Genomic DNA, 57,671 nt, shown 5'->3' with positions numbered 1-57,671 from the left:
CGCTAGCGCCAGCTCGTCTTTTTTGATCCCACAGCCATTGTCACGAATGCGGATAAGCTTGGCTCCGCCGCGCTCGATATCAATATCAATGCGGGTTGCCCCCGCATCGAGACTGTTCTCCACCAGTTCTTTCACTACCGATGCAGGGCGCTCCACCACTTCACCCGCAGCAATCTGGTTGGCAAGCTGTGGTGGTAAAACCTGAATCGGCATGAAAACCCCTTAGTTAACGAGTGTCCTAGTGGATGACGCGGCGCTGGCGGTCTGCGACTGTTCGTCGCGAGGGCCGGATTGTATCGGATGCGCCGTAAAATAGTTACGTAAACCGGTATAAATGGCTTCAGCTATTTTCTGCTGATAGTCGTCGCTGCCGAGCAGTCGTTCTTCACCGCTGTTACTGATAAAACCGGTTTCAACGAGTATGGATGGAATATCCGGCGAGCGCAGCACGCCAAGGCTGGCATGCTCAGGGCGGCGTTTATGCAAATTCCCCACCCGCTGTAGCTGGCCGATAACGCTGGTTGCCACATCATACCCTACACGTTGTGAATGACCGAATTGCAGATCCAGCACCGCCTGGCTCAGATACGGGTCCGCCTGGCTGTTCGCCAGCACATCGCCCGCGCCGCCCAATAGCTCGGATTGTTTTTCGTGCTGCTCCAGCCATCCGGCCATTTCGCTGTTAGCGCGACGGTTAGACAGCACCCACACCGAAGCGCCGGTCGCGTCACGATTTGGCGCAGCATCGGCATGAATCGACACTAAGAAGTGCGCATTTTGCTTACGTGCGACGTCGGAACGCCCCATCACCGAAATAAAGTAGTCGCCGTCGCGGGTCAATACGCCACGGAACATCGGATCGTCATTCAACAGCGCTCTAAGCTTACGCGCAATGGCGATGGTGACATTCTTCTCCCGCGTCCCGCCGGGACCGATAGCGCCTGGGTCCTGGCCGCCGTGCCCCGCATCGATGGCAATGATCACCTTGTCACCCGGAGCACCGCTCACACGAGCCGAAGGACGCGGCGTCGGCGTGACGGTATTGGCTATTGCCGGCTGACGCTCACGACTCACGGTGCTGTTGTTGCTGCTACCGCTAAATGGATTACGTGCTGGCTGAGCAGGTGCCGGTGCAATAACCGGCGTTTCTACGCGCCTCACCACCACCGGTGGCGGCGGAGGCGGTGGCGCATCGGCGTTAATCGTGAATACCACGGTATAGTTCGCACCGTTTTGCTGCTTCACCGCGCGCGTTTTACCGTTTTCGGTCAGATCAACCACCAGCCGTAACGATTGATCGTCCTTAGGGGTTGCCGAACGGATGCCTTTCACCAGATTGTTACCGCTAAATCGCAGCGGCAGTCCTTGTATCACGCCGGTTTGCTTGATATCCAGCACGACGCTGCGTTTATCATCCTGGCTAAAGTTATATTCTGGATCGCCCATAAAGCTAAACGTGATACGCGCCTGCGTTTCACTGTTCGCCACCTGAATATCGGACAAGCTCGCCGCCATTACCGGTGCACACACCAGCATCAGCGCAGCGACCAACCACCCTTTTGCGCGAATAATCATCCTGGGATCCCTAAATTAACCGGCGAACCGCGCCAGCAGAGACTCACCTAATGAGGAGACCGCAGTAATGCGCGCCTCACGCCCTTGTGCCTGGTAATCTAAGTGTATTTCGATATCCGGCTCGGGCAGAACACCAGTGCCCTGTTGCGGCCATTCCACCAGGCAAATGGCATCGTCAGTGAAATAATCGCGGATCCCCATAAATTCGAGCTCCTCGGGATCCGCAAGGCGGTAAAGATCGAAGTGATAGACCATGAGTTTGTCGAGCTGATATGGCTCGACCAAGGTATAGGTGGGGCTTTTGACGTTGCCGTTATGGCCCAGCGCCTGCAGGAATCCACGGCTGAAGGTGGTTTTACCGGCACCTAAATCACCATACAGATAGATGACCGTTGCACCAACACAGGCCTGCGCCACTCGGTTGCCAAGGTCCAGGGTTGCCTGCTCGTCAGATAAAGGAATCACTCGATTAATCATGGTTTACGTCAATCACATCCGGGTTAACAACACGCCGTAGCGTGGAAAAGAGATCGGTCGCCAACATACCGCGGGTGCCATAGCGCGCCGCCAGTTCATCCGCGGCGGCACCGTGGGCGATACACCCTGCGCAGGCTGCATCATACGGTGATAATGCCTGCCCCAGCAATGCGCCAATGATCCCCGATAGCACATCACCCATGCCACCGCTGGCCATGCCGGCATTTCCGGCATCAATAATACTCATCACGCCACTTTCAGCGGCCACAATTGTCCCCGCGCCTTTTAGCACCACGACGCCACCATAACGTTGTACCAGACGTTGTGCAGAAAGTAAGCGATCGTTCTCAATTTCCGCTATCGTGCAATCCAGTAGACGCGCGGCTTCACCGGGATGCGGCGTAATCACGCGATTGTGACGTTTATCCGCATTGATTGCCAGCAGGTTCAGCGCGTCGGCGTCCCACAGCGCAGGTTTACGGAAATTGCTGACATCACGCAGCGCCTGTTGCCCCCAGCCGGTTTGGCCAAGGCCAGGTCCAATCACCACCGCATCAGCCCATTGCAGGCTTTCTGCAAGCGACTGTGGGGTGAGTTCATATGCCATCAGTTCCGGGCGAGCAGTGAGGATCGGCGCGACGTTTTCGACACGCGTCAGAACTTTCACCAACCCCGCTCCGGCACGCAACGCAGCTTCCCCCGCCATGCGAATCGCCCCGGCGGTACCGTGGTCGCCACCGACCACTACCAGTCGACCATGGTCGCCTTTGTGCGATGTTGGGCGACGCGGCGCGAACCACTGCGCCAGTTGGGAAGCATCAAGGCGTTGAATACCGGTTTCGTGCTCTGCAAGCCATCCCTCTAGGCCTAATGCATGGTGGTGCAACTGGCCCACCACGTCACGAGCTTTCCCGGTTAGCAGTCCCGGCTTGAGGGCGATAAAGGTGATGGTATGTGCGGCATGAATAACTAAACCCGGCGTCGTGCCGGTTTGGGCGTTAAGCCCGGAAGGGATATCCAGTGCGATAATCGGTGCTGGGAAGCGATTGGCCCGTTCTATTTGCATCGCCACGCTTTCGCGTGGTGCGCTCTGCAAACCCGTCCCCAGCAGGCCGTCGATGATTAAATCGACATCTTGCGGCCATAAGGTATCTGCCGGATGAATTCCTCCATCGGCGGCAAGCCAAGCATCGCGCGCAGCACTCGCCTCTTCCGGCAGCGCCTTATCGCTGGCCTGCGCCAGCAAGGTCACGCGAAGCCCCGCAGCTTGCGCCAAGTGAGCCACCACGTAACCATCACCGCCGTTATTGCCGTGGCCGCACAAAATGAGCCAATGCCGCGCGTCAGGATAGGTGGCCCGCGCCAGGTCAAACGCCGCCTGCCCTGCGCGCTGCATCAGTTGATAGAGGGAAAGGCCGAGACGCTCTGCCGCCGTTTTTTCAGCGCGTCGCAGTTCGTCCGCAGGCCAAATGGAGTGTGGTATACTTTGGGGGATTCTTGTCAATGTATGGTCCGTCATGTCACAGCCCCTCGATCTCAATCAATTAGCGCAACAAATCAAACAATGGGGCACTGAACTCGGTTTTCAGCAGGTCGGTATTACCGATACCGATCTCAGCGAGGCAGAGCCTAAACTACAGGCATGGCTGGACAAACAATACCACGGCGAGATGGATTGGATGGCACGCCATGGAATGATGCGCGCCCGCCCCCACGAACTGCAGCCCGGAACACTCCGAGTGATTAGCGTTCGCATGAATTATCTTCCCGCCAATGCGGCCTTTGCCCGCACGCTGAAAAACCCCGAGCTGGGTTACGTCAGCCGTTATGCCCTTGGGCGTGATTATCATAAGCTGTTGCGTAACCGGCTTAAAAAGCTCGGTGAAATGATTCAGGAACAGTGTGTCTCGCTGAATTTTAGACCGTTTGTCGACTCTGCGCCTATACTTGAGCGCCCATTAGCGGAAAAAGCCGGAATTGGCTGGACGGGTAAGCACTCACTTATCCTTAATCGTGATGCCGGATCGTTCTTCTTCCTTGGCGAACTGTTGGTGGATATCCCGCTGCCTATCGATAAACCGGTGGCCGAAGAGTGTGGCCGATGTGTCGCATGCATGACCATCTGCCCAACCGCCGCAATCGTTGAGCCCTATACCGTCGATGCGCGTCGCTGTATTTCCTACCTGACCATCGAACTGGAAGGCGCGATCCCGGAAGAATTCCGCCCGCTTATCGGCAACCGGATATACGGCTGTGACGACTGCCAGCTCATCTGTCCTTGGAACCGTTTCTCTCAGCTGACCGACGAAGCCGACTTCAGCCCGCGTAAAGCGCTGCACTCCCCGGAACTCATCGAACTGTTCGCTTGGGATGAAGCGTATTTCCTCAAAATTACCGAAGGCTCGGCCATTCGACGTATCGGGCATTTACGTTGGCTGCGTAATATCGCCGTCGCCCTAGGAAATGCACCGTGGAGCGAGGCCGCTCTGAATGCGCTTGAAAGCCGCCGAGGTGAGCACCCACTACTCGATGAACACATTGAGTGGGCTGTATTGCAGCAAATTGCCCGCCGTAATGAGGGCGTCATTGAGGTGCAGTTACCAAAGAAACAGCGCTTGGTGAGAGTGGTGGAGAAGGGGTTACCGAGGGACGCCTAAGATACTCACAGCCTGTGAGTAAAAATAAAAACACATTGCGTTTCAACACGCCAAATTTCGTCAAGCGATCACGCTAACATTTTGAAATGATATATCTCCATACATTTCAATGAGATAACTAAATCAGTAAAAATCTCAAAAAAATTAGCAAGCGAAGATAACGATACAAGCCTGTGGATAACTCTGTTTACAAGAGTATTTCAGGAACGAAAAAAACAACCTCAACGAATGATTACGCTGTGGAAGTATTTTTGTTTTGGAAGAAAATTTGGAGCGGGAAACGAGACTCGAACTCGCGACCCCGACCTTGGCAAGGTCGTGCTCTACCAACTGAGCTATTCCCGCTTGGGTGTGTCTACTGCTTTCAAATTTTGGAGAGGGAAACGAGACTCGAACTCGCGACCCCGACCTTGGCAAGGTCGTGCTCTACCAACTGAGCTATTCCCGCTTGGGTGTGTCTACTGCTTTCAAATTTTGGAGCGGGAAACGAGACTCGAACTCGCGACCCCGACCTTGGCAAGGTCGTGCTCTACCAACTGAGCTATTCCCGCTTGGGTGTGTCTACTGCTTTCAAATTTTTGGAGCGGGAAACGAGACTCGAACTCGCGACCCCGACCTTGGCAAGGTCGTGCTCTACCAACTGAGCTATTCCCGCAAAATCTGGCAATTTTTGTTGCTTTCGTAATTCGCATTTCTGCTTCGTTACGGGAGGCGCATTATACGAGAATTCTTTCCCCCTGCAACCCCCCTTGAAGCGATTTTTTATTTTTTTCGTTCAACTGCTGGATAAATCGGCAGATTGCCTATTTTAGCGCCAATTCATCCCTTTAGCACGTTAAAGCTGAATAAAATGTTCGCGATAGTAAGCCAGTTCCGCCACTGACTCGCGGATATCATCCATCGCCTGGTGAGTGCCCTGTTTTTTAAAACCAGGCAGGATCTCCGGTTTCCAGCGACGAGCCAATTCTTTTAGCGTACTGACATCTAGATAACGATAGTGGAAGTAAGATTCTAGCTCCGGCATGTATTTAAACAGGAAGCGACGATCCTGGCCGATGCTGTTGCCACAGATTGGCGATTTGCCTTCCGGCACCCACTGCTTGAGAAATTCCAACGTTGCCAGTTCCGCTTCACGATCGCCCAAGGTGCTGGCCTTCACGCGCTCAACCAGCCCGCTTCCGGTATGAGTACGCACGTTCCAATCATCCATCAGCGCCAGTTGCGCATCTGACTGGTGGACGGCGATGGTTGGCCCTTCAGCCAGAATATTCAGCTGTGCATCGGTCACCAGCGTCGCGATTTCAATAATGCGATCGTGCTCGGGATTCAGGCCGGTCATCTCCAGATCGATCCAAATCAGGTTGTTTTCATCTGCACTCATGTTATTTTCCACCCTTCTGTCTTACCGGCCGCGTCAGGACGTGACGGGTTAGCTAGTATTAATAATTCGCGTGTATCATAGAGGTTTTGCCCAACATGGGCGACCAGGAGTCAGCACGATTGAGTAAAAATAAACTCTCCAAGGGTCAGCAGCGCCGAGTATCAGCCAACCACCAGCGCCGTCTTACCACCACTGCGGAGAAGCCAGATTACGACGATAACCTGTTTGGCGAAGCCGCTGAAGGGATCGTCATTAGCCGTTTTGGCATGCATGCCGACGTTGAATCCGCCGATGGAGAAACCCACCGCTGCAACATTCGTCGCACAATCCGCTCGCTGGTCACCGGTGACCGCGTCGTCTGGCGTCCGGGTAAAGCCGCCGCAGAGGGCGTTCGCGTTAAAGGCATCGTGGAGGCCGTGCACGAACGCACCTCCGTACTGACGCGCCCTGATTTCTACGACGGCGTAAAACCCATTGCCGCCAATATCGATCAGATCGTTATTGTATCCGCCATTCTGCCAGAGTTGTCGCTGAACATTATCGACCGCTACCTGGTCGCCTGCGAAACGCTTAACGTTGAGCCGCTGCTGGTATTAAACAAGATAGACCTGCTGGACGAAGAAGGCATGGCGTTCGTCAATGAGCAGATGGATATCTACCGCAACATCGGTTATCGCGTTCTGATGGCATCAAGCCATACTCAAGATGGCCTAAAACCGCTGGAAGAAGCACTCACCAACCGCATCAGCATTTTTGCTGGGCAGTCAGGGGTCGGCAAATCCAGCCTGCTGAATGCGCTGCTAGGACTGAGCGACGACAGCATCCTGACCAACGACGTCTCCAACGTTTCGGGCCTAGGACAGCACACCACCACGGCAGCTCGTCTGTACCACTTCCCGCATGGCGGCGACGTGATTGACTCCCCAGGAGTGCGTGAATTTGGTCTGTGGCATCTCGAGCCGGAACAAGTGACCCATGGATTTGTCGAATTCCATGACTACCTTGGTCGGTGCAAATACCGCGACTGTAAACACGATGCCGATCCTGGCTGCGCTATCCGAGAAGCCGTAGAAAATGGCAAGATTGCCGAAACGCGCTTTGAAAACTATCACCACATTCTGGACAGTATGGCGCAGGTAAAAACGCGTAAAAACTTTTCAGAGACCGATAAATGAGAACTATGATTTTGCCGACTGACATTTACGTTAACAGTCGCTAAAATCGGCCGCTTTTCTCATTAAGATCCGGCGTACATCGTCGGATCAGGAACGACACATATTGGCCTGGAGGCTACCTTGTTAAACTCGTTTAAACTTTCACTGCAATACATTCTGCCTAAACTGTGGCTTACGCGTCTCGCAGGCTGGGGTGCAAGCAAACGAGCGGGATGGCTGACCAAACTGGTTATCGATCTGTTCGTGAAATTCTACAAGGTCGACATGAAAGAGGCGCAGAAGCCGGACACCGCCAGCTACCGCACCTTTAATGATTTCTTCGTTCGTCCGCTGCGTGAAGATGTCCGCGCGGTCAACACCGACCCGCACGTCTTGGTGATGCCTGCCGATGGTGCTATCAGCCAGTTGGGCGCCATTGAAGGCGATAAAATTCTGCAGGCCAAAGGCCACAATTACTCGTTAGAAGCGCTGTTGGCCGGCAACTACATCATGGCCGACCTGTTCCGCAACGGTACCTTTGCGACCACCTATCTCTCCCCACGCGACTACCACCGCGTGCACATGCCGTGCAACGGTATCCTACGTGAGATGATCTACGTACCGGGCGATCTTTTCTCCGTAAACCACCTGACGGCGCAAAACGTTCCAAATCTGTTTGCCCGTAACGAGCGCGTTATCTGCCTGTTCGATACTGAATTCGGCCCAATGGCGCAGATTTTGGTCGGCGCAACCATCGTTGGCAGCATTGAGACCGTCTGGTCGGGAACCGTGACGCCACCACGTGAAGGCGTGATCAAACGCTGGACCTACCCGGCGGGCGACCAAGAAGGCTCTGTGGCGCTGCTGAAAGGCCAGGAGATGGGTCGCTTCAAGCTGGGCTCAACGGTAATTAACCTATTCGCACCGGGTAAAGTGAAGCTGGTAGAGCAGTTGAAAAACCTGTCGGTCACCAGACTGGGTGAACCACTGGCTATCTCAACAGAAGCCGTTGTGGAACCAGAAGCGGTGATTGAACCGGAAGCAGTTGTTGAGCCAGAAATCGTGGTTGAACCGGAAGTCATCGTTAAGTCAGAAGCCGCCGTTGAGCCGGAAATCATCGTTGAACCGGTTGTTGAACAAGACGTTGCGCCAAAAACTGACGAAAAGAAAGAACAAAGCTAATTACTCAATAAGGGTCTGATGTGCGCCTGATTATCACTTTACTGATGGCCTGGTGCCTCAGCCAGGGGGCGTACGCGGCGACGGCCCTTAACGCTCGACAAATCAGCCAAGAGCTAGAACAGGCAAAGGCGGCTAAGCCCGCCCAGCCTGAAACCGTCGAAGCATTACAAAATGCGCTGGCTGCGCTCGAGGAGCAAAAAGGCTCCATTGAGCGCTCGGCGCAATATCAGCAGGTTATCGACAACTTCCCTAAACTCTCTTTGACGCTGCGTAATCAGCTCAACAACCTGCACGACGAGCCACGCCAGGTGCCAGAGGGCATGAGTACCGACGCGCTAAACCAAGAAATTCTCCAAGTCAGCAGCCAACTGCTGGAAAAAAGTCGTTTAGCTCAGCAAGAGCAGGATCGCGCTCGTGATATCGCCGACTCCCTAAACCAGCTACCACAGCAACAGACCGATGCCCGCCGCCAGTTGAACGATATTGAACGTCGACTAGGGGTCACAACCGGCAATACGCCGCTGGCTCAAGCGCAAGCGCTGAGCCTACAGGCCGACTCCGGCAGGCTCAAAGCGCTGGTCGATGAGCTAGAGCTGGCTCAGCTTTCGGCTAATAATCGTCAAGAACTGGCACGTATGCGCTCAGAGCTGGCGAAAAAACAGAGCGAGCAACTCGACACCTACCTGCAAGCGCTGCGTAACCAGCTTAACAGCCAGCGCCAGCGTGAAGCCGAGCGGGCACTAGAAAGCACCGAACTGCTGGCTGAAAACAGTGAAAACTTGCCCGTCGGCATCGTGAATCAATTCAAAATTAACCGCGAACTTTCCCAGGCGTTGAATCAACAGGCTCAGCGTATGGATTTAGTCGCCTCCCAGCAGCGACAGGCCGCGAATCAAACTCTTCAGGTACGTCAGGCGCTCAACACCTTACGCGAGCAGTCGCAGTGGCTTGGCGCCTCTAATTTGCTCGGTGAAGCCCTACGCGCACAGGTAGCAAGACTGCCGGAAATGCCAAAACCGCAGCAGCTTGATACTGAAATGGCTCAGCTTCGCGTACATCGTCTGCGCTACGAGGATTTGCTGAACAAGCAGCCGCAGCTTCGCCAAATTCAACAGGCCGACGGCGAGCCGCTGACCAGCGAACAAAACCGGATTCTGCAAGCCCAGCTCCGCACCCAGCGCGAGCTACTGAACTCCCTGTTACAGGGTGGCGACACGCTGCTGCTCGAACTGACCAAACTGAAAGTGTCCAATAGCCAGTTGGAAGACGCGCTCAAAGAGGTCAACGATGCTACGCACCGCTATCTGTTCTGGACGTCCGACGTCCGCCCTATCGACTTCAGTTGGCCAATTGAAATCGTGCAGGATTTACGCCGTCTAATTTCGTTGGATACGTTCAGTCAGTTAGGCAAAGCCAGCATCATGATGCTCACCAGCCGCCTGACGCTGCTACCGCTGTTTGCCGCACTGTTGCTGGTTGGTTTTAGTATCAGCTCGCGCAAACACTTTACGCGCTTTTTGGAGCGTTCCAGCGCGCGCGTGGGCAAGGTCACCCAAGACCACTTCTGGCTGACGATGCGCACCGTATTCTGGTCAATTCTGGTGGCCTCACCGCTGCCGGTTCTGTGGGCTACGCTGGGCTATGGCCTCCAAGAAGCTTGGCCGTACCCGCTGGCGGTGGCCATCGGCGATGGCGTCACCGCCACAGTGCCGCTACTGTGGGTGGTGATGATCTGCGCCGCCTTCGCCCGCACCAACGGTCTGTTTATCGTCCACTTTGGTTGGCCGCAAAATCGCGTCGCCCGCGCCATGCGCTATTACCTGATGAGCATTGGATTTATCGTGCCGCTTATCATGGCGCTCATCATGTTCGATAACCTCAACGATCGGGAATTCTCCGCATCGCTAGGCAGGCTCTGCTTCATCTTCATTTGCGGGGCACTTGCGGTGGTGACGCTGAGCCTGAAGCGCGCGGGTATTCCGCTGTATCTCGACAAAGAGGGCAATAGCGACAATCGGGTCAACAGCTTGCTGTGGAACCTGATGATCGGCGCACCGCTGGTTGCGATTTTCGCCGCTGCTGTCGGCTATCTCGCCACATCACAGGCATTGCTGGCGCGTTTGGAAACCTCGGTGGCTATCTGGTTCCTGCTGCTGGTGATTTACCATGTTATCCGCCGTTGGATGCTCATTCAGCGCCGCAGGCTGGCGTTCGAACGCGCCAAGCATAAACGTGCCGAAATGCTGGCGCACCGCGCCAGAGGCGAAGAAGAATCCCACGCCACCAGCATTGAAGGGAGCGCGGAGATGGAGGTGAGTGAAGTCGATCTCGACACCATCAGCGAACAGTCTCTGCGCCTCGTGCGTTCTATCCTGATGCTCATTGCGCTGGTATCGGTGATCATCCTGTGGTCGGAAATTCATTCAGCGTTCGGCTTCCTTGAGAACATTTCGCTGTGGGATGTCACCTCCACCGTACAGGGCGTTGAAAGCATAGAACCGATTACCCTCGGTGCCGTGCTGATTGCCATTCTGGTGCTGATTATCACCACCCAGCTCGTGCGCAACCTGCCGGCGTTACTTGAGCTGGCGATTCTTCAACACCTCTCGCTGACGCCTGGCACCGGGTACGCCATTACCACCATCACGAAATATCTGCTGTTGCTGATAGGCGGGCTGGTTGGATTCTCGATGATTGGCATTGAATGGTCGAAGCTGCAATGGCTGGTCGCCGCACTCGGTGTCGGTCTCGGCTTTGGTTTGCAGGAGATTTTCGCCAACTTCATCTCCGGCCTGATTATTCTGTTTGAGAAGCCGATTCGTATCGGCGATACGGTCACCATTCGAGACCTAACCGGCAGCGTGACCAAAATCAACACCCGCGCCACCACCATCAGCGACTGGGACCGCAAAGAGATTATCGTGCCAAACAAGGCGTTTATCACCGAGCAGTTCATCAACTGGTCGCTTTCCGATTCGGTCACCCGCGTGGTGTTAAGCATTCCCGCACCATCGGATGCCAACAGCGAAGAGGTTACGCAGATTCTGTTGACCGCCGCCCACCGCTGCTCGCTGGTGATTGACACACCGGCTCCGGAGGCGTTCTTGGTTGATTTACAGCAGGGGATTCAGATTTTCGAGCTGCGTATCTACGCCGCCGAGATGGGTCACCGTATGCCGCTGCGTCATGAGCTGCACCAGTTGATTCTGGCTGGATTCCGCGAGCACGGTATTGATATGCCGTTCCCACCGTTCCAGATGCGTCTGGAGAGCATGAACGGTAAGAAGTCATCGACTACGCTGACCTCCACAGGCCGCGCCAGTCGCAAGCCGGGCAGCCTTTAAACGAGGGTACGTCTTAAAGCGCAGTTTTGTAGGCCTGATAAGCGTAGCGCCATCAGGCAATCCGATGCTGATTGCCTGATGGCAGCATTGCCTTATCCAGCCTACAACTGCCCAATTTACTCGACCACTAGAACCGGCTGACGGTTCACACGGCGGTGATAATTCTCATAAATCACCATCGCCAGCAGCGAGAAGAAAATCGGCCCGCCAATCATCCACAGCGCACTGCTCCAGTCTCCCGCCTCGATAACCGGTTGAATCACGGTAAAAATGTTGGCAAAAGTCACGATAAGCACCACCACGCTCGTCGCCAGCCACGTTGAAATCTTCGTTTTGAAGAGCACAAACGGACGTTCGAGATCCATTTTGGCTTTAAAGAATGGGAAAGCGATCGCTAGGAACAGGTACGGCAGGGTCATTGAGACATTGGCCATCAGCGTCAGCTTGTTGTAGAACGCCGAAGCCGTATCGCCGCCAAACGATACCAGCAGAATAAACAAACTCACCAGCGCACACTGCATCCACATTGCCGTGGACGGCATACCGTTGTCGTTCAAACGAGTCATTGAGGCGGGCCACAGCGCTTTTGGCGTCCCTTGAATAATCGCCTTAAGTGGCGAGTAGCTTAAGGTGAAGAATGCCCCGGTGTAGGCGAGGAACATCGACAGACCGGTGATACGCGCAAACCACACGCCCATGGTCGTCGCCGCTTCCGGCGACAGGTGCATGGCGTTACCCAGCGTTGAGCCCAGGCTGGTCATCAGCACGTAGGTAATGTTGCCAAGGTTCACCGAACGGTCGCTTAGAATCTGCTGCCAGTTGGTGCTTACACCCCATAGGAAGATCGCCAGCGAATAACCGATAGAAATAACAATCGCCGCAAAAACAATTCCTTTGGCAAAGTTCTTTTCCGGCTTATCGGTTTTATCCACCAAACCGCCAACGGCTTCAATGCCGCCGTAAGCAAAAATGGCAAATACCACAAACGATAATACGGCGAGCCCAGATTGATATCCCGGGTTTGGTGAAGCAGTGAAATTAATAGGTTGTGCAAAGTGGCCGCCATTAAATAACAAAATGGCAATACTCACTAACAATAAAACCAAATTAAGACACATCACGGCAATACCACCGACGGCGGTAATACGGGCAATTTTATTAATTCCTTTCGCCGCCACCGTGGTCACTAATACCATCCACAATACCGCCAATATCCCCACCACCTGTGTAGACGCGAGTCCCGCAAAGCTCCAATGTTGCGTCATGTCGGAGCCAAACAGGAAGGTAGAGAACGGTACCCACACTTTCGCTGACGTGCTCACCATCCAGATAACGTAGGAGGAGAACCACATAAAGGTGCCAATAAAAGCATAGCGAGGGCCAACGCTATTATTCATCCAAGAATAGATTCCCCCTTCTTCCTTGCGGTAGGCCGAGCCCATTTCAGCCATCATTAAGGCAAACGGAATGAAGAATAAAAGTGCAGAAAATATATACCAAATGATGGCGCTATATCCCATCAGGAAAAAAGCTGATGGACTATTAGCAAAACCAAATACGGAAGTAAATATCATGAGGATGAGGCCAATAAGGCTCATCTTTTTTATTGATTGGGTCATATGACCATCCCTTACTCTTAACTATTTTTACACGTCGACAGGCATTCGCATTGTGGACTTGCGCGAGCAAGACAATGAGAGATCGATGCGATAATTTTCTGGCAGGATGATAGCAAATAACCGGAGTAAAATTGTGACGATTAGCGGCAATTACAAAGTATATGACTATAAAATGGCGCACGATGCGCCATTTTATTTTGTTAAATAACGGTTATGCCCGTTCGACGGTAAAGGCTAACACGTCTGCCAAACTTTCAGCCCCCAACGCCAGCATCACCAGACGGTCAACGCCCAACGCTACGCCGGAGCAGTCCGGCAGGCCGGCCGCCAGCGCGTCCAGCAGGTTTTGATCGATAGGCTGCTGCGGCAGACCGCGCGCGGCACGCTTGCGGTTATCCTGCTCGAAACGCTGACGCTGTTCGCGCGCATCGGTCAACTCATGGAAACCATTCGCCAGTTCAATACCTTTGAAGTAAACCTCAAAGCGTTCCGCCACGCGGTGATCTTCCGCGCTAATCTGCGCTAACGAGGCTTGGCTTGCCGGGAAGTGATAAACGAACGTTGGGCGATCTTTACCGATATGCGGTTCAACACCGAAGGTAAAGAGCAGCTGCAACAGCGCATCGCGATCTTCTTCAGTATCCGCAATATTGCTCAGGTCGAGCTTCGCCGCCACTTCACGCAGTTGGATTTTATCTGCCGACAGCGGGTCGATTTCCAGATGACGCTGGAATGCCTGTTGGTAAGAGAGGCTTTCCGCTGGCTGGGTTTCCAGCACCTGTTGCAGCAGATCGTCCACTTCGTTGATCAGTCGATACATGTCAAAGTGCGGTCGGTACCACTCCAGCATGGTGAATTCTGGATTGTGGTGACGCCCCATCTCTTCATTACGGAAGCTTCTGCACAGCTGGAATACCGGGCCACAACCCGCAGCAAGCAGGCGCTTCATGTGGTATTCCGGGCTGGTCATCAGATACAGGTTCATCCCCTCGGAATGCCCTGGGCCAACAAAGCGAGTCTCAAACGGTACCATATGAATGTCGGTCACCGTTGCCTGGCTCATGCATGGCGTTTCCACCTCCAGCACACCGCGATCGGCAAAGAAACGACGAATTTCCGCCATCAACGCCGCGCGTTTTAACAGGTTAGGGATGGATGCGCTCGGCTGCCAGGTTGCCGTCTCGCTCATGTTTTTTTCTCCGATTTCAGACAAGGGCACGAAGTCTACCCGCAAGCGGCACACGACACAAATTTTGCCCAACGATTACTGACCTTCGATAATTCCATCCCGAAATTCATCAGCTACAGTGATAAATAGCGCGCACATAACGTCAAAAAAATCGAACACATCAAATTTCCCTGATGCCCCTACGGGTATACTGCTTTACCCATAAAGGAGCAGTGGAAACGTTTTTGCGACAGGCCACGTGATATCCCCTCGTAGCCGGTTGTGAAATAACAATAATCTGGAGGAATGTCGTGCAAACCTTTCAAGCCGATCTTGCCATTATAGGCGCAGGCGGAGCTGGACTACGTGCTGCTATTGCAGCCGCCCAGGCCAACCCGAAAGCCAAAATCGCGTTGATCTCTAAAGTTTATCCTATGCGCAGCCACACGGTTGCCGCCGAAGGTGGTTCCGCCGCCGTCGCCCAGGACCATGATAGCTTTGAATACCATTTTCACGACACCGTCGCCGGTGGCGACTGGCTGTGCGAACAGGATGTCGTCGATTACTTCGTGCATCATTGCCCAACGGAAATGACCCAGCTTGAGCAGTGGGGCTGCCCGTGGAGCCGTCGTCCGGACGGTAGCGTCAACGTCCGACGCTTCGGTGGCATGAAGATCGAACGCACGTGGTTTGCCGCGGATAAAACCGGCTTCCACATGTTGCATACCCTCTTCCAGACCTCCCTGCAGTTCCCACAAATCCAACGTTTTGATGAGCACTTCGTCCTCGACATTTTGGTCGACGATGGTCAGGCCCGTGGCCTGGTGGCGATGAACATGATGGAAGGCTCACTGGTGCAAATTCGCGCCAACGCAGTGGTCATGGCAACTGGCGGCGCTGGCCGCGTCTATCGCTACAACACCAACGGCGGCATCGTGACCGGCGACGGTATGGGCATGGCGCTGAGCCACGGCGTACCGCTGCGTGATATGGAGTTCGTTCAATATCACCCAACCGGCCTGCCAGGTTCCGGTATCCTAATGACCGAAGGCTGTCGTGGCGAAGGCGGTATTCTGGTGAACAAAAATGGCTACCGCTATCTGCAGGATTACGGCATGGGCCCGGAAACCCCGCTCGGCGAGCCGAAAAACAAATACATGGAGCTGGGTCCGCGCGACAAAGTTTCCCAAGCCTTCTGGCACGAATGGCGCAAAGGCCATACCGTACCAACGCCGCGTGGTGACGTGGTCTACCTCGATCTGCGTCATCTCGGCGAGAAAAAACTGTTGGAACGTCTGCCGTTTATCTGCGAACTGGCAAAAGCCTATGTCGGCGTCGATCCGGTGAAAGAGCCGATTCCGGTCCGTCCAACCGCGCACTACACCATGGGCGGTATCGAAACCGATCAGCAGTGCGAAACCCGCATTAAGGGCCTGTTCGCCGTCGGCGAATGTTCCTCCGTGGGTCTGCACGGTGCAAACCGTCTGGGCTCCAACTCGCTGGCAGAACTGGTGGTCTTTGGCCGCATGGCGGGCGAGCAAGCCATGGTGCGCGCGGCAAGTGTGGGCGAAGCCAACGGCAGCGCGCTGGATGCACAGGTCAACGATATCGAAAACCGTCTGAAAGCGCTGGTAAACCAGGAAGGTAACGAAAACTGGTCGAAAATCCGCGATGAGATGGGCCTGTCGATGGAAGAAGGCTGCGGCATCTACCGTACCCCAGAGCTCATGCAGAAAACCATCGATAAGCTGGCTGAGTTGCAGGAGCGTTTCAAGCGCGTACGCGTGACCGATACCTCCAGCGTCTTCAACACCGACTTGCTCTACACCATTGAGCTAGGCCACGGTCTGAATGTCGCCGAATGTATGGCGCACTCCGCGATGGCGCGTAAAGAGTCCCGTGGTGCGCACCAACGTCTGGACGAAGGCTGCACCGAGCGTGATGACGTCAATTTCCTCAAACATACCCTCGCCTTCCGCGATGCCGACGGCACAACCCGCCTCGACTATAGCGACGTGAAGATCACCACCCTGCCACCGGCTAAACGCGTATACGGCGCGGAAGCAGAAGAGGCCGAGAAGAAGGAGAAGGCGAATGGCTGAGATGCAAAATATCAAAGTTGAGATCGTGCGCTACAACCCGGAAGTCGACAGCGCACCGCACAGTGCTTTCTATGAAGTGCCTTACGACGAGCAAACCTCGTTACTCGACGCGTTGGGCTACATCAAAGATAACCTCGCACCGGATCTCAGCTACCGCTGGTCCTGCCGTATGGCAATCTGCGGCTCCTGCGGCATGATGGTTAACAAAGTGCCGAAACTGGCCTGTAAAACCTTCCTGCGTGAATACACCAAGGGGATCAAGGTTGAAGCGCTGGCTAACTTCCCTATCGAGCGTGATTTAGTGGTCGATATGACCCACTTTATCGAGAGCTTGGAAGCGATTAAGCCGTACATCATCGGCAACCCGCGGACGCCAGATCAAGGGCCAAACACCCAAACCCCGGCGCAGATGGCGAAATACCATCAGTTCTCTGGCTGCATCAACTGCGGTCTGTGCTACGCCGCATGTCCGCAGTTTGGCCTGAACCCTGAGTTCATTGGCCCGGCGGCGATTACGCTGGCGCACCGCTACAACGAAGACAGCCGCGACCACGGTAAGAAGGAACGTATGGCGCAGCTGAACGGCCAGAATGGCGTCTGGACGTGCACCTTTGTCGGCTACTGCTCCGAAGTGTGCCCGAAACACGTCGATCCGGCCGCCGCCATTCAGCAGGGTAAAGTGGAAAGCTCGAAAGACTTTCTTATTGCTACCCTGAAACCACGCTAAGGAGTGCATTATGACGACTAAACGCAAACCCTATGTACGGCCAATGCCGTCTACCTGGTGGAAAAAGCTGCCGTTTTATCGCTTCTACATGCTGCGTGAAGGTACGGCGGTTCCTACCGTGTGGTTCAGCATTGTATTGATTTACGGATTATTTGCCCTGAAACACGGTGCTGAAAGCTGGGCCGGATACGTAGGATTTTTGCAAAACCCGATAGTGGTGGTGCTGAATCTGGTGACCTTGGCCGCCGCGCTGCTGCACACCAAAACCTGGTTTGAGCTGGCGCCTAAAGCCGCCAACATCATCGTAAAAGGTGAAAAAATGGGGCCAGAGCCGATTATCAAAGGGCTTTGGGTGCTGACCATTTTGGTCAGCGTGGTGATTTTGTTTATCGCCCTGTTCTGGTAAGGAGACTGGCATGATTAACCCTAATCCAAAACGTTCCGATGAACCGGTATTCTGGGGACTGTTCGGCGCAGGCGGCATGTGGGGCGCAATTATCGCTCCGGTTATTGTGCTGCTGGTTGGCATTATGCTGCCGCTGGGCCTGGCGCCCGCTGACGCCTTTGGCTACGAACGCGTGTTGGGCTTCGCCCAAAGCTTTATTGGCCGCGCGTTTATCTTCCTGATGATTGTTCTGCCGCTGTGGTGCGGTCTGCACCGTATGCACCATGCGATGCATGACCTGAAGATCCACGTTCCGAACGGGAAATGGGTATTCTACGGCCTGGCAGCCATTCTGACGGTTGTTACGCTGGTTGGCGTGCTGTTTATCTAACTGTGCGATGCCGGATGGCGGCTACGCCTTATCCGGCCTACATGGTATGCATTGATCATCGTAGGCCTGATAAGCGCAGCGCCATCAGGCACTCCAGTGCATATTGCCGGATGGCGGCTGCGCCTTATCCGGCCTACATAGTATGCATTAATCATCGTAGGCCTGATAAGCGCAGCCGCCATCAGGCATGTTAGTGCACATTGCCGGATGGCGGCTGCGCCTTATCCGGCCTACATGACCGCATGTCGATTGTTAATGCGCGCTTATCTTCAGACCAATAATCCCCATCACAATCAGCGCAAGGCTCGCGATACGCATTGGGCTTGCAGACTCACCCAACAGTAAAATACCGGTTATCGCGGCACCCACCGCACCAATCCCCGTCCATACCGCGTAAGCCGTCCCTACCGGCAGGCTTTTCATCGCCCACGACAGCAGCGCCATGCTGACGACCATCGCCGCCACCGTAATGAGGCTTGGCACCAGACGACTAAACCCATGGGTGTATTTCAGGCCAACGGCCCAGACAACTTCGAGCAGACCCGCAACAAACAGAATTAACCAGGACATATTAGGCTCCATGATGATGGGGCCGTCCCCGAGTGCGATACGCTTACAGGTCGTCCCGTAAGGTGTTTTGAAAGGTCTTTGGCAGTATAGGTCACGCAAAACGACGGTACAACAGCGTGTCGTACCGTCAGTGCGTATTTATTGCTGCGCCTTGGTTGCTGCACCAGAAATCGCGCTACCACCGTCAGAAATATCCTGACCAAGACCTCGAGTGGTGTTGCATGCTGTTAAAACCGAGGAGAGTACCAAGACCGTAAAAATCGCCGCAATCGCTTTTTTCACCATAATGTCATCCTTTATGTCAGTTTTAGTTATCGTGCTTCATAAGCATAGACAACTTCATCCAGGATGCTGGTTATCGACGAGTTTTTTCAGAAGAAGACGAAGCGGGAAACAACGAAGGGAAGGAAAGCTGGCGCAGCATAACTGCTGCGCCGACGCTCAGGACATGAATTACTTCACGCGAGAGACGTATTCGCCAGAGCGGGTATCAACTTTGATCACTTCGCCAATCTGGACGAACAGTGGAACTTTAACCACAGCGCCGGTAGACAGCGTTGCTGGTTTACCGCCGGTACCTGCGGTATCGCCTTTCAGACCTGGATCAGTTTCAATGATTTCCAGTTCTACGAAGTTTGGCGGAGTCACGGAGATAGGCTGACCGTTCCACAGGGTCACGATGCATTCAGCCTGATCCAGCAGCCATTTCGCGTTATCGCCAACGGCTTTCTCATCGGCAGCCAGCTGCTCGAAGGTTTCGTTGTTCATGAAATGCCAGAATTCGCCATCGCTGTACAGGAAGGTCAGGTTCATGTCAGCAACGTCTGCGCCTTCAGCGGAGTCGGTAGATTTGAAGGTTTTCTCAACGCGAGTACCGGTCAGCAGGCGGCGCAGCTTAACGCGTGCGAATGCCTGACCTTTACCCGGCTTAACGAATTCACTGGCTTCAACCGCGTACGGTTCGCCGTCCATCATGATTTTAAGACCAGCACGAAAATCGTTGCTATAGTAAGTCGCCATAAGGCCCTCTGAAATTGTTAAATGGTAGCTAAGCCACAAAATGGCGCATATTGTAACCCTAAATACCCCATCCAGAGAAGATTGGTTGATGCAACTTGCCGATGTTCTCACCGATCCGGATGAACTATTACGTCTTCTGAATATAGACGCGGATGAAAACTTACTCGCTGGTCGTGAAGCCAAGCGCCTCTTTGCCCTGCGCGTTCCCCGCGCATTCGTGGCGAGAATGGAAAAGGGTAATCCAAACGATCCTCTTTTACGTCAGGTACTTACTTCGCAAGAAGAGTTTATTGCAGCGCCGGGTTTTTCTACCGATCCGCTGGAAGAACAGCACAGCGTCGTGCCCGGATTACTGCATAAGTACCGCAATCGTGCGTTATTACTGGTTAAGGGCGGCTGCGCGGTAAATTGTCGTTATTGTTTCCGTCGTCACTTCCCGTATGCCGACAATCAGGGTAATAAACGCAATTGGCAGGCTGCTTTGGACTATATCAGCGCGCACCCAGAGCTAGATGAAATCATCTTCTCTGGCGGCGATCCGCTGATGGCAAAAGACAACGAACTAGATTGGCTTCTCACCCAATTGGAATCCATTTCGCACATCAAGCGTCTGCGTATTCATAGCCGCTTGCCTATCGTTATCCCGGCACGTATTACCGAGACGCTGGTCACCCGCTTCGAACGGTCGTCGCTGCAAATTCTGCTGGTAAACCATATCAATCATGCCAATGAGATAGACGCTGAGTTTCGTGCGGCGATGGCAAATCTGCGTCGAGTCGGCGTGACGCTGCTCAATCAAAGCGTATTGTTGCGCGGCGTTAACGATAACGCCCATACGCTTGCCGATCTCAGCAACGCGCTGTTTGACGCGGGCGTCATGCCCTATTATCTACACGTGCTGGATAAAGTGCAGGGGGCGGCCCATTTTCTCGTCAGCGATGAGCAGGCGCGTGAGATTATGCGTGAACTCTTAACGCTAGTATCAGGTTATATGGTGCCAAAATTGGCGCGTGAAATTGGTGGCGAGCCAAGTAAAACGCCGCTCGATCTCAATCTACGCCAGCGCTAACCCCCAACGATATACAGGCTTCGGCCTGTATATTCTCTGGACTTCATAGTGACCTGTGCTATGTTAATCCCCTTGATTATTTTTCTTTAAAAATAAACCATATCAATAAGTTAAAGAATATTATTTAACTCGAAAATGGTTAAGGAGAACCGTTTGGCTATCACCATCATGGGTATTAACGCAGGTGTTATCCGCCAGGATAAAAACTTCCTTGCTCTTGCCTTAAAAATCAAAGCCCCTCGCAGCAAAGAATCGCTCTTTTTCCTTCCCGCGCTCGTACTGAAAGACCTGCTTATCGCGCTGGAATATCGCATTTCGCATGTTGCTAAATTAAGCGCAGACGAACATAGCCGCTATGAAAAGGCGCGCGATAAAGCCATACAGAAAATGCACCAGAATATCCCGGCTATCCAAGTTCAAGAATTAGAGCAAGCGGATGTGAATATGCGCGTGAAGACACTCACGCTGATGCAACACGATGCCGATGCAATGACCTTTTCCCTGAATCTTCAATCGGGTAAGACCGTTGAACTGACGGTCGATGTGCTCCAAATCGAACTGCTGATCACCGTCATGATCCACGCCATCAACAACGCCGATATGCGTGAACTGGTCGTACGCCTATCTTCAATTATTGATTTCTTACCGCTGTACGACGTCGACTATCGCGAGGGTGGCAATCTGGAATATGACTCTTACGATCACCCGGCCTGGAAACGGAACCTGTTTACGCATCATCTGGCGGTGCTTTATCGCTACGCGGATGCCGAAGGAAAAACGCAGTTCAGTGGCACGGTTATTAAGACGCGGAGTAAGCCGGGCACAAAAGAGGTGGAAGGTATTTCTCGTCGCCTGTTGGACGCCAGCCCTCGCTTGAATAAGCTTGCGGGTATACCAAGTCAAGTGCTGGTCAGAACGCTTTCGTCTGATAAAAACAAAACCTTCAGCGCTGACGCCTGTATGCAGGCACTCTATCAGCTACAGCAAAACGCCGAAAAAGCCAAAGCCTGACCCACACTGCGCCCCGGCTTTACGCTGGGGCGCAGTATATAAATCAGTTCGGGCACTTATAAACCTGGCCGTTCATTTCGCTGTCGGTAGGAACGAAGCTAGACAACATGCCTTGCGTCGGGCTGCTTACACCATAAATCACGTTGCCACCCAGCTCTGCCGCATGGTTACGCAGCGCATTTGCCGCACCGCGCATGGAGCCACCTTCAGCGCCCTGCTGGCCAGAAAGCCAGTTGCCTTGCGTCCCGGTCGCCGTGCCCACCAGTTGGCATTCCGCACCCGGCTTATCTTCCACAAAGCGAACATTCTGGCCGCCTGCGGTCAGCTCCGTTGTTGAGCTACAGCCTGCTAACAGCAACGTAGCGCCGACAATCCCTGCTAAAAATTTTACCTGCATGATGTTCCCCATAATCAATGAGCTGGACGCATGTCGTCCGTGTGTAGAACTTATACTAAAAAGATGACCAAAAGAAAAACCCCCGAGCATTTCTGCCCGGGGGTTTCTGATTGCTATGGGGTATAGCGCACGATTACATCATGCCGCCCATACCACCCATGCCGCCCATACCGGCAGCACCTAAGTCAGGTGCGTCGCCTTTAGGCAGGTCGGTCACCATGCATTCGGTGGTGATCATCAGGCCAGCAACAGAAGCGGCGTACTGCAGAGCAGAACGGGTCACTTTAGTTGGGTCCAAGATACCCATGTCGATCATGTTGCCGTATTCTTCGGTCGCTGCGTTGTAACCGTAGTTGCCGTCGCCCGCTTTAACGGTGTTAGCAACAACAGATGGCTCTTCGCCGCAGTTCAGTACGATCTGACGCAGTGGAGCTTCCATCGCGCGCAGCGCAACTTTGATACCCACGTTCTGGTCTTCGTTCTGGCCACGCAGTTCACCCAGTTTGGACGCTACGCGAATCAGCGCAACACCACCACCAGCAACCACGCCTTCTTCTACCGCAGCACGGGTCGCGTGCAGGGCATCGTCAACGCGCGCTTTTTTCTCTTTCATTTCAACTTCAGTTGCTGCGCCAACTTTGATTACCGCAACGCCGCCAGCCAGTTTCGCTACACGTTCCTGCAGTTTTTCACGGTCGTAGTCAGAAGTTGCTTCTTCAATCTGCTTACGGATCTGAGCAACACGGCCCTGGATCGCAGCTTCTTCACCCACGCCATCGATGATGGTGGTGGTGTCTTTGTTGATCACAACGCGTTTGGCCTGGCCCATATCTTCCAGGGTCGCTTTTTCCAGCTCCATACCGATCTCTTCAGAGATAACGGTACCGCCGGTCAGGGTCGCGATGTCCTGCAGCATAGCTTTACGACGATCGCCGAAGCCAGGTGCTTTAACCGCAGCCACTTTCACGATGCCACGCATGGTGTTAACCACCAGAGTTGCCAGCGCTTCGCCTTCAACATCTTCAGCGATGATCAGCAGTGGTTTGCCTGCTTTCGCAACGGCTTCCAGAACTGGCAGCATTTCGCGGATGTTGGAGATTTTTTTGTCAGCCAGCAGGATGAACGGGCTTTCCAGCTCAACAGCACCAGTTTCTGGCTTGTTGATGAAGTATGGGGACAGGTAGCCACGGTCGAACTGCATACCTTCAACCACGTCCAGTTCGTCTTCCAGACCGGTACCGTCTTCAACGGTGATCACGCCTTCTTTACCGACTTTATCCATCGCTTCAGCGATCAGTTTACCTACGGTTTCGTCGGAGTTAGCGGAGATAGTACCAACCTGAGCAATTGCTTTAGAGTCGGAGCAAGGTACGGACAGAGATTTCAGTTCTTCAACGGCGGAAGCGACAGCTTTGTCGATACCACGTTTCAGATCCATCGGGTTCATACCCGCAGCAACGGCTTTCAGACCTTCGGTGATGATAGCCTGAGCCAGTACGGTTGCGGTGGTAGTACCGTCGCCCGCAGCGTCGTTCGCTTTAGAGGCAACTTCTTTAACCATCTGCGCGCCCATGTTTTCGAACTTGTCTTCCAGCTCGATTTCACGTGCTACGGAAACACCATCTTTAGTGATGGCTGGCGCGCCGAAAGATTTGTCCAGAACCACGTTACGGCCTTTAGGACCCAGGGTTACTTTAACTGCATCTGCCAGTACGTTAACGCCGCGCAGCATTTTCACACGAGCGTCGTTACCAAATTTTACGTCTTTAGCTGCCATTTCTTCTATTCCTCAAATTCGTTTGCGCGTTACTTACGCTTCAACAATTGCCAGGATGTCGCTTTCAGACATGATCAACACTTCTTCATTGTCGATCTTCTCAGATTTCACGCCGTAGCCGTCGTTGAAAATCACGATGTCACCAACTTTAACGTCCAGTGGCTGCACGGTTCCGTTTTCCAGGATGCGGCCCTTACCGACAGCGATGATTTCGCCACGAGTTGATTTAGCTGCAGCAGAACCGGTCAGGACGATGCCACCAGCAGATTTGGTTTCAACTTCTTTACGTTTGACGATCACACGATCATGTAGCGGACGAATACTCATTGATAGCTCTCCTTTGAGAAAGTCATTATCAGTTATGGATGACGCCGGGCCGTACACGGTTTTCCGGCTAGTGCCAGAGAGATGGGGGTGTTCTTTTCCCCTTCAAGGGGGAAACCCAAAAAAAATTTTTTCCGGCGCCTGTTCGCGATAAATCACTGAGTTTCCGGCAGACTACAGCACAATGGCGCTGAGTCATCGGCAAGCCTGATGTGGTAAAATCGCGCTCTTTGTCAGGGTGTGGAAGAGGGTAATGTCGGGACTAAAACAGGAGCTAGGCTTAGCTCAGGGAGTGGGATTACTGTCAACGTCGCTACTGGGTACCGGCGTTTTTGCCGTCCCGGCGCTTGGCGCGTTAGTCGCTGGAAATAACAGCCTGTGGGCGTGGCCCGCATTGATTGTGCTGGTGTTTCCAGTAGCGATTGTTTTCGCCCTGCTCGGCCGTCATTTCCCCAGCGCCGGCGGCGTCGCGCACTTCGTCGAGATGGCCTTCGGTCCCCGGCTGGCTCGCGTCACCGGCTGGCTCTTTCTCTCGGTTATCCCCGTCGGCCTGCCCGCTGCGCTGCACATTGCATCCGGCTTCACTCAGGCGCTGTTTGGCTGGCACGGTTGGCAACTGCTGATGGCCGAGATGGCCACGCTGGCGATAGTCTGGTGGCTCGGTTCACGTGGCGCCAGCTCCAGCGCCAACATCCAGACGCTGGTTGCCATTATGATAGTCGCGCTGCTGGCGACCATTTGGATTTACGGCGACATCTCGCTCAAAGCCATCCCCTTCCCTGCGCTCACGGATATTGACCATTCACAGCTATTTGCCGCGCTATCGGTGATGTTCTGGTGCTTTGTCGGCCTAGAAGCATTCGCCCATATGGCCTCCGAGTTTCGCCACCCGGAGCGGGATTTCCCACGCGCGCTGATTATCGGCCTCTTGCTGGCAGGCGTGGTTTACTGGGCCTGTACGGTACTGGTGCTACGTTTTCATGCCTACGGTGCGGCAAATACCGCGGCCGCATCGCTGCCCACCATCGTGGTGCAGCTATTCGGCGTGAAGGCGCTGTGGGTGGCGAGCGTCATTGGCTTCCTCGCCTGCTTCGCCAGCCTGAATATCTACATCCAGAGTTTTGCCCGCCTGGTCTGGTCGCAGGCACAATACAAACCCAGCGGTTATCTGGCACGCCTGTCGCCTAAGCATGTACCGCGCAATGCGTTAAATGTGGTGATTGGCAGCTGTATGGTCAGTACGCTGGCCAGCTACTGGCTCAACATTAATCTCGATGCGCTGATTATCTACGCCAACGGAATTTTTATCATGATTTATCTGCTGTGCATGCTGGCGGGGTGCCGGTTGCTTGTTGGCCGTTTCCGCGTGCTGTCAGTAATTGGCGTAGCGCTGTGTGTACTGCTGCTGGCGATGGTCGGCTGGAAGAGTTTGTACGCGATTATCATGCTGCTGGCACTGTGGTGGCTGCTGCCCAAAAGGGCACAATAACGCCGCTTCGGGAAAAATCGTAGGCCTGATAAGCGCAGCGCCATCAGGCTACCCGGCGCAGATTGCCGGATGGCGGCGTTGCCTTATCCGGCCTACCTATTTGTCGCGCCGGGCGACATGTTTAATATTAAGGGCGCTGATCGTCTTTGTGGTCAATTTGATCCGCACGCTCGTCCTTACGCTGATACTCTCCATCAAAGGTCTGACCGCTCGTGGTGCCACCGGCAAATCCCCCTCCCGGCATCCGATTGAAATGCAGATACGGCATCAGCTTGACCGTCAGGTGTTTTTGCACCGGCGGCAACAACAGTATCAAGCCCAGGAAATCGGTAAAGAAGCCTGGCAACAGCAGCAGCAAACCGGCGAGGATCAGCGAAACGCTTTTGATCATCTCGGCGGCTGGGCTTTCACCCGCCTGCATTTTTTCCTGCATCAGCATCAGATTTTTGAAGCCCTGGTTACGCACCAGCGACATGCCGATTACCGATGTAAAAATAACCAAAACCAACGTCAACAGGACGCCAAAAACATGGGCAACCTGGATAAAAATAGATATCTCAATGTAAACATAGAGAAATATTGCGATTAACGGTATCCAGCGCACTGGCATCTCCTGTGAGGTAAACAACGCGTACAACGCGTTTGCAGTGATTTATGGTTCTCTGCACTACGTATAAATGGTGGTCAATCACCGCATTTCAATCAACCGCGCCTGATATTTTTGTCAACAAAGGTCAAGCGGTGATTCATTTCACAAATCAATAATTCTTTTCAGTCGAGCTTATAATAAGTGATCCAGATTACTGCAATCCGCTATTATCAGCATATGATCATGGACACTGGGGCGATTAAGGAAATAATCTGCGGTAAGAAAAACGCATGACCACGAAAATCCTGCGTATTTGGTGAAATCATTGGCAGCTCGCAAAAAGAAGGTTCACATGCTAAACAACATTCGTATCGAAGAAGATCTGTTGGGTACCAGGGAAGTTCCTGCGGACGCTTACTATGGCGTTCATACTCTGAGAGCGATTGAAAACTTTTACATTAGTAACAGTAAAATCAGCGACATCCCAGAGTTCGTCCGTGGGATGGTGATGGTGAAGAAAGCGGCGGCAATGGCAAACAAAGAGCTGCAAACCATTCCGAAAGGCGTCGCTAACGCCATTATTGCTGCATGTGATGAAGTCCTGAATAACGGCAAGTGCATGGATCAGTTCCCGGTAGATGTTTACCAGGGCGGTGCCGGCACCTCAGTGAACATGAACACCAACGAAGTATTGGCGAATATTGGTCTGGAACTGCTGGGCCACCAGAAAGGTGAATACCAGTTCCTGAACCCGAACGACCACGTCAATAAATGCCAGTCCACCAACGATGCCTACCCAACCGGTTTCCGCATCGCGGTTTACACCTCTATTCTGAAACTGATTGATGCTATTCATCAATTGGGCGAAGGCTTCCAACGTAAAGCGGTCGAATTCCAAGATGTGCTGAAAATGGGCCGTACCCAGCTTCAGGACGCGGTACCGATGACTCTCGGTCAGGAATTCCATGCGTTCAGCGTGCTGCTGAATGAAGAGACCAAAAACCTGCTGCGTACTGCAGAACTGCTGCTGGAAGTGAACCTCGGCGCGACCGCTATCGGTACTCGTCTGAATACCCCAGACGGCTATCAGCAACTGGCGGTGCAGAAACTGGCAGAGGTCAGCAACCTGGCGGTTGTACCAGCGGAAGACCTGATTGAAGCGACTTCCGACTGTGGCGCCTATGTCATGGTGCACAGCTCGCTGAAACGTCTGGCGGTGAAAATGTCGAAGATCTGTAACGACCTTCGTCTCCTGTCCTCCGGCCCACGCGCTGGTCTGAACGAAATCAACCTGCCAGAACTGCAGGCGGGCTCCTCAATCATGCCAGCCAAAGTGAACCCGGTTGTGCCTGAAGTGGTAAACCAAGTGTGCTTCAAGGTTATCGGCAACGATACCACCGTCACCATGGCTTCAGAAGCCGGTCAGCTGCAGCTGAACGTGATGGAGCCGGTTATCGGCCAAGCGCTGTTTGAATCGGTCCACATCCTGACCAACGCCTGCTACAACCTGCTGGAAAAATGCGTCGACGGTATCACCGCAAACAAAGAAGTGTGCGAAAGCTACGTCTACAACTCCATCGGCATCGTCACCTACCTGAACCCATTCATCGGCCACCATAACGGCGATATCGTCGGTAAAATCTGTGCCGAAACCGGGAAGAGCGTCCGTGAAGTGGTGCTGGAACGTGGACTGCTAACGGAAGCGGAGCTGGATGATATCTTCTCCCCGCAAAACCTGATGCACCCGGCCTATAAAGCGAAGCGCTATACCGATGAAAGCGAGCAGTAGTCTTTCCGACTAATACACTGAGGCATGTCATGATGACATGCCTTTTTTGTTTCTATAATTCACGAAAACACAACAATTACATATCAATCTGGTAAACAAGGAAGGCATATATGTTTGGAGCAGAACTGGTCATCGTGCTTCTTGCCATTTATCTGGGGGCAAGGCTCGGAGGGATAGGCATCGGCTTTGCCGGTGGCTTAGGCGTACTGGTGTTAACGCTGATATTTCAGATACAACCCGGTGCGATCCCCTTTGATGTTATCGAAATCATCATGGCTGTTATCGCCGCCATTGCCGCCATGCAGGTGGCGGGCGGTATGGATTATCTGGTCAGCCTCGCGGAGCGTTTGCTACGCCGGCACCCGCGTTATATCACCTTCCTCGCGCCGCTGGTCACTTGGTTTATGACCATCCTAGCAGGGACCGGGCACACGGCATTCTCCACGCTGCCGGTGATTACCGAAGTGGCGAAAGAGCAGGGTATTCGCCCTTCCCGCCCGCTTTCTATCGCTGTCGTCGCCTCGCAGATAGCGATTACCGCTTCGCCAATTTCAGCGGCAGTGGTGTTCTTCGCCGGCATTCTTGAGCCAATGGGCGTCAGCTACCTGACACTGCTGGCCATCTGTATTCCCGTGACGCTGATTGCGGTGATGCTGACCGCCGTGGTGTGTAACTTCCTCGGCTGTGAACTGAAAGACGACCCTGTGTATCAGGAACGTCTGGCGAAAGGTGAAGTCCGCCTGCGTGGTAGCAAAGTCTTTGAGCTGAAGCCGCATGCCAAACGCTCTGTGTTGCTGTTCCTTATCGGTATCGTGGCAGTCATGTTCTACGCTACCGCTATCAGCGACACCGTCGGGCTGATTCAAAACCCGGTGCTGCCGCGTAACGAAGCCATCGTGGTGTTCATGCTGACCATCGCCACGCTGATTTGCATCACCTGTAAAATCGACACCGGCGAAATCCTCAATGCCAGCACCTTTAAATCCGGCATGAGCGCCTGCGTGTGCGTGCTGGGCGTAGCATGGCTGGGCGATACCTTCGTGAAAGCGCATATCGCCGATATCCAGGCGGTTGCGGGCGATCTGCTGCATAACTATCCGTGGCTGCTAGCCGTCGTGCTGTTCTTCGCCGCGACCCTGCTTTATTCCCAGGCCGCGACCACCAAAGCACTGATGCCTGCAGCGCTGATGCTGGGCGTCACGCCGCTGACAGCCATTGCCTCATTTGCGGCGGTTTCTGCCCTGTTCGTCCTGCCAACTTACCCAACGCTGCTGGCAGCGGTGGAGATGGATGACACCGGCTCCACGCGTATCGGCAAATACGTCTTTAACCACGCCTTCCTGATCCCGGGTGTTATCGCCATTACGCTGTGCGTGATCCTCGGGTTTATTTTTGGCGGGCTGATGCTCTAATCCGCTGTAAATATCATAAAAGTCGGGCCGCGTTGCGGCCCGATTCATTCATCCCCGTTACCCACCGTGCTATAGTGCCTCTTTTCATCGATACGAGGTTGACCATGAGCACACCCGACGTTGTTGTGGTTCTCTGTACGGCTCCAGATGAAGCAACCGCTCAGGACCTAGCGGCGAAAGTATTGGCTGAAAAACTCGCCGCCTGCGCCACGCTGCTGCCCGGCGCGACATCGCTCTACTACTGGGAGGGGAAACTCGAACAGGAGTATGAAGTGCAGATGCTGCTGAAAACCGACGTTGCTCACCAGCAGGCCCTGCTGGACTGCCTGAAGGCACATCACCCGTATCAAACACCCGAACTGTTAGTCTTACCCGTTACTCACGCAGATGTTGATTATCTCTCATGGCTCAACGCTTCCTTACGCTGATCCTGCTGCTGTGCAGCACCTCAGCCTTCGCCGGGCTATTTGACGCGCCCGGCCGTTCCAGTTTCGTCCCTGCTGACCAGGCGTTTGCCTTCGATTTCCAGCAGGACCAGCATGATGTGAATCTCACCTGGCAGGTGAAAGACGGCTACTACCTGTACCGCAAACAGGTTACCGTCACGCCAGCGAGCGCCCACATCGCCCCGCTGCAAATGCCTAAAGGCGAGTGGCATAACGACGAGTTTTACGGCAAAAGCGAAATCTACCGCCAGCGCTTAACGGTGCCGGTTGCGCTGACCCAAGCCGACGCGGGTGCCACGCTGACCGTTACCTACCAAGGCTGCGCCGACGCGGGCTTTTGTTACCCGCCAGAAACCAAAACCGTACCCTTGAGTGCGGTCGAAGCCCTTCCCCCTCTCCCCTCCGGGGAGAAGGCCGGGGTGAGCGGCGAAACCCGCGCCGACTTACCCTTCTCCGCGCTCTGGGCGCTTTTAATTGGCATCGGCATCGCCTTCACTCCTTGCGTGCTGCCGATGTATCCGCTGATCTCCGGCATCGTCCTCGGCGGCAAACAGCGTCTATCAACGGCGCGCGCGCTACTGTTGGCCTTCATCTACGTGCAGGGTATGGCGCTCACCTACACTGCGCTCGGCCTCGTCGTGGCCGCTGCCGGAATGCAGTTCCAGGCGGCGCTTCAGCATCCGTATGTGCTCATCGGGCTGTCTGCGGTCTTTATTCTGCTGGCGCTATCGATGTTTGGTGCATTTTCGCTGCAATTGCCCTCTTCGCTACAAACCCGTCTCACCCTGATGAGCAATCGCCAACAGGGTGGTTCCACGGGCGGCGTGTTCGCCATGGGGGCGATTGCCGGACTAATCTGCTCGCCGTGTACTACCGCCCCGCTGAGCGCCATTTTGCTGTATATCGCCCAGAGCGGAAACCTATGGCTCGGCGGCGGTACGCTGTACCTCTACGCGCTGGGCATGGGCCTGCCGCTGATCCTCGTTACCGTATTCGGCAACCGCTTGCTGCCAAAAAGCGGGCCGTGGATGGCGCATGTCAAAACGGCGTTTGGCTTTGTGATCCTCGCCCTGCCGGTATTCCTGCTAGAGCGCATCATCGGTGACGTCTGGGGGCTGCGCCTATGGTCCATGCTCGGCGTGGCCTTCTTCGGCTGGGCATTTATTACCAGCCTTGAACTCAAAAAACCGTGGCAGCGCATCGGGCAAATCATTTTGCTGGCAGCGGCGCTGATTAGCGTGCGTCCGCTTCAGGATTGGGCCTTTGGTCATCCGACAACGCAGACCCAGGCGCACCTCAACTTTACCCGCATCAGCAACGTTGAAACGCTGAACGCGGCGCTGGCCAATGCCCAAGGTAAACCGGTGATGCTCGATTTGTATGCCGACTGGTGCGTCGCCTGCAAAGAGTTTGAGAAGTACACCTTTAGCGACCCGCAGGTACAGCAGGCGCTGCAAAACACCGTGCTGTTGCAGGCTGACGTCACCGCCAACAACGCGCAGGACGTGGCGCTGCTAAAACATTTACAGGTTCTGGGCCTGCCGACCATTCTCTTCTTTGACGAGAACGGCAACGAACAGCCCGCACGACGAGTTACCGGCTTCAAAGATGCCGCCGCTTTCCGCGCCCATTTGCGGGAAAGCCAACCATAGACAACACTTTTAGACGGGAAACTGTCTTAAATAGAGGAGAGTAACGTGCAACGCGAAGACGTATTGGGGGAAGCCCTACAGCTCCTCGAGCAGGAAGGGATTGCGAGCACCACGCTGGAAATGATTGCCGAGCGCATCGACCGCCCGGTGGACGAGCTGCGTCGTTTCTGGCCGGACAGCGAAGCGCTGCTGTATGACGCGCTGCGCTATCTGAGCCAGCAAGTGGAGACTTGGCGTCGCCAACTGATGCTGAACGAGGATCTCACCCCGGAACAAAAACTGCTGGCCCGCTACACCGCGCTGACCGACTGCGTGAGTAAAAACCGCTACCCGGGCTGCCTGTTTATCGCCGCCTGCACCTTCTATCCGGACGCCGAGCACCCGATTCACCAGCTCGCCAACCAGCAGAAGCAGGACGCATTCCAGTTCAGCCACACGCTGCTGACCCAGCTGGAAGTGGACGATCCAGCAATGGTCGCCAAACAGATGGAGCTGGTGCTGGAAGGCTGCTTGAGCCGCATGTTAGTCAATCGCAGCCAGGCCGACGTGGACACCGCGCATCGCCTTGCCGAAGACATTCTGCGCTTTGCCCAGTGTCGTCAAAACGGCGCGCTGACCTAAGTTTGTGTCCCGTGTCGTCAGCTTTGCCGGACAAACGCGCAAATTGCCGCAATAGTAAGCAGTTGAATGGCTTTTCGGTGATTTTGGTTGACGGGAAGGAGCGACTACGGTTTAATGCGCCTCGTTGCCCGGATAGCTCAGTCGGTAGAGCAGGGGATTGAAAATCCCCGTGTCCTTGGTTCGATTCCGAGTCCGGGCACCACTATTTAGAAGAACCCGCCTATGGCGGGTTTTTTGCTTTCTGAGACCGGACTCTTCATCGAACTTCGTTCGATTATTCGCGGTAAACCGCTCACCCCTTCGGGGCCAGCGCGGCAAGCGCGCCGTTCACCCAATCCTCACCCACCGCCACCCTAAAGCCATCATCCCCAGTACAATCGTCACACTCGCTGCCATATGCAGCAGAAAATCCAGCGGATGCACCTCCACCGGGTGGCAAAACGACAGCAGCGCCAGCGCCATACAGGCAATTCCCACCCCAGACGTCGCCAGCGTGCGCAGCGGATACAAAGCTCGGGTGCGGCGAAGGTAGCCAATCATAATGACCATCATCGGCGTACTCACCGCCATCATAAACGCGTAGCAGTTCACCTCATCGGGATGGCTTTCCGGCGCGTGTGTCGTCCCAAGGCTAAAGATCACGCCACCCAGCCAGAGCGCAATCAGCGGCACAAACCAGCGCCAGCCCAGCGTTTTTCGCCCGGCAATGCTCATCAAAAAGGCGTTGCGTATCGCCAGCACGCCCATCACAAAAGCCAAGGTCAACTGAAGCACCGCCAGCAGCGCGCCGGATTGACTCCAGTCCGTCGCCACCCGATGAAACACTAAGCTGCTGAGCCAACCGCACGGTAGCGCCATCAACAGCCAAGCGGCGACCCGCCGGTTGCTCGCCCAGGGGCGACGTATCGGCGCGGCGTCCCGACTAAGCGTCGCAATGAAAAGATCATGATCGGTCATGGTTCGCTCCCATCCGGCGAAGGTTGGTTAATGCTCTGTGTAATAATGATTTCACCGCCGAAACGCTTAAATTATTGCGGACAGCGGCCTCAGCGAGGCTCATCTCCTGCAGGTGGATATGCTCCACAATCTGCCGCTGGCGTGAGGGCAGCTGGTCGAGTATTAGCGCCAGCGTTTCTTCTCGCTCATCCTGTTCCGGGCTGTGTTCAGCGACGAACTCAGCGGCGTGCTCCTCATCGGTCTCACGCTGCCAGTGGCGGCCTCGTTTGCGAAGCGTATCAATGGTACGGGCTTGGGTTATCGCCATAAGCCACGGTAGAAAAGGACAGTCAGGATCGTAGGTGTGGCGCACCCGATGGACAGCCAGCAAAACGTCCTGAATGACATCGTCAACCAGAATGCTGTCAGCTATCTGCTTGCGGACAATCGCCCGAATAACCGGAACGATAGCCCGCAGCAGTTGGGTATAGGCGTCGCGATCGCCGGCCTGTGCACTTGCCATCAGCGCGGGCCATGTTTCACGCGGCGCTAAACCATTATCCATATTCCATCATGCCCGTTACCTTATGCTTTTTTGGCGGATGCTTGATTAAGCGCGTCGATAACAATCGCGGGGGTGAGAACCTGTGGCAGCACTTTCGGCGCGCTGCCGTCCGCAGGGTAGACTACGTAGAGCGGCAAACCGCCCTGCCCGAACGTGCTCATCGCGTCATCAATATCCGCATTAAATTTGGTGGAGTCCGCCACCATATAGACCGTACCGGTGCTCACCAGCGCCTGTTTCACCGCTGCTGTGGAGAGCGACGTCCGCTCGTTCACTTGGCAGGTAATGCACCAGGAAGCGGTGAAATCGACAAAGATAGCTTTGCCGTGCCCACGCATCTCCGCCACCGTCTGCGGTGACCACTTCACCTGGGTGATATTTTCAACACGCTGCAATTCCGGCTGCGACGGCTGAACATGCATCACTCCCGGTAGCGGACTGACCGCGGCGATAAACAGCACCACCGTCACCGCCAGCAGCGCTTTGTAGGAATGGCCGATATAGCGCCTGCGCTGGGCCATGCCGTATAGCCATGCGGCAAAGCTCACCACCACGGCGCTCATCAGTATGGCTAACAGCGCCGTCGTGCCCGCCTGCTGCGTCAGCACCCACACTAGCCAAGCAAATGCGCCGAGCATCGGGAACGCCAAGCCGCGCTTGAGGATATCCATCCATGCGCCCGGCTTTGGTAGACGTTTGGCTATCGCCGGGAACAGCGAAATCAGCGTAAACGGGGCGGCAAACCCGACCGCCAGCGACAGGAAAATCGCCAGTGAGGCCACCGGAGGCTGCACCAGCGCATACCCCACAGCGCCCGCCATAAAGGGTGCCGAGCAAGGGGTTGCCACCACAATCGCCAACGCGCCAGTCAGCGCCGAACGCACAAAGGCCCCGCTTCCTACCGAAATCTCCCCGGCCCGCTGTAGCGATAAGCCCACTTCAAATACGCCGAGCAGGTTTAGCGCTGCGCCCAGAATGATCAACGCCAGCACAGCAATCACCATAGGGGACTGAAGCTGGAATCCCCAGCCGACTGCAGTGCCACCGGCGCGCAGCGCCAGCAGTATGGCGGCCAGTGCCAGCATGGTAAAAACGACACCGAGCAAAAAGCCTAACCCTTCAGTGCGCGCACTTTTGACATCGCCCTCATGGCGCAAAATACCCAGCGCCTTCAGTGAAATGACCGGGAACACGCAGGGCATCAGGTTAAGTATAATGCCGCCCACAAAGGCGGCCAGAATGGCAGTTAACATAGCGAACCCCGGCGACTAAATTACGAGTGCGATTTCGCGTACAGCTTCACCGCATCCATCGCTTTCTGAATGTGTTCATCAGGGTTGCGATCCGTATAGCTCATCAGAATTTTGCCGTCCGGGGCGATAACAAACGAGGTGCGATCCGACAACGTTTTGCCGTTCATCTGCATCAGCGTCTGATACTGCGCCGCCACTTTCGCCCCCGGATCTGCCGCAACGGCAAATTTATCCCGGCACTCCAGTTTCGAGAATTCGTCCACCTGGTCGACGTTCCCGGCAGTGACACCCACCACGGTTGCCCCCAGCTTTTTGAAATCATCGGTGGCTTCTGCAAAGGCGTGCGCCTCTAAGGTGCAGCCTTTGGTAAATGCAGCCGGGAAGAAATAAAGCACCACCGGCCCTTTGTGCAATGCCTGTTGAAGAGAGAAGGTCAGCGGTTTGCCGCCGAGTGCGCCCTGTAGGCTGAAGTCCGGGGCTTTCGCACCTGGCTCAAGGGCAGCGTTCGCATTTACGGCGAAGAGCGAAAGGCTGAGTACGGCGGCGGCTGACAAGGTTTTCAAACGATTCATGGTCGACTCCATCAGGGGGATAAACGTGCTCTGTACATAATAGTTCGCACGCTAAGGCCTGAAGGTTTCGCTCAGCGATAAAAAATTTATCAGGGTCACCTGCTGACTTCAGTTCTGTTACCCTATAGCCGCAGGCATCGCGATAACCGCCTTGCCACGCATCCTCAAGGTTTCTTCATGGCCGCCAAAGAAAAAATCCTCCTCAGCGCCTGCCTCGCCGGACACCACATTCGCTATAACGGCAGCGACAAATCTTGCACTTCAAACCTGTTGCAACAATGGCGTAATGAGGGCCGTCTTATCACTCATTGCCCGGAGCTGGCAGCGGGCCTTGCAACGCCGCGCCTGTCGGCGGAGATGGTCAACGGTCAGGGCATTGATATGTTAAACGGGCGTGCACAGATGATGGAAAGCGACGGACGTGACGTCACTCAGCCCTATGTGCTCGCCGCCTGGCTGGCGCTGCAAACCGCGCAAAATCATGGCTGCCGGTTTGCGATTATGACCGACGGCAGCCCCACCTGCGGTAGCCAGAACGTTTATGACGGGTCGTTTAGCGGTGCAAAAGTACCGGGAGAAGGCGTGGCGGTAGCACTGCTACGTCAGCATGGGATTGAAGTGTTTAGTGAGCATCAGCTCGATGCGCTAAGGCGTCGGCTTGCCGAGGTCGAAGGCCGATAGACCGCACATCACTTAGGTCGGATTAGCGTAAGCGCCATCCGGCAGCATCGGCGCAGCGTGCCGGATGGCGGCTTTGCCTTATCCGGCCTACATGTAACAAGCCATCCCCTTCATGGAAATTTATAACTCAGATCACGGAAATTAATTTCTAAATCATAAAACCTATTTCCGCCATTCCCTTGTTAAGATCCCTTCCGAGAGCCAATGCGGTGCCTGCACCGCAGCGTAAAAGGTGCACTCCATGCGTAAAGATTTAACCAGCAATGAGCTGAGGATTTATAAATTTTGTCAGGAGCATCCTGCCGACGTTTATAAAATGAAAATTCATGAACTGGCGGAGCGCGTATATACCACCGCGCCGTCTATTTCAAAACTGGTCAAAAAATTAGGTTTTAATAATTTCCAAGAGTTTAAGGTCGATGTGCGAGATGTTTTCTCGATGTCGCAAAACTCGCAGCACCATAATGCGTTTGTTAGCGAGTATCTCCAGGAAATGCAGGATGCCTTAACCCGGGTGTCTGAAAGCAAGGTGAAAGCCTTTTGTGATTTTTTATCCGCTTGCAGCACGATTATTACCTGGGGATATGGCACGTCGGATAGCGTGGCAAATTATGTCAGCTACAACCTAATGGTGCTGGGCTTTAACATCCTCAACGAGACCGACTATACCAACTGCAACGTTCGCAGCCGCTTTCTGACCGCTGACGATTGTGTGCTGATTGTCTCCAACAGCGGCGAGTCCGAAATGCTGGAAGAGATCATCAGTAACGCCCGAAAAAATGGTATCAAGGTTGCGGCCATCACCAGTCGGGAAAACTCGACGCTGGCACAAATGGCCGATGCCGCGCTGATCTATAAAAACGCCATTATTAAGAACACCGCATTCGAAAATATTAGTTATCCAATACAAATAGCCATCATCGACATCATGCTTTTCCATTTATCCAATGTCAGAAAAGTATCGCTAAAATTTAATTCGAAGGTAGAAGACTCATGAATAAATTAAAACTCGTTGTCATTGGCGCAGGAAGCAGCTATACCCCTGAACTGATTGAAGGGGTTATTAAAAACCACCATCAACTGCCCATTTCCCATATTGATTTTGTTGACGTGGAGATGGGCAAAGAAAAAATGAATATCATTTTCCAGCTAACCAAACGCATGCTGGAAAAAGCAGGTTTAGACATTGAAGTCAGCCAAACCCTCGATCGTAAAACGGCTTTGCAGGAAACGGACTTTGTGGTCACGCAGCTACGCGTCGGCGGTATTGATGCACGCATCATCGATGAAAAACTGCCGAAGTCCTACGGCTTTATAGGCCAGGAAACTAACGGCGCGGGCGGGATGTTCAAAGCCCTGCGCACCATCCCGGTTATCATTGAAATTGCTAATGAAATGAAAGAAATCTGCCCTAATGCTTGGCTGATAAATTTCACCAACCCGGCATCGATGGTGACAGAGGCAGTGCTCAAATACAGTAACAACAGCCGGGTCATTGGCCTGTGTAACGGCCCTATCAATATGACCCACCAAGTTGCTGGCCTGCTCAACGTCAACGTTGAGGATTTATACGTCGAGTTCAAAGGTTCCAACCATATGAACTTTATCACTAAGATCCTGCATAAAGGCATTGATCGCACCCGCGAAACCATCGACTTAATTAACGCGGCAGATGTCGATAAACTGAGTTTTAAAAACGTCAGCAACGAGCAATTTAATAAAGAGCTGCTGGCAGCCACCAATTTGATCCCCTCTTCGTATTTAAAGTACTACCTCAAGACCACCGAAATGCTGGCCGAACAGGACGCTGCCGAACTGTCACGCGGTGAGGTCGTTAAAAATATCGAAGCAGAGCTGTTTAAAAAATACAGCGACGTCTCACTTCAGGATAAGCCTAAAGAGCTGGAAGCCCGTGGCGGCGCACTCTATTCCACCGCCGCGCTGAACGTTATTCGCGCTATCTACCTCGACGATAAGAGCATTCAAACCGTCAACGTTCGTAACGACGGCGCCATTACCAATTTACCGCAAGACGCGGTGGTGGAAGTGAACTGTGTGCTGACGCGTAATGGACCCATTCCAATTTGTACTGGTGAAATTCCATCACCGGCGAAGGGGATTGTTTCAATGATGAAAGACTACGAAGCGCAAATCGTTAAGGCCGCCGCGACCGGTGATTATCAGGCGCTGATCGCCGGTTTCATCTTCAACCCATTATGTTCAAGCGATAACGCGGGCGTTGAATTAGTCAAAGAGATGCTGCGGGCGAATAAAAAGTATCTGCCTTTGTTCGCCAACACCATTGAGTCACTTTAATTGTGGGAAGACACCAATGAAATCGACAGCTTTTGATACCAACGCCGCGCTGGCTGAGCAGGTGGTCAGCGAACTGGCAGCACTTAAGCCGCATTCCCGGGTGCTTATTCCCTCTGGCAGCACACCGCAATGGATTTACGACGCGCTGGCGGCAACAGATATTGCCGAACGCCTCACCTTCTTTGCGCTGGATGAGTGGGTCAACGTCCCCAGCGATTCAGACGGTAGTTGCCTGAGCATGATTAATCAGGACTTTGTGCACAAATGTGCACATCCGGTGCAGCTCATCCATTTCGATCCTGATGCCTCCACGGAGCAGAACATCGCCCATTACAACACCGCGTTAAACGGTGAAGAGTTCGATTATGTCATTCTCGGCGTCGGGATGAACGGGCATATCGGCTTAAACGAGCCAGGGGTTGCCTTTGATGCGGATTATCTGCAAACCAAACTGGATGACGTCACCATTAAGGTTGCCAGCAATAAATACTTCTCCGGCGATGTCTCGCTCACCGAAGGTATTACCGTGGGGATAAACAAAATCCTGAAAGCAGGAAAAGTGATTGTGGTGATTAATCACGAAGCAAAAAAAGAGATTTATCAGAAGATTGTGCACATTGATGCCCAGCACACGCTGATCCCGGCGATTTATATTAAGCAATTCCCGCAAGTTCATTACTACATTACGAAAAACCTTCAAGGGTAAGCGGAAATGAGCATAACCTCTCTACTCGAACAAAAGATGTTGCCGTTGGCCGAGAAAATCTCGTCAAACATCTACCTGACCGCACTCAAAAATGCCTTTATTGCCCTGATCCCTTTTTTAATCGTTGGTTCCTTTTTCCTATTACTCACCAACTTTCCGATCAGTGGTTACAACGAGTTTATGACCTCGCTGCTCGGAAAAGGCACGCTGGATAAACTCAACTACGGTATTAACGCCAGCTATGGGTTAATGACGCTGTTGGTGATTATCACGTTCTCAAAGGAGTTGGTTGAAAAGCTCCACCTTAGCCAAAGCGCCGCCATTTTACCGGTGGCGATATTCTTCCTGATGCTACCGGGAAGCGTGACAACGGAGTCAGGCGGTATCGTTGCCGGAGCCTATGCGCTGCTCGACTTCAGCTCGGAATCAATGTTTCTGGGCATTATTGTCACCGTCATCACCATCAAGATGATTGAGTTTCTGGAAAACAGAACCTTTACCATCAAGATGCCTGAAAGCGTGCCGACGGAAATTGCCAAGTCGTTTAAGTCGCTGGTGCCTATTTTAGTGGTGCTGCTGTTCTGGATAATCATCAAGGTGATTTTTGAACACACTCACTTCGGTACGCCGGGGAAATTTATCAGCGTCGTGCTGCAACAGCCGCTGCTCTATTTAGGCAATTCCATTTTCTCCCAGCTCATCGCCGAGATGATGATAAGTCTGTTCTGGTTCTTCGGGATTCACGGTGACTCTATCGTGTCATCGGTGATGGGGCCGATTTGGCAAACGCTCAGCGCGCAAAACCTGGCGCAAACGCAAGAAGGCCTAGTAGCAACGAATATCATCACCCAGCAGTTTAGGGATGTGTATTTGATTGCCGGGGGAACAGGCTTTACCGGGGCGCTGTTGATCAGCATTTTTATGGTGGCGAAAAGCACCCGCTTAAAGCAGCTGTCAAAACTGGCGGCGCCTGCGGCAATATTTAACATCAACGAGCCGATTATTTTTGGCCTACCTATCGTGCTCAACCCACTGATGCTTATTCCTTTTCTTATTACACCGATGGTGCTGTGTACCGTCACCTATGGGGTTATCGCGCTCGGCTGGGTGCCACCGACGTCCGGCGTTTCCATTCCGTGGACCACACCGATATTTGTCTCTGGATTCCTGACTACCGGGATTTCCGGCGTGATCTTGCAGGCGGTGAATCTGATTATCGCTACCGCGATTTATACGCCCTTCGTGAAGATTTTAGATAAGCAGTATCTGCATGAAGAGCATCAGCTAGAGAGCGCGGTGGGCGAATTACAAACTCAGAAATAGGAGCCAGAAGTAGGCCGGATAAGCGTAGCGCCATCCGGCAACCTGCGCCGTTACTGCCGGATGGCGGCGTTGCCTTATCCGGCCTACAGGATTACGCCACGCTGCCCCACACTAGCTGGCCTTTATGGAAGGTGGCAGTTCGTGGCGAGATGCGCGCCACGGCTTCCGCCGAACACGACGCGTCCACCAGCACGAAGCTAGCCTCATCCTGCGCCTTCGGCCATACCTGCTCCCCCTTGTCGTTTAGCGGCAGCACGTCGCCGGTGGCGAGGAACAGCGAGCGAGAGAGATTTTGCTCATTCGGGCGAATGTAGAGTTGGGCGTAGAGGTTGGCTTTTTCGAACATGTCGCCGAGGCCATACGGTGACCAGTGGTCGATAACGCTGTCGGTGCCCGTCATCAGGGTCACCCCTTTATCGCGCAACTGTTTAAGCGGCATATGCAGCGTACCGATAGGCACCGTTGAAGCGATAGATATCTGCTGCGCGGCCATTCGCGTGGCAATCTCATCCACCTGCTGCTCATTCATCATCGCCAGCGCAAAGCCGTGGCTGATAGTCAGCTTGCCCTTCAACTGCGGGGTTTTCTCCACGGTTTCCACCATATATTTCACCGCCGCCACGCCCGCCGGGCTGGTTTCATGCAGGTGAATATCCACCCCTTTGTTGTAGTCGATGGCTATCTGGAACATGGTATCGAGGGATTTTTCCATCGCGCCGTCGACGTTGGTTGGGTCAAGCCCGCCGACGTAGTGTGCCCCGGCCTGCATCGCTTCGCGCATCAGCGGTTCAGATTTCGATAACAGCAGCCCATGCTGTGGAAAAGCCACAATCTCACAGTCGAAGCCCGCTTTACGCCGCGCCAGCACAGCCTGCAGATTTTCAAGATTTTTCAGCCCGGAAACCGGCTCAATATTGCAGTGGCTGCGAGCAACGGTGGTGCCTTTGGATTGCAGCAGGTCAATCAGCTTTTCGGCACGCTCTTGGGTGTAGGGCTGGAGTTCGGGCAACAGTTTTTGCTCCAGCTTAATCATATCCTGAATGGTGGTTCCCGCCGGGCGGTTGAGCGATCGCCACGGGCCACCGTAGAAGGTTTTGTCGAGATGGATATGCATATCGTGGGTGATCGGCAGCATCAGCTTGCCGCCAGCGTCATAGCGCGGCAGCGTGGCATCTGGGTGGTTTTTGTTGTCGCGCAAGGCCACGATTTTGCCGTCCTGAATTTCCACGGTCTGTCGCACAGTTCGGGTGTGCACGACGACCGCGCCCTCGAACTCAAAGCCCGTTTCAAGCAGCACGTTATCGAGATAATAATGACGGTCGGTGATGTTCATGGTCCCTCGGTTCTCGCAGGCGGCGCCGGAAGTGGCAGCCAATGCTACCGGTGCGGACGCAGCAAACAGCGCGGCGGCGGTCACCATTTTTCCGCCATTGCTTAAAAACTCACGGCGACTTTTGTTCTCTTTCATCGTCGTTCCTTAGTGTTTATGGATGATATGGGTGCCCGTTTCACCGCGCAGGGCGGCGGGCAGACATTCCGGCGTGGTGATAATCACCCGTTTACCGCCGTGTTGTAAGAATTGCAGGCTAGCGACAATCTTCGGCAACATGCTACCTGCCGGGAAGTGGCCTTCATGCATATAGCGGGTCATGGTGGCGATATCCACCTGCCCCAACGCTTGCTGCTCCGGTTTGCCAAAGTGAATGCACACTTTTTCCACGCCGGTGGTGATCACCAGAATATCGGCGTGGATCTCACGTGCTAGCAAGGCGGTGGAGAGATCTTTGTCGATCACCGCATCAACGCTGTGATAATCCCCCTCTTCACCCAGCACCACCGGAATACCGCCGCCGCCCGCGCCAATCACCAGAAAACCTTTCTGCGCCAGCGCCTGAATAGCTTCAGATTCGACGATGCGTTTCGGCTCCGGCGAGGCAACAACGCGCCGATAACCGCGCCCGGAATCTTCAACGAAGCGCCAGGTCGGGTTGGCTTTTAACAGTTCGTCACGCTGCTCGGCGCTGAAGAACGCGCCGATGGGTTTAGTCGGATTTGAAAAGCCGGGGTCGTTTTTATCGACTTCGACCTGGGTCATCACCGTCACCGCTTTTTGTTCACCGCGTTTGGCCAGTCGGTTGTTCAGTGCCTGTTGGATCAGGTAGCCAATGCCGCCTTGCGTATCTGCCACACAGTTGGCAAGCGGGGTGAGCGGCAATCCTTCACGCTCGTGAGCAATTTCAGCACGACGCAAATCCAGCCCCACCTGCGGGCCGTTGCCGTGCGTCAGCACGATGTTGTAATCCGATGCCAGCATCTCCAGCACCGTGTTCGCCACCGCTTTCACCGCCTCTGCCTGATGTTCAATCGACTGGCTGGCGTTGTCTTTGATAATGCTGTTGCCGCCAATGGCAACGACCACAAGTTCTTTCATGTGCAGGTTTCCAGTGCAGAAGTGATGATTGTTATTGGATTTGCTCCCTCTCCCTTTTAAAGGGAGAGGGTCGGGATGAGGGTTGGTGCGCTGAACGGCAACCTGGGCCTCCTTGCCCGTTGTCCCCTCACCCTAGCCCTCTCCCCGGAGGGGAGAGGGGACAGTCAGGCGCAGTAACGTTCGCACCAGCTCAGAATCGCTTTTTCGAAGCAGGCAAACGGCGGATGCACGATCCCGGCGCCAATCATGCCGATGCCCGCATCTTTATGGGCAATGGCGGTGTTGATCACCGGCAGAATGCCGCTGCTGCCCACGCGGGTGATGTCGATAGCCGTTGGCACGCCCATAAAACCGAGCAGCGGGATGGTGACGTTCGGGTTCTCACCCAGCGTGATTTCGCGCATCTGACGGGAGAAATCGATGGCCTCTTCCACCGTGCCGCCTACCAGCGCCACAATTGCCGGGGCTGTCGCCATCGCAAAGCCGCCGATGCCGTAGGTTTCGGTGATGGCGCTATCGCCAATATCAAGGCCAGAGTCTTCCGGCTTATATCCGGCAAACATCGGGCCAATAACCTGCTGCGCCGGGCCGGTGAACCACTGTCCCGGCAGGCCGCTAACCCGCAGGCCAAACTCAACACCGTTACGCGCCATGGTGGTCACCACGGTGCTGTATTCAATACCGTGCGCCGCATCCATCGCGGCTTTACACATCGCCATCCACGTCGGGCCAGAGAAATAGTCGCTGCTAGCAACAAACTCAAACACTTCGCGCTGCTGCAAAACGGAGAAGCCTGACTGAATGATCCCCGGCGTCAGCGCCTGGATAAGCAGCGTGGTGCCCGCGTTATTGCGGTTGTGGCACTCGTCGCCCATATGCAGCGCCTGTGCCAGCATTAAACGCAGGTCAATTTCGCCGATAATCTTCATCGCCTCGCGCAGCATCGGACCCTGCACGTCACGCATCCAGTTCAGACGGTCGATCACGCTCTGGTCGTTGGCTCCCATGCGCAGGATCTTCGCCATCTGCTCGCTCATGTTGGTATAAGCGATGTTGCCGTAGGTTTTGTTCTCGACAATGTGCATAAACATCGACGCTGAAGTGACACCCGCCATCGATCCCACGCAATCATGCTCGTGGCACGGCGAGAAGGTAATTTCACCGGAAGCCGCGAGCACCGCCGCTTCATCGATATCCTTCGCCAATCCTTCAAATACCAGCGCGCCGGTCACCGCGCCCTTCATCGCGCCGCACATTTTTTCCCAAGTAACTGGCGGGCCCGCATGGAGGATGGTTTCCGGCGTCATGCCCGGCACCACGTTGATGGCCTGGTCAAAGCCAATCAGCACCGGATGCGATTGAATAATTCGCTCCAGCGCCTGCTGGTTGGCGGCGGCAATTTTCTCCGCCAGCGGGGAATCGGCGATGCTATCCAGCGCATTCACCACATGCATATTGCCCTGCCCCGGCGGCGTCCAGTCGAGTTGGGTGACGGCGACGTGCTGCTTTTTAAGATCATCGCTGAACATGGCGATACCGACGTTAATCACGTTCAGCGGTTGGGTAAACAGTGACTGGCTCATCAGGCTTCCTCCCCTTTGCAGATAAATTCACGCGCTAGCAACCCGGTGTTGGTGCTGCTGCTGGCGAGGACAACACCCGCGTCGGTCAGCATCTGGCGCTGTTTTTCCAGCGACGGCGTATCAAGGCTGGTCCCCAGCACGTAGCCGAGGATCACCAACTCACGGCCATCGGCGCTGGCGATCGCTTTCGCTTCTTTGAGAGCCTCAAGCGTCGAGCCCACTGGATCTTCATGCGATCCAAAGCCCAGCACGAAATCCATCACGATCACGCCAACTTGCGGATCGCGCGCCTCCTGAATCAAGCGGCTAATGCGGTTGGTGGGATCGATCATCGGGTGCGGCTTGCCGTTGGTGAAGTCGTCATCGCCGAAGTCGAGGAAGGTGTGCTTCACGCTGCGGTTGATATCCGCCAAGCGGAAGGTTGGGTCAGGTTGAATGTTGCTGTAGACGTCGCTGTGTTTTTCCATCACTGCAAACATGGTTTCGTCGCACAGCGTGCCACCGCAGAACAGGCCACGAATGTACTTCTGCTGTGGAGTCAGGCGTGAACGCACGTCAGCAATCAGCGCCTCGTTCAGCGGATGCAGGTCTAACGATTCTTTCTTTACCCCGCTCAACAGTGCTGCTTTCAACGCCGCATCCTTGGTGCTGCGAGCGAACTGTAAGCCTTGCTCGTCAGCCGGTGACTCAGCACGACCGAGGAAGCAGACCACTACAGGTTTACGGCACGCGCGAGCACGCTCCAGTACTTTGCGCGCCACGGCGGGAGCCGGAGGCTTAGAGACCAGTGCGATAACTTCGGTTTGCGGATCGTTTTCCAACATGCCGATGGCATCGAGCATCATCAGCCCGCCGATTTTTTCGCTCAGATCGCGGCCACCGGTGCCAATCAGCTGCGAGATACCGCCGCCAAAGTCGTGGATACGCACGCTCAGCTCCTGGCTACCCGTTCCGGATGCACCAACAATGCCGATATTGCCGCGACGCACCGCGTTGCCAAAGCACAGCGCCGCGCCGTTAATAATGGCAGTGCCGCAGTCCGGCCCCATCATCAGTAGCCCTTTTTCATGCGCCAGCTGTTTGAGCGCCAGTTCGTCATCCAGAGTCACGTTGTCAGAAAACAGCATCACGTTAAGGTTATTCTGCAACGCCTGACGCGCTTCACGGGCGGCGAACAGGCCGTTGACCGAAATCACCGCCAGGTTGCTATCCGGGATGTGTTTTTTGGCGCTGGCAAGCGTGGCATAGCGCGCTTCATGCGAGCCGCTATCGGCTTTTTTGCTGAACAGCTCTTCGATGGCGGCCAGCGTCAGATCATTATCCGCGCCCTGCTTGCCGTTAATGACAATCATCAGGTCGCCATTTTTCGCTTCATCAAGCTCGGTAGTCAGCAGCCCCAGGTTTTTCAGCACGCCTTTGTTCATTTCGGTCGCCATGGCCACGAAGGCCTGCTCGACGCCGTCGAGTTTGTTCGCGCGGGTCGAAATCGACATCAGCGATACCGAATCAAAATACGTGTTCTTTTTAATAACTATTTTGACGGACATAATTCCCTCCATATGCTTGGCTCAGCGCGCAGGCATCCGCCATGCCGTAAAGCATGTCGCAGCCGGAACTTGAGCCAATATTTTTAATATTGGCGATAGCCTGGATAGAAAAATGGGTAGGTTCATTAATAATGCCGTTAATAAACCCATAAATACTTTCGCGATAGCGTTGAGCAAATGCGGCTTCCAGCGTTATTGCGCTTAACTGTGTGGTATTTCCACGGGCGGCAGCCAATGCACAATAAAAATCGCTGCGATATTTTTGCGCCGGATGACCATTGATGAATAAGATCGCGCTCAGACCCACTAGATAATCATCCGCCGATGGCGTTAGGCCAATACCTAACCCCACCATGTTGGCGACCGCCGAGCTTATTTTCTGTCCACTTAATAATGCATTAAATAATGTCTGACGCCGCTGCTGTAATGCGCTAGAGATAGCCTGATAAAAGGGGTTATCACCCTGCCCGAGAAACAGCGTCTCATGGGGCTGTAATTGTTGAGCGATGGCCTCGCGCCATTGCTGCCATGGAATGTGCCAGAACCGTTCGCCGTCCATCTGCGGTATCGCAGGCTGCCAGCGCCGGCAGGAGGTGGCTTCTATCCATTTATCCTCACCAACCGTTATCCCCGAGGGGTGAAACTGAACCGGCTCGCCTAGCCGGAAAAGACCGTCAAAGTGGGTAAGCGCTAACCTACAGCTGTAAGGCCCGTTGTCATAGTCTTCACATAGCAGCGTCAGTAGCTGCTGCTGCGCCGGAAGATAAAGGTTTACCGCCCGGGAAAATACCTGTTCAACATGACCTATACCGCGTTCATCCAGAAAGCTCTGGTCTGCGGTTAGCGCTTGCACACACCGCCGTGTTGGGGTGTCGATAGCGCGTCTCCTCAATCAGGCTCCGGCCACAATCAGCAGCTGAGCAATTTCCGCAAACCCTTTTTCTCGCGCCAGCTCCAGCGGCGTTTTACCGTATTTATCGGTCATATGCGGGCTGGCGCCATGTTCCAGTAGCAGCGCGACAATCGTCTGCTGGGTTTCGCCGCCGTCGTTCAACACAATCGCTTCCAGCAGCGGTGTCCAGCCAACAAAGTTGGTATGGTTGACGTTAATCGGGGTGCGCATTAATAGCTCTTTGACGATGGCCAAATGCCCTTTTTCGCAAGCCGGTGTCAGGCCTACGCCACCAAAACGGGTGAGACGATTTAAATCCGGGCGAGCCGGCAGCAATAAACGCAGCAGCGTTAAATCATTATTCAGACAACTAATTAAAAATGGATTCAAGCAGATTTGATCTTGTTTATTAATATCCACACCAGCGTCGATAAGTGTCGCCACGCAATCATATTTCTTATGCAAGCTGGCTAAAATAATGGCCGTTTGACCTTGGCGATTGCAGGCATTAATGTCCACCAACTGCCGCAGGCAGGATTTTAATTTAGCCAGCTCACCTTGTTCTGCAGCCAATAGATAATCAGCAATCAGATTGTTGTTAGTCATATTAATTTCCCTGATTTTTGTGGCTGTTTGATAATTTGAGAATAGCAACGAAAATCGCAGAAAAGAACCCGCTTAAATTTTATTCGCCATAACCCGACTCATTGTTGAAAAAAATTTAATAATCGATACAGACTGTGCGGTAGTGCACCGTTTATTTCTTTCGCGATATGTCCCTTAACTCAACCGGGTTTTCTTTCTATATAGTTTCAGCACGAAACCATGACACGAGAGGAAATCATCATGAACGGACTCACCGCAACGGGCATTACTGTCGGGATTTGTGCAGGTCTCTGGCAGATGTTGTCCTCGCAGGTTGGGCTAACGGCTGGCTGGGAATTACTCGGTACGATAGGCTTTGTCGCCTTTTGTAGCTTCTACGCGGCGGGGGGTGGTAACGCGGGCTTTGTGAAGAGCCTGGCGGTGAATTACTCCGGGGCCGTTTGGGCTTTTCTTGCCGCCACCGCTTCCGGATGGCTGGCGTCAGCCAGCGGACTTTCGGCATTTTGGGCAAGCGTTGCCATGACGGTGCCCTTCTCCGCTGTCATCGTCTGGCAGGGCCGATTCTGGCTCACCTCGTTTATTCCCGGCGGCTTTCTCGGCATGACGCTATTTTTTGCAACTGGACTTAACTGGTGGGTGACACTGCTGGGCTTTTTGGCCGGTAACGCCGTCGGCTATATCTCAGAATACAGCGGACGAAAGCTGAGTGAGGCCACCTCAAAAGGCGCGGCGTAGCGCGGTTTTAAAAGTTATTCAAAAATCATTGCCCAATGCGATGTTCTGCCAATACATTCATCTGTGGAATTAGGCGACGACAGGGCCGGGCGAATGAACTCAATTTTTACAGAAGAAAACCTGCTGGCGTTTACCACCGCCGCGCGGTTTAGCAGCTTTAGCAAAGCGGCGGAGGAGCTGGGCTTAACCACCTCCGCCATCAGCTACGCCATCAAACGCATGGAGACCGGGCTCGACGTCGTGCTGTTTACCCGCAGTACCCGCAGCATCGAGCTGACCGAATCCGGCCGCTATTTCTTCCGCAAAGCCAGCGACCTGCTGAATGATTTTCACGCCATCAAGCGCAGCATTGATACCATTTCTCAGGGGATTGAGAGCCGCGTACGCATCTGTATTAACCAACTCTTATACACGCCCAAACACACTGCCCGACTGCTGAAGGTGCTGAAAAAGCAGTTTCCGACCTGCCAGATAACGGTCACTACCGAGGTCTATAACGGCGTGTGGGATTCCATCATTAATAACCAGGCCAATATCGCCATCGGCGCGCCGGACACGCTGCTCGACGGCGGCGGTATCGATTATACCGAAATTGGCGCCATTCGCTGGGCGTTTGCTATCGCCCCGGATCATCCGCTGGCCTTTATGCCGGAGCCGATTGCCGAAAGCCAGCTGCGGCTTTATCCCAATATTATGGTTGAGGACACTGCGCACACTATCAATAAGAAGGTCGGCTGGCTGCTGCACGGCCAAGAGTCGATTCTGGTGCCCGATTTTACGACCAAATGTGAGTGCCAAATTCTTGGCGCGGGGATCGGTTTTTTACCGGATTATATGGTGCGCGAAGCAATGGCGGAGTCGCTGCTGGTCACCCGCCAAATTCATAATCCGCGCCAGGATTCTCGCATGCTGCTGGCCACTCAGCACTCAGCCACCGGGAAAGTAACCCAGTGGATCAAGCAAGAGTTCGGGCCGCAGGGCGTGCTAACCAGCATTTATCAGGACTTGCTGCATCGGATTTAACGCGCTTAGGTACACATATAGCGAAACGGCCCCGGCTGGCACGGGCGCATCACCACCTTAACCCGTGGCGTTTTGAAGGTGTACATCCCACCAAAATACGGGTCAACGATAAACCAGCCCGGAACGCCAAGAAGGGGAAGATTGCCAAAGGTGTACCAATAGCTGTAACGATATTCTAGCGGCATAATCGTTGAGTAATACCCTTCACGCATGACCGTCAGGGTGTAGGCCTGCTTGCCAAAGTAGCTGCCGTCGGCTTTTTTCAGAATAACCGACCGCGGCGTCAGCCCTTTCGCCACGATGTTCCCGGCGCTATCGGCAACGACAAATGCGATATTCGTCGGCGAGCTATCAATATAAACCGCCTCTTCCTCACTCCCGAGCAGCGATGCGCAGCCGCTCAGGAAAAAGGGAAGGATCAACGCCAAAATTATTCTTTTCATCACCATCGCTCCATTTCTCTACTTAAAAAAGAGCGACCTAAAAACCGCAAGGCTTAAATGCAGATTGAAAGTTGTCGTTAGCGGGATGCCAACCGTTTTAGCCAGTTCACCAGCGTCCATACCCGCGTCGCGTTTGATCCCTTAAAGAGCACAACATCGTTATCCTGAATCTGTTTCAGATAGCCCACTCTGAACGCATCGACATCATCCAACAGCCTAAATTGCTTATCAGTAGAGAACGCATGAGCATAATTTCGATAAGTTGGGCCAATCAGATAGATATGATCAATTCGGCTGCGATTAATGCTGTCGATCAAGGACAGGTAGTAATGCTCAAAAGCATCGCCCAGCTCCGCCATCTCCCCCAATACCAGCACCTTTCTCCCGGAATGGGTGGACTCGCTCAGCTGCGCGACCGCAGCCAGCATCGAGCCAGGATTGGCATTATAGGCATCATCAATGACCGTAAGCGGATGCGCGGCGACGGTCAGAGAGTTCACTTCACCTCGCCCCGGCAGCGCTTGGAAGCGCGTTAATCGCGGCAATGCGGCTTCAGGCGGATAGCCCAGCGACGCAATCACAGCAAGCGTCGCCACGCTATTGAGCGCCATATGAACGCCGTCGGCCTGCAGGGTGTAATGCAAACGGTGGCCAAACACTTCTGCTGTCACACGGCGAGTCACTACGTCATACGCTAAAAGGCGGCAATCACACGATTCTCCTTCACCGTAGGTGACTATCCGTAATCCCTGTTTTATGGCCGCCGAATAAATACAATCCCACTCCTGCATTTCCCGGTTGAGCACGGCGAGGTTTCCCGCCTCCATGCCGAGAAAAATCATCGCCTTTGTGCGTGCAATATCGTGTAGCGATTGGTTTTCCTTGAGATGAACCGCCTGAATATTGGTGAAGACCGCGACGGTTGGCCTCACCATCTGCGAACTGATATTCATACGGCCAATGGCCATTTCGAGCACCACATGGGGCGTATCCCAAGGCATCGACGCAATATTCCACGCGACACCACGGGGTAGGTTGGCATTAGCCTCACTCCCACAGACGGGCCCCCACTCGGCTAACGCGCAAACCAGCATCGCGACGCAGGTCGTTTTACCCGCGCTGCCGGTAACGCCGATGATATTGCCGCGCAACTTCGCCCGCACGTAGGCCCCCATGCTCAGCAGCGCTTCGTTCCAGTTGTCGACCAGATAAACCGGCAGCGCACTGTCGTTGGCGATGCCTTCGTCGCTAACGATTAGTGCAGCAGGCGGGTAAGGAAGAGCGGCAAGCTTATCGATAGATATCCCGCCGCTTTCGTGTTCGGCGCGAATACACACCATATTGCCAGGCTGCATGGCAGGCGCAAAAATGGAAATGCCGGTGGCTCGCCAGCCTTTATTCGGTGGATTCAGCCAGCGTCCCGGTACGGCTTGCATTAACGCTTCCGAGGTCCACCAAGCATTTTCGAACATTCCTTGATCGTGTGGCTTAGCCATCGTCTCTCCTAGTAAATACAATGCCCAGTTTCTACAATGGGGTTAGAATTATCCCAGCCGCGCGGAAACCTATTCATTTCCCCTGAGAATATAATTTCTATTATCAGGGCAATATAGTAGAAATGTAGAATACTAAAACGACAATACGTAATGGTATTTTGGTTGCGATAAATCTCAGACAGGGCGTCATTAACCGAGCAAGGAGCCAAAGTGACACTGAGCCATTTGCTTTTACGAGTACATCCTGAGCTGGAGTCTTTCGGCTTTGCCCCTCAGCCCTCCCCCTTTCCGGGTTATATCCTTTTTCTGAGTGCCAGTAATGCTCATGAACGAGCCTATACGGCCTATGCAAATGGCAATACGCTGGAGGAAGCTTGGCAACGCGCCCAGAGCGACTTGCAACGTTGGGAAAGCCAACAGGATCACCCCGCCGTGTGGCTGCGGGTCGATCTCGTCGATAAAATCCAGACCCTGCGCTGGGACGCCCTGCAGGAAAAACTAGGCCAGACCAAGCGTAACTACTTTCGCTTTGGCCTGAGTCTGACACCCGATTTCCAGCGCCCTATTCTCGAGCAAGAAATTAACGCTAATGCGCTGATGTACCACGGCAAAGAAGGCGTTGCGACGCCCAATGCGGCTAATCTTTCGCACTATTCCCGCTGGCGCTTTGGCAGTGAACTGCATTGGCCTGAAAAAGCCGAGCAACTTATCTGGCGCTTTACCACCCGCAGCGTGTTCTGCGATGGCGAACAGGTTTATCCCGTTGAATTCAGGGGCCGCAACGCCGGTTATCGCCAGCTCCCCCACTGGCAGGAGCAGGCGCTTTTGCCGATGATCGCCTCAGCAACTGACTACCTAGCGCGCCAAGTGCAGCCCTCGGGCCGCTATGACTATGGCTGGTTCCCCTGCTTCGATCGCGCTATCCCAACCTATAATGCCCTGCGCCATGCCAGTTCAACCTATGCGCTGCTGGAAGGCTGGGAAGTGACACAGGAGCAGACGCAGTTTGCCGCTATTGAGCGTGCGCTGCACAATCTCGCGACCAAACTCATTGAAACCCGCCGCTTACCGGACGGCAGCGATGCCGACTTTCTCATCGATACCGGCGGCGAGATCAAGCTTGGCGGTAACGCCGTGTGTATTCTCGCCATGGCGAAGTACACAGAACTGACCAGCAATGACCGCTATCTGCAGCAGATGCAGCGCCTCGCCAACGGCATTGGCTTTATGCAAAAACCGGAAACCGGCGGCTTCAACCACGTGCTACATGCCACCGATCTGTCGCTGAAAGCTGAGCACCGCATTATCTATTACGATGGCGAAGCGGCCTTCGCGCTGATGCGTCTATACGGAATAACCAAAAATCCACGCTGGCTCGATATCGTTGAACGCGCCATGGACCATTTTATCGAACAGAAGCACTGGCAGGCCCACGATCACTGGCTAAGCTATTGTGTAAACGAGCTGACGCTGTATCGTCCTTTAGAACGTTACTATCAGTTCGGGCTGGATAACGTTCGCGATCACCTAGACTTTGTGACTCATCGGGTCACCACCTATCCCACATTATTAGAGCTGATGATGGCGGCATCCCGGATGCTGGAACGCTTGGCGGATTCCGAGCATCGCCAGTTACTGGACGGCTTCGATATGGCGAAATTTAATCAGGCGCTCGAGACCCGCGCACGCTATCTCGCGAACGGTTTTTTTTGGCCGGAGCTGGCCATGTTCTTCAAAAATCCTCCGCGCATTGTGGGTAGCTTTTTTATTCGCCATCACAGTTTCCGCGTGCGAATTGACGACGTTGAACACTATCTCTCGGGCTACGTAGCTTACCGTAAACACTGGCGTGGTCTGCATGGCTATACCGTGTGATCGAGCGGCGTCGAGCGTCTTATAGATGAATCTGCATCGTGGCTTTTTTACCCGAAAACGATGGCTGCCGCTGTTTCTCGCGCTGCTGCTGCTTGCGCCGCCGGATCTGGGTGCGGGCTGGGATTTTAATACCATTAATACGCGTACCCAGCGTCTTTATGGCCCGGCCTCAGCCACCGCACAGCGCAATATTGACGACTGGGAGTTATTGCTTAAAAAACCCGCAGAGGGCAATATTCAGGCCACACTGACTCGCGTAAATCAGTTCTTTAATTCACGAATCCGCTTTGTGGATGATATGACCGTATGGGGACAAGAGGACTATTGGGCCACGCCGGTTGAAGCGCTGCGTAAAGGCGCCGGTGACTGCGAAGATTATGCGCTGGCGAAATATTTTACCCTACGTCAATTAGGTGTTCCTGCCAGCCAGCTGCGAATTACCTATGTTAAAGCATTACAATTAAATCAGGCGCATATGGTTGTTACTTGGTATTCAACACCGGATGCAATTCCGCTGGTGCTCGATAACCTCAAACCCGCCATATTGCCTGCAACCGCCCGTAGCGACCTGCTCCCCGTTTATTCTTTCAACGGCGAAGGTTTGTGGATCCCACAGGCCAGCGGCAGCAAGCGCGTCGGCGACAGCAAAAGGCTCTCTCGTTGGCAGGATCTTCTCACCAGGATGCGTGCAGAAGGATTTGTAATTAATGAATAGGAAGCAGTCATGTCCCTTTATAAACAGCTACTGATTGGCATCTGTCTGTTTACGCTGACGATCTTCTGTGGCAACTTTTTTGCGACGCTGGAAAGCTCTCGCGAGCAGTATCACAACCAGCTCAGCGCACATGCCCAAGACGCCGCCACGGCGCTCGGTCTCTCGCTGACTGCGCATATTGACGATCCCGTCATGACCGAGCTGATGGTGAACTCCATTTTCGATAGCGGTTACTTCTATCGCATCCAGGTCGTTGATATTAAGAGCGGTAAACCGATTATTGAGCGGCAAAATGCGCCCCCTAGCGCCAACGTTCCGGGCTGGTTTGTGCGTATGGTGCACCTGAATCCGGGCCAGGGAGAAGCCATCGTCATGCGCGGCTGGACGCAGGCTGCCCGCGTCGAAGTGATAAGCCATCCGATGTTTGCGCTAGCGCGTTTATGGAGCAGCCTAGTCGCCAGCTTCCTCTGGCTCACCGGTTGTAGCGCCCTGTGCATTCTCGGCGCGATGGTTATGCTACGCCACCGCTTACGCCCGCTGAATTATATCGTTGAACAGGCAATGGCCATCAGCCGTCGTGAGTTCCTGAGTCTGCCAGCACTGCCTAAAACGCCGGAGCTACGCCGAGTGGTGATGGCGACCAACATGATGGTCACCCAGCTTAAGGCACTGTTTAGCGAACAGGCACAGCGCACCGAGAGCCTGCGCCAGGAAGCCTACAACGACAGTCTAACCGGCCTCAATAACCGCCGGGCGTTCGATATTAAATTCCAGACGCGCCTGAGCGATGAAGACCATGCGGACGGCAATCTTATTTTATTGCGCGTGCAGGACTTGATTGGCCTCAACCAGCGTCTTGGCGGTGCCAACACGGATAAGCTGTTAACGGCCGTGGCCGATATTCTTAACGATCTGCAGCAACGTTTCTTCCCGAGCGAAGGCTTTGTCGCCCGCGTGCGCGGCGGCGAGTTTGCCATTCTCACCTCTTCCGTTCTGCCCAAAGAGATGGAGAACTTCGCTAGCTCCCTCAACGGACAGCTAAAGGCGCTGAATGAAACGGGTTTGAGCGATGTTAATCCGGTCGCCCATTTTGCCGATGTCGCATTCCACTTCGGTGACTCCCCACAAAACCTGATGCGCCAAGCAGACCAGCTTCTGGTCGCAGCCGAAGCGGATATGCGTACTTTCGTGGATGCCGAAGCGGCCAAACAGCAGGTGCAGGATGAAGATCACCACCAGTGGCACCGTCGACTAACCGCCATTCTGGATAAAGAAGCTTTCGAGCTTTACTCCCAGCCGGTGTACGAATGCAATACAAAACATGTTGTTTTGCACAGAAAAATACTGGCTCGCATTAAAACCGAAGAGGGCGAAATCATCCCGGCTGGCCGCTTTATTCCTTGGGTGCGCCGCTTGTCGCTGGGCCGTCGAATGGACGTCGTGATGCTCAAACAGACGCTTCGCGCGATGGAAAGCACCACCCACGCTTTTGCTCTGAGCATCAGCGGCGAGAGCGTGGCCGATGACGAAAGCCTGAACGCGCTGCTGCAACCATTAAAGAACGCGAAACACCTGACATCGCGACTGACGCTTGAGCTTGACGAAAACGAGCTGCCCGATCCAGAACGCGTCAGCGTGCTGGTGAAAAAGCTGCAGGAACTCGGCTGCGGTCTTGGCATTCAGCATTTTGGTGGTCGTTTCCACCTGATTGGCAACCTGCCACAATGGGGGCTTGCCTGGATTAAAGTTGACGGTGGCTACACCCATCGCATCAACGAAGAAGAGGACAAAAAGCTCTTTATCGAAGCCATTTACTGGGCTACGCGGCAGATCAATTTGCCACTCATTGCCGAGCGTGTTGAAACGGAAGGTGAACTGGCGGCGCTTGAAAAAATCGGTCTCTACGGCGCGATGGGCCGTTATTTTAGCGATGCCAGTACGCTATAAGGAATTTCAGGAGAGAAGCCATGCACTATATTGAACGTGATGCAGAAGGACGGATTGTCCGAATTGAAATCGTAGAATTCGCCGGGATGACCGAGCGGTCTGAAGAGTCCACCGCAGAAATCACTGAATGGTTGAAAGTAAATAGCATCCGCACGGCAACAATACAGCAGCTGCAGCAAAGCGATCTCAACATGGTTCGTGTACTGGAAGACCTTATTGAGGTTTTGATGAGTAAGGGAGTAATCAGCATCACCGATCTCCCACCTGCCGCACAGAACAAACTATTTAATCGTGCTCAAGCCCGTCAAACGTTGAGCGGGCTAGAAGGCCTCATCGGCGATGACGATGAAAGGCTAATATAATTATATCTCACATAATACTTCAGGCTCATGACATTGAGCCTGAAGTATTATTAGCAACCTAATCGTCAATAATTATTTATTACTCTCAGCTCACTTTTCACAAGACATCCACATTAAAACAACATTAGAATCAATGAATCTTTTTTATATTTGCAATAATCTTATTTAAGACTCACAGATATTGCCTTGCTCCGAGGATTCAGGAAAAGGAAATATAAGAATTCTTAATCTATGTAATTGAATACGTAGAAAGATTTTGCAGTACGTAAGTTCTGAATAAGAACTCCAGCGGCAATGGAATAGCCTGTATAAAACGAAGGGGGGAAGACGCAGATGAACGGTGTAGCCGGAACAATAAAAGCAATAATTGGGCAGGTTTTTGCTATTTCACCAGATGGCGGCAGACGCTTATTGGTAGAAGGCGATAAAATACTGGCAGGTGAACAAATCGAAACGGGCGCAAACGGCGCCGTCACTCTCACTCTTGCTGATGGAAAAACGCTGGATCTCGGTCGCGATAGCCATTGGGATGGCACTCATAATATCGCGTCAACCCCTAACGCCGTAGACCAAACGGATATCGCCGCAATACAGCAGGCCATTGCCGAAGGTCAGGACCCCACACAAATTCTTGAAGCCACCGCAGCGGGCCCGCAAAACCCAACGGGTAGCGGTGAGCCCGGCGCTGGCGGCGCACATACGCACGTTATCCTCGACCTGACCGGTGAAATTGTGGATCCCACAGCCGGATACCCTACCGTAGGTCTTGATTTCCCTGACACATCTATAGAAGAAGAACTCACAATCCTCGATAGATCGGAAGATGAAATCGTGCGGGATGATTCTGATGCGGATGCAGATTCTGATGCAGACTCCGACGCGGATGCGGACTCTGATGCAGACGCAGATGCGGATTCTGATGCAGACGCAGATGCGGATTCCGATGCAGATGCCGAGGCGGACGCAGAAGCGGACGCCGATTCTGACGCAGACGCAGATGCTGATGCCGATGCCGACGCGGACGCGGATGCGGATTCCGATGCAGATGCCGATGCTGACGCAGACGCAGATGCTGATGCCGATGCCGACGCGGACGCGGATGCGGATGCAGATGCGGATTCAGACGCTGATGCCGATGCTGAATCCGACGCAGAGGCCGATGCCGATGCAGACGCAGACGCGGAGGCGGAGGCCGACGCCGATGCGGTTGCCGATGCCGACGCTGACGCGGACGCGGAGGCAGACGCGGACGCAGACGCCGATGCCGATGCTGACTCCGACGCAGACGCCGATGCCGATGCTGACTCCGACGCGGATGCTGACTCCGACGCAGATG

General features: G+C 54.0%; 54 protein-coding genes and 5 tRNA genes (1 of these 59 running past the window's edge). 29 read left to right on the top strand and 30 right to left on the bottom strand.

What is annotated here, in order from left to right; translation table 11 throughout:
• The 4 genes in view from mutL to nnr are tightly spaced (at most 15 nt apart) and all read right to left on the bottom strand, a layout consistent with a single transcriptional unit that may run on beyond the window.
• Positions 1-213, bottom strand: partial view of a DNA mismatch repair endonuclease MutL gene (mutL, locus tag AB4K05_RS20315; protein ID WP_368481680.1) — the 5' end (the start) only. The gene continues 1,647 nt to the left of window position 1, outside the view; only the first 213 of its 1,860 coding nucleotides appear in the window; the start codon lies at positions 211-213; its stop codon lies off the left edge, out of view.
• Between the two features lie 9 nt (positions 214-222).
• Positions 223-1,575, bottom strand: a complete 1,353-nt coding sequence (gene amiB, locus AB4K05_RS20310) for an N-acetylmuramoyl-L-alanine amidase AmiB (RefSeq protein WP_368481679.1) — start codon at positions 1,573-1,575, stop codon at positions 223-225.
• Positions 1,576-1,590: 15 nt separating this feature from the next.
• The gene (gene tsaE, locus AB4K05_RS20305; RefSeq protein ID WP_368481678.1) at positions 1,591-2,052 is read right to left on the bottom strand and encodes a tRNA (adenosine(37)-N6)-threonylcarbamoyltransferase complex ATPase subunit type 1 TsaE; all 462 of its coding nucleotides are present in this window, start codon (positions 2,050-2,052) and stop codon (positions 1,591-1,593) included.
• Positions 2,045-3,571 (bottom strand): bifunctional ADP-dependent NAD(P)H-hydrate dehydratase/NAD(P)H-hydrate epimerase, encoded by a 1,527-nt coding sequence (gene nnr, locus AB4K05_RS20300; RefSeq protein WP_368481677.1) that lies wholly within the window; start codon positions 3,569-3,571, stop codon positions 2,045-2,047. Before nnr ends, tsaE begins: the two co-directional genes overlap by 8 nt.
• Here nnr and queG point away from each other — a divergent pair.
• Entirely contained in the window at positions 3,570-4,709 is a 1,140-nt protein-coding gene (gene queG, locus AB4K05_RS20295; protein ID WP_368481676.1) for a tRNA epoxyqueuosine(34) reductase QueG, read from the top strand. The two genes, nnr and queG, sit on opposite strands and share 2 nt — an antisense overlap.
• Before the next feature lie 269 nt (positions 4,710-4,978).
• Here queG and AB4K05_RS20290 read toward each other — a convergent pair.
• The 5 genes from AB4K05_RS20290 to orn all read right to left on the bottom strand — a co-directional run bounded on the left by AB4K05_RS20290 (position 4,979) and on the right by orn (position 6,090).
• Positions 4,979-5,054, bottom strand: a tRNA-Gly gene (locus AB4K05_RS20290).
• A 27-nt stretch (positions 5,055-5,081) separates the two neighbouring features.
• Positions 5,082-5,157: transfer RNA gene (locus AB4K05_RS20285), tRNA-Gly, on the bottom strand.
• Positions 5,158-5,184: 27 nt separating this feature from the next.
• Positions 5,185-5,260, bottom strand: a tRNA-Gly gene (locus AB4K05_RS20280).
• Positions 5,261-5,288: 28 nt separating this feature from the next.
• Positions 5,289-5,364, bottom strand: a tRNA-Gly gene (locus AB4K05_RS20275).
• Between the two features lie 180 nt (positions 5,365-5,544).
• On the bottom strand, positions 5,545-6,090 hold the full coding sequence (gene orn, locus AB4K05_RS20270) for an oligoribonuclease (RefSeq protein WP_368481675.1): 546 nt from the start codon (positions 6,088-6,090) through the stop codon (positions 5,545-5,547).
• 119 nt (positions 6,091-6,209) lie between these two features.
• Here orn and rsgA point away from each other — a divergent pair, with 119 nt between their 5' ends.
• From rsgA to mscM, 3 genes are all read left to right on the top strand, one after another.
• Entirely contained in the window at positions 6,210-7,265 is a 1,056-nt protein-coding gene (gene rsgA, locus AB4K05_RS20265) for a small ribosomal subunit biogenesis GTPase RsgA (RefSeq protein ID WP_368481674.1), read from the top strand.
• Between the two features lie 120 nt (positions 7,266-7,385).
• The gene (gene asd / locus AB4K05_RS20260; protein ID WP_368481673.1) at positions 7,386-8,426 is read left to right on the top strand and encodes an archaetidylserine decarboxylase; all 1,041 of its coding nucleotides are present in this window, start codon (positions 7,386-7,388) and stop codon (positions 8,424-8,426) included.
• Between the two features lie 20 nt (positions 8,427-8,446).
• Entirely contained in the window at positions 8,447-11,770 is a 3,324-nt protein-coding gene (gene mscM, locus AB4K05_RS20255) for a miniconductance mechanosensitive channel MscM (RefSeq protein ID WP_368481672.1), read from the top strand.
• Positions 11,771-11,886: 116 nt separating this feature from the next.
• Here mscM and yjeM read toward each other — a convergent pair whose 3' ends face one another.
• Together yjeM and epmA are read right to left on the bottom strand one after the other, a co-directional pair.
• The gene (yjeM, locus tag AB4K05_RS20250) at positions 11,887-13,389 is read right to left on the bottom strand and encodes a glutamate/gamma-aminobutyrate family transporter YjeM (protein ID WP_368481671.1); all 1,503 of its coding nucleotides are present in this window, start codon (positions 13,387-13,389) and stop codon (positions 11,887-11,889) included.
• A gap of 211 nt (positions 13,390-13,600) precedes the next feature.
• Positions 13,601-14,578 (bottom strand): elongation factor P--(R)-beta-lysine ligase, encoded by a 978-nt coding sequence (gene epmA / locus AB4K05_RS20245; protein WP_368481670.1) that lies wholly within the window; start codon positions 14,576-14,578, stop codon positions 13,601-13,603.
• A 290-nt stretch (positions 14,579-14,868) separates the two neighbouring features.
• Here epmA and frdA point away from each other — a divergent pair, with 290 nt between their 5' ends.
• The 4 genes from frdA to frdD are packed head-to-tail and all read left to right on the top strand — an operon-like array spanning position 14,869 to position 18,162.
• Entirely contained in the window at positions 14,869-16,659 is a 1,791-nt protein-coding gene (gene frdA / locus AB4K05_RS20240) for a fumarate reductase (quinol) flavoprotein subunit (protein ID WP_368481669.1), read from the top strand.
• Positions 16,652-17,386 (top strand): succinate dehydrogenase/fumarate reductase iron-sulfur subunit, encoded by a 735-nt coding sequence (locus AB4K05_RS20235; RefSeq protein ID WP_234503328.1) that lies wholly within the window; start codon positions 16,652-16,654, stop codon positions 17,384-17,386. The genes frdA and AB4K05_RS20235 overlap by 8 nt, the downstream gene beginning before the upstream one ends.
• Before the next feature lie 10 nt (positions 17,387-17,396).
• Positions 17,397-17,792: a fumarate reductase subunit FrdC gene (gene frdC / locus AB4K05_RS20230; protein ID WP_368481668.1), complete on the top strand. Its 396-nt coding sequence runs from the start codon at positions 17,397-17,399 to the stop codon at positions 17,790-17,792.
• Between the two features lie 10 nt (positions 17,793-17,802).
• A complete protein-coding gene (frdD, locus tag AB4K05_RS20225; RefSeq protein WP_368481667.1) occupies positions 17,803-18,162 on the top strand; it encodes a fumarate reductase subunit FrdD in 360 nt (119 codons plus the stop codon).
• A gap of 252 nt (positions 18,163-18,414) precedes the next feature.
• Here frdD and sugE read toward each other — a convergent pair whose 3' ends face one another.
• The 3 genes from sugE to efp form a co-directional block, all read right to left on the bottom strand.
• Positions 18,415-18,732: a quaternary ammonium compound efflux SMR transporter SugE gene (gene sugE / locus AB4K05_RS20220; protein WP_368481666.1), complete on the bottom strand. Its 318-nt coding sequence runs from the start codon at positions 18,730-18,732 to the stop codon at positions 18,415-18,417.
• Between the two features lie 138 nt (positions 18,733-18,870).
• On the bottom strand, positions 18,871-19,017 hold the full coding sequence (gene ecnB, locus AB4K05_RS20215; RefSeq protein ID WP_061284288.1) for a lipoprotein toxin entericidin B: 147 nt from the start codon (positions 19,015-19,017) through the stop codon (positions 18,871-18,873).
• A 168-nt stretch (positions 19,018-19,185) separates the two neighbouring features.
• On the bottom strand, positions 19,186-19,752 hold the full coding sequence (efp, locus tag AB4K05_RS20210) for an elongation factor P (protein ID WP_368481665.1): 567 nt from the start codon (positions 19,750-19,752) through the stop codon (positions 19,186-19,188).
• Positions 19,753-19,792: 40 nt separating this feature from the next.
• Here efp and epmB point away from each other — a divergent pair, with 40 nt between their 5' ends.
• Together epmB and yjeJ are read left to right on the top strand one after the other, a co-directional pair.
• On the top strand, positions 19,793-20,821 hold the full coding sequence (gene epmB / locus AB4K05_RS20205; RefSeq protein WP_368481664.1) for an EF-P beta-lysylation protein EpmB: 1,029 nt from the start codon (positions 19,793-19,795) through the stop codon (positions 20,819-20,821).
• Between the two features lie 153 nt (positions 20,822-20,974).
• On the top strand, positions 20,975-21,832 hold the full coding sequence (yjeJ, locus tag AB4K05_RS20200) for a YjeJ family protein (protein ID WP_368481663.1): 858 nt from the start codon (positions 20,975-20,977) through the stop codon (positions 21,830-21,832).
• A 43-nt stretch (positions 21,833-21,875) separates the two neighbouring features.
• Here yjeJ and AB4K05_RS20195 read toward each other — a convergent pair whose 3' ends face one another.
• The 3 genes from AB4K05_RS20195 to AB4K05_RS20185 all read right to left on the bottom strand — a co-directional run bounded on the left by AB4K05_RS20195 (position 21,876) and on the right by AB4K05_RS20185 (position 24,333).
• Entirely contained in the window at positions 21,876-22,229 is a 354-nt protein-coding gene (locus tag AB4K05_RS20195; protein WP_368481662.1) for a DUF4156 domain-containing protein, read from the bottom strand.
• A 133-nt stretch (positions 22,230-22,362) separates the two neighbouring features.
• Positions 22,363-24,006, bottom strand: a complete 1,644-nt coding sequence (groL, locus tag AB4K05_RS20190) for a chaperonin GroEL (RefSeq protein ID WP_368481661.1) — start codon at positions 24,004-24,006, stop codon at positions 22,363-22,365.
• A gap of 33 nt (positions 24,007-24,039) precedes the next feature.
• Positions 24,040-24,333 (bottom strand): co-chaperone GroES, encoded by a 294-nt coding sequence (locus AB4K05_RS20185; RefSeq protein WP_003855929.1) that lies wholly within the window; start codon positions 24,331-24,333, stop codon positions 24,040-24,042.
• A gap of 250 nt (positions 24,334-24,583) precedes the next feature.
• Between AB4K05_RS20185 and yjeH the strand changes: the two genes are divergently transcribed.
• On the top strand, positions 24,584-25,819 hold the full coding sequence (gene yjeH, locus AB4K05_RS20180) for an L-methionine/branched-chain amino acid transporter (RefSeq protein WP_368481660.1): 1,236 nt from the start codon (positions 24,584-24,586) through the stop codon (positions 25,817-25,819).
• Between the two features lie 127 nt (positions 25,820-25,946).
• Here the strand turns inward: yjeH and AB4K05_RS20175 are convergent, their stop codons facing one another.
• Positions 25,947-26,423: an FxsA family protein gene (locus AB4K05_RS20175; RefSeq protein ID WP_368481659.1), complete on the bottom strand. Its 477-nt coding sequence runs from the start codon at positions 26,421-26,423 to the stop codon at positions 25,947-25,949.
• 337 nt (positions 26,424-26,760) lie between these two features.
• On the opposite strand from AB4K05_RS20175, the gene aspA reads away from it, so the two are divergent.
• The 6 genes from aspA (at position 26,761) to AB4K05_RS20145 (ending at position 32,530) form a co-directional block, all read left to right on the top strand.
• Positions 26,761-28,197 (top strand): aspartate ammonia-lyase, encoded by a 1,437-nt coding sequence (gene aspA / locus AB4K05_RS20170; RefSeq protein WP_368481658.1) that lies wholly within the window; start codon positions 26,761-26,763, stop codon positions 28,195-28,197.
• A gap of 110 nt (positions 28,198-28,307) precedes the next feature.
• Complete coding sequence (locus AB4K05_RS20165; protein ID WP_368481657.1) at positions 28,308-29,609, top strand: anaerobic C4-dicarboxylate transporter; 1,302 nt, start codon at positions 28,308-28,310, stop codon at positions 29,607-29,609.
• Positions 29,610-29,713: 104 nt separating this feature from the next.
• A complete protein-coding gene (cutA, locus tag AB4K05_RS20160) occupies positions 29,714-30,037 on the top strand; it encodes a divalent cation tolerance protein CutA (RefSeq protein ID WP_368481656.1) in 324 nt (107 codons plus the stop codon).
• A complete protein-coding gene (locus tag AB4K05_RS20155) occupies positions 30,013-31,707 on the top strand; it encodes a protein-disulfide reductase DsbD (protein ID WP_368481655.1) in 1,695 nt (564 codons plus the stop codon). The genes cutA and AB4K05_RS20155 overlap by 25 nt, the downstream gene beginning before the upstream one ends.
• A 45-nt stretch (positions 31,708-31,752) precedes the next feature.
• Entirely contained in the window at positions 31,753-32,328 is a 576-nt protein-coding gene (locus tag AB4K05_RS20150) for a transcriptional regulator (RefSeq protein ID WP_368481654.1), read from the top strand.
• 126 nt (positions 32,329-32,454) lie between these two features.
• Positions 32,455-32,530: transfer RNA gene (locus tag AB4K05_RS20145), tRNA-Phe, on the top strand.
• A gap of 125 nt (positions 32,531-32,655) precedes the next feature.
• Here the strand turns inward: AB4K05_RS20145 and AB4K05_RS20140 are convergent.
• From AB4K05_RS20140 to AB4K05_RS20125, 4 genes are read right to left on the bottom strand one after another with little or no spacing between them, the layout of a single operon-like run.
• Positions 32,656-33,285, bottom strand: coding sequence for a DUF1109 domain-containing protein (locus AB4K05_RS20140; RefSeq protein WP_368481653.1), 630 nt, complete (start codon positions 33,283-33,285; stop codon positions 32,656-32,658).
• Entirely contained in the window at positions 33,272-33,829 is a 558-nt protein-coding gene (locus tag AB4K05_RS20135) for a sigma-70 family RNA polymerase sigma factor (RefSeq protein ID WP_368481652.1), read from the bottom strand. Before AB4K05_RS20135 ends, AB4K05_RS20140 begins: the two co-directional genes overlap by 14 nt.
• A 20-nt stretch (positions 33,830-33,849) precedes the next feature.
• Positions 33,850-35,082 carry a protein-disulfide reductase DsbD family protein gene (locus AB4K05_RS20130; protein ID WP_368481651.1) on the bottom strand — a complete coding sequence of 411 codons (1,233 nt, stop codon included), beginning with the start codon at positions 35,080-35,082 and terminating at the stop codon, positions 33,850-33,852.
• 20 nt (positions 35,083-35,102) lie between these two features.
• The gene (locus tag AB4K05_RS20125) at positions 35,103-35,654 is read right to left on the bottom strand and encodes a peroxiredoxin (protein WP_368481650.1); all 552 of its coding nucleotides are present in this window, start codon (positions 35,652-35,654) and stop codon (positions 35,103-35,105) included.
• Positions 35,655-35,831: 177 nt separating this feature from the next.
• Between AB4K05_RS20125 and AB4K05_RS20120 the strand changes: the two genes are divergently transcribed.
• The 5 genes from AB4K05_RS20120 to AB4K05_RS20100 all read left to right on the top strand — a co-directional run bounded on the left by AB4K05_RS20120 (position 35,832) and on the right by AB4K05_RS20100 (position 40,680).
• On the top strand, positions 35,832-36,335 hold the full coding sequence (locus AB4K05_RS20120) for a DUF523 domain-containing protein (protein ID WP_368481649.1): 504 nt from the start codon (positions 35,832-35,834) through the stop codon (positions 36,333-36,335).
• Positions 36,336-36,576: 241 nt separating this feature from the next.
• Positions 36,577-37,332, top strand: a complete 756-nt coding sequence (locus tag AB4K05_RS20115) for a MurR/RpiR family transcriptional regulator (protein WP_368481648.1) — start codon at positions 36,577-36,579, stop codon at positions 37,330-37,332.
• Positions 37,329-38,651, top strand: a complete 1,323-nt coding sequence (locus tag AB4K05_RS20110; RefSeq protein ID WP_368481647.1) for a 6-phospho-beta-glucosidase — start codon at positions 37,329-37,331, stop codon at positions 38,649-38,651. Before AB4K05_RS20115 ends, AB4K05_RS20110 begins: the two co-directional genes overlap by 4 nt.
• Before the next feature lie 16 nt (positions 38,652-38,667).
• Positions 38,668-39,357, top strand: coding sequence for a 6-phosphogluconolactonase (locus tag AB4K05_RS20105; RefSeq protein WP_368481646.1), 690 nt, complete (start codon positions 38,668-38,670; stop codon positions 39,355-39,357).
• Between the two features lie 6 nt (positions 39,358-39,363).
• The gene (locus AB4K05_RS20100; RefSeq protein ID WP_368481645.1) at positions 39,364-40,680 is read left to right on the top strand and encodes a PTS sugar transporter subunit IIC; all 1,317 of its coding nucleotides are present in this window, start codon (positions 39,364-39,366) and stop codon (positions 40,678-40,680) included.
• Positions 40,681-40,771: 91 nt separating this feature from the next.
• Here AB4K05_RS20100 and AB4K05_RS20095 read toward each other — a convergent pair whose 3' ends face one another.
• From AB4K05_RS20095 to AB4K05_RS20070, 6 genes are all read right to left on the bottom strand, one after another.
• A complete protein-coding gene (locus AB4K05_RS20095; RefSeq protein WP_368481644.1) occupies positions 40,772-42,148 on the bottom strand; it encodes an amidohydrolase family protein in 1,377 nt (458 codons plus the stop codon).
• Positions 42,149-42,157: 9 nt separating this feature from the next.
• Positions 42,158-43,111, bottom strand: a complete 954-nt coding sequence (locus tag AB4K05_RS20090) for a carbamate kinase family protein (RefSeq protein ID WP_368481643.1) — start codon at positions 43,109-43,111, stop codon at positions 42,158-42,160.
• 164 nt (positions 43,112-43,275) lie between these two features.
• Positions 43,276-44,694: a DUF1116 domain-containing protein gene (locus tag AB4K05_RS20085; protein ID WP_368481642.1), complete on the bottom strand. Its 1,419-nt coding sequence runs from the start codon at positions 44,692-44,694 to the stop codon at positions 43,276-43,278.
• The gene (gene fdrA, locus AB4K05_RS20080) at positions 44,694-46,241 is read right to left on the bottom strand and encodes an acyl-CoA synthetase FdrA (protein WP_368481641.1); all 1,548 of its coding nucleotides are present in this window, start codon (positions 46,239-46,241) and stop codon (positions 44,694-44,696) included. Before fdrA ends, AB4K05_RS20085 begins: the two co-directional genes overlap by 1 nt.
• Entirely contained in the window at positions 46,219-47,094 is an 876-nt protein-coding gene (locus AB4K05_RS20075) for a DUF2877 domain-containing protein (RefSeq protein WP_368481640.1), read from the bottom strand. The genes fdrA and AB4K05_RS20075 overlap by 23 nt, the downstream gene beginning before the upstream one ends.
• 39 nt (positions 47,095-47,133) lie before the next feature.
• Positions 47,134-47,739: an ankyrin repeat domain-containing protein gene (locus AB4K05_RS20070; RefSeq protein ID WP_368481639.1), complete on the bottom strand. Its 606-nt coding sequence runs from the start codon at positions 47,737-47,739 to the stop codon at positions 47,134-47,136.
• Positions 47,740-47,979: 240 nt separating this feature from the next.
• Here AB4K05_RS20070 and AB4K05_RS20065 point away from each other — a divergent pair, with 240 nt between their 5' ends.
• Together AB4K05_RS20065 and AB4K05_RS20060 are read left to right on the top strand one after the other, a co-directional pair.
• Positions 47,980-48,474: a DUF1097 domain-containing protein gene (locus AB4K05_RS20065; protein WP_368481638.1), complete on the top strand. Its 495-nt coding sequence runs from the start codon at positions 47,980-47,982 to the stop codon at positions 48,472-48,474.
• 93 nt (positions 48,475-48,567) lie between these two features.
• On the top strand, positions 48,568-49,497 hold the full coding sequence (locus AB4K05_RS20060) for a LysR substrate-binding domain-containing protein (RefSeq protein ID WP_368481637.1): 930 nt from the start codon (positions 48,568-48,570) through the stop codon (positions 49,495-49,497).
• Between the two features lie 5 nt (positions 49,498-49,502).
• Here the strand turns inward: AB4K05_RS20060 and AB4K05_RS20055 are convergent, their stop codons facing one another.
• Both AB4K05_RS20055 and murF read right to left on the bottom strand, forming a co-directional pair.
• Entirely contained in the window at positions 49,503-49,940 is a 438-nt protein-coding gene (locus AB4K05_RS20055; RefSeq protein WP_368481636.1) for a hypothetical protein, read from the bottom strand.
• A gap of 77 nt (positions 49,941-50,017) precedes the next feature.
• Positions 50,018-51,436, bottom strand: coding sequence for a UDP-N-acetylmuramoyl-tripeptide--D-alanyl-D-alanine ligase (murF, locus tag AB4K05_RS20050; RefSeq protein ID WP_368481635.1), 1,419 nt, complete (start codon positions 51,434-51,436; stop codon positions 50,018-50,020).
• 210 nt (positions 51,437-51,646) lie between these two features.
• Between murF and AB4K05_RS20045 the strand changes: the two genes are divergently transcribed.
• The 5 genes from AB4K05_RS20045 to AB4K05_RS20025 form a co-directional block, all read left to right on the top strand.
• The gene (locus tag AB4K05_RS20045) at positions 51,647-53,311 is read left to right on the top strand and encodes a Mur ligase (RefSeq protein WP_368481634.1); all 1,665 of its coding nucleotides are present in this window, start codon (positions 51,647-51,649) and stop codon (positions 53,309-53,311) included.
• Between the two features lie 25 nt (positions 53,312-53,336).
• Positions 53,337-54,026, top strand: a complete 690-nt coding sequence (gene lapG, locus AB4K05_RS20040) for a cysteine protease LapG (protein WP_368481633.1) — start codon at positions 53,337-53,339, stop codon at positions 54,024-54,026.
• A gap of 9 nt (positions 54,027-54,035) precedes the next feature.
• Positions 54,036-55,973: a cyclic di-GMP receptor LapD gene (lapD, locus tag AB4K05_RS20035; protein WP_368481632.1), complete on the top strand. Its 1,938-nt coding sequence runs from the start codon at positions 54,036-54,038 to the stop codon at positions 55,971-55,973.
• A gap of 20 nt (positions 55,974-55,993) precedes the next feature.
• The gene (locus AB4K05_RS20030) at positions 55,994-56,335 is read left to right on the top strand and encodes a tryptophan synthase subunit beta (protein WP_368481631.1); all 342 of its coding nucleotides are present in this window, start codon (positions 55,994-55,996) and stop codon (positions 56,333-56,335) included.
• 333 nt (positions 56,336-56,668) lie between these two features.
• Positions 56,669-57,671, top strand: a 1,003-nt coding sequence (locus AB4K05_RS20025) for a retention module-containing protein (protein ID WP_368481630.1), incomplete at its 3' end; no start/stop codon positions are given.

The organism is Kluyvera sp. STS39-E (genome assembly GCF_040932435.1).
Lineage (GTDB): Bacteria > Pseudomonadota > Gammaproteobacteria > Enterobacterales > Enterobacteriaceae > Kluyvera.
Note: the sequence above shows the minus strand (reverse complement) of the source record. Positions and strands in the feature narration are given on the sequence as shown.

Coding starts and splice junctions, on each gene's coding strand:
- AB4K05_RS20115 (WP_368481648.1), top strand. CDS start 36,577: ATGCGTAAAGATTTAACCAGCAATGAGCTGAGGATTTATAAATTTTGT.
- AB4K05_RS20130 (WP_368481651.1), bottom strand. CDS start 35,082: ATGTTAACTGCCATTCTGGCCGCCTTTGTGGGCGGCATTATACTTAAC.
- epmA (WP_368481670.1), bottom strand. CDS start 14,578: ATGAGCGAGACGGCAACCTGGCAGCCGAGCGCATCCATCCCTAACCTG.
- nnr (WP_368481677.1), bottom strand. CDS start 3,571: ATGACGGACCATACATTGACAAGAATCCCCCAAAGTATACCACACTCC.
- AB4K05_RS20060 (WP_368481637.1), top strand. CDS start 48,568: ATGAACTCAATTTTTACAGAAGAAAACCTGCTGGCGTTTACCACCGCC.
- AB4K05_RS20155 (WP_368481655.1), top strand. CDS start 30,013: ATGGCTCAACGCTTCCTTACGCTGATCCTGCTGCTGTGCAGCACCTCA.
- AB4K05_RS20195 (WP_368481662.1), bottom strand. CDS start 22,229: ATGCAGGTAAAATTTTTAGCAGGGATTGTCGGCGCTACGTTGCTGTTA.
- aspA (WP_368481658.1), top strand. CDS start 26,761: ATGCTAAACAACATTCGTATCGAAGAAGATCTGTTGGGTACCAGGGAA.
- ecnB (WP_061284288.1), bottom strand. CDS start 19,017: ATGGTGAAAAAAGCGATTGCGGCGATTTTTACGGTCTTGGTACTCTCC.
- AB4K05_RS20070 (WP_368481639.1), bottom strand. CDS start 47,739: ATGACTAACAACAATCTGATTGCTGATTATCTATTGGCTGCAGAACAA.
- AB4K05_RS20140 (WP_368481653.1), bottom strand. CDS start 33,285: ATGACCGATCATGATCTTTTCATTGCGACGCTTAGTCGGGACGCCGCG.
- lapD (WP_368481632.1), top strand. CDS start 54,036: ATGTCCCTTTATAAACAGCTACTGATTGGCATCTGTCTGTTTACGCTG.
- AB4K05_RS20235 (WP_234503328.1), top strand. CDS start 16,652: ATGGCTGAGATGCAAAATATCAAAGTTGAGATCGTGCGCTACAACCCG.
- epmB (WP_368481664.1), top strand. CDS start 19,793: ATGGCGCATATTGTAACCCTAAATACCCCATCCAGAGAAGATTGGTTG.
- AB4K05_RS20110 (WP_368481647.1), top strand. CDS start 37,329: ATGAATAAATTAAAACTCGTTGTCATTGGCGCAGGAAGCAGCTATACC.
- groL (WP_368481661.1), bottom strand. CDS start 24,006: ATGGCAGCTAAAGACGTAAAATTTGGTAACGACGCTCGTGTGAAAATG.
- frdC (WP_368481668.1), top strand. CDS start 17,397: ATGACGACTAAACGCAAACCCTATGTACGGCCAATGCCGTCTACCTGG.
- AB4K05_RS20090 (WP_368481643.1), bottom strand. CDS start 43,111: ATGAAAGAACTTGTGGTCGTTGCCATTGGCGGCAACAGCATTATCAAA.
- queG (WP_368481676.1), top strand. CDS start 3,570: ATGTCACAGCCCCTCGATCTCAATCAATTAGCGCAACAAATCAAACAA.
- AB4K05_RS20105 (WP_368481646.1), top strand. CDS start 38,668: ATGAAATCGACAGCTTTTGATACCAACGCCGCGCTGGCTGAGCAGGTG.
- AB4K05_RS20055 (WP_368481636.1), bottom strand. CDS start 49,940: ATGAAAAGAATAATTTTGGCGTTGATCCTTCCCTTTTTCCTGAGCGGC.
- sugE (WP_368481666.1), bottom strand. CDS start 18,732: ATGTCCTGGTTAATTCTGTTTGTTGCGGGTCTGCTCGAAGTTGTCTGG.
- cutA (WP_368481656.1), top strand. CDS start 29,714: ATGAGCACACCCGACGTTGTTGTGGTTCTCTGTACGGCTCCAGATGAA.
- AB4K05_RS20120 (WP_368481649.1), top strand. CDS start 35,832: ATGGCCGCCAAAGAAAAAATCCTCCTCAGCGCCTGCCTCGCCGGACAC.
- orn (WP_368481675.1), bottom strand. CDS start 6,090: ATGAGTGCAGATGAAAACAACCTGATTTGGATCGATCTGGAGATGACC.
- amiB (WP_368481679.1), bottom strand. CDS start 1,575: ATGATTATTCGCGCAAAAGGGTGGTTGGTCGCTGCGCTGATGCTGGTG.
- AB4K05_RS20165 (WP_368481657.1), top strand. CDS start 28,308: ATGTTTGGAGCAGAACTGGTCATCGTGCTTCTTGCCATTTATCTGGGG.
- AB4K05_RS20185 (WP_003855929.1), bottom strand. CDS start 24,333: ATGAGTATTCGTCCGCTACATGATCGTGTGATCGTCAAACGTAAAGAA.
- murF (WP_368481635.1), bottom strand. CDS start 51,436: ATGGCTAAGCCACACGATCAAGGAATGTTCGAAAATGCTTGGTGGACC.
- lapG (WP_368481633.1), top strand. CDS start 53,337: ATGAATCTGCATCGTGGCTTTTTTACCCGAAAACGATGGCTGCCGCTG.
- AB4K05_RS20135 (WP_368481652.1), bottom strand. CDS start 33,829: ATGGATAATGGTTTAGCGCCGCGTGAAACATGGCCCGCGCTGATGGCA.
- efp (WP_368481665.1), bottom strand. CDS start 19,752: ATGGCGACTTACTATAGCAACGATTTTCGTGCTGGTCTTAAAATCATG.
- AB4K05_RS20085 (WP_368481642.1), bottom strand. CDS start 44,694: ATGAGCCAGTCACTGTTTACCCAACCGCTGAACGTGATTAACGTCGGT.
- AB4K05_RS20065 (WP_368481638.1), top strand. CDS start 47,980: ATGAACGGACTCACCGCAACGGGCATTACTGTCGGGATTTGTGCAGGT.
- fdrA (WP_368481641.1), bottom strand. CDS start 46,241: ATGTCCGTCAAAATAGTTATTAAAAAGAACACGTATTTTGATTCGGTA.
- AB4K05_RS20030 (WP_368481631.1), top strand. CDS start 55,994: ATGCACTATATTGAACGTGATGCAGAAGGACGGATTGTCCGAATTGAA.
- yjeM (WP_368481671.1), bottom strand. CDS start 13,389: ATGACCCAATCAATAAAAAAGATGAGCCTTATTGGCCTCATCCTCATG.
- tsaE (WP_368481678.1), bottom strand. CDS start 2,052: ATGATTAATCGAGTGATTCCTTTATCTGACGAGCAGGCAACCCTGGAC.
- yjeH (WP_368481660.1), top strand. CDS start 24,584: ATGTCGGGACTAAAACAGGAGCTAGGCTTAGCTCAGGGAGTGGGATTA.
- AB4K05_RS20100 (WP_368481645.1), top strand. CDS start 39,364: ATGAGCATAACCTCTCTACTCGAACAAAAGATGTTGCCGTTGGCCGAG.
- frdD (WP_368481667.1), top strand. CDS start 17,803: ATGATTAACCCTAATCCAAAACGTTCCGATGAACCGGTATTCTGGGGA.
- AB4K05_RS20095 (WP_368481644.1), bottom strand. CDS start 42,148: ATGAAAGAGAACAAAAGTCGCCGTGAGTTTTTAAGCAATGGCGGAAAA.
- AB4K05_RS20125 (WP_368481650.1), bottom strand. CDS start 35,654: ATGAATCGTTTGAAAACCTTGTCAGCCGCCGCCGTACTCAGCCTTTCG.